Origin of the sequence: [Muricauda] lutisoli (nom. illeg.) (assembly GCF_017313105.1) — a bacterium.
Taxonomy (GTDB): Bacteria; Bacteroidota; Bacteroidia; order Flavobacteriales; family Flavobacteriaceae; genus Flagellimonas; species Flagellimonas lutisoli.
In genome coordinates, this window is sequence record NZ_JAFLND010000001.1 from 346,029 (window position 1) to 402,230 (window position 56,202).

Below are 56,202 nucleotides of genomic sequence, written 5' to 3' on the forward strand. Positions count from 1 at the left end.
AGTTGTTGATAAGGTGTCGTTATAAATCAAATGGGCTTGCATAAAGGTGCATACATTAAAATGGGTTTTCATGGTATGCGACTCGATAAAGGCCCTGTTCTTTTCTGTTTTGATGCTTGTGGTATTCCAAAATTTATCGTCCCAGTTACTGTCTTCATTGGTGATGCCCGAATCGATATAAGGTTTAAAAACCACCTCTGCATCCGAATTAAGTGGGGCGATTTCAAACTTGATGGCTCCAACTTCATCATGGGACAGACTCAGAAATCGTGTAGCAACCACTTCAATTTCTATATTGTTGGGTGTGGTCGCTATGAAATTTCTTCGATACCACCCTTCTTTCATGTTCAGTTCCCTCTTAAAGTTTTTAATGTTGGTACAAGTGGCCAAATCCAAGGGGGTGCCATTTATCTCTACATCAATTCCAATCCAATTCGGGGCATTCAATACTTTGGCGAAGTATTCTGGATAACCGTTTTTCCACCACCCGACACGGGTTTTGTCGGGGTAATAGACTCCTCCAATATAGCTTCCTTGAAAAGTAGGTCCGGAATATGATTCTTCAAAATTGGCACGCTGCCCCATAGCGCCATTACCAATACTAAAAAGGCTTTCTGAAGATTTGACTCGATCTTGGTCAAAACCTTCTTCAATAATGCTCCATGGGTTGGGTTGTATGTAGTCTTGATTCATTGTAGAAATGATTGATGTTGTGTTTATTTAATGTTTACTTGCTGATTAGAAGATACGTAATCTTTCCCCTAAGAAAAAATCACGGTTTTATTGTTGTATACCATGGTTTTCCGTGCTACGTGAAGCTGCACTGCACGGGAAAGGACAATACGCTCCAAGTCCCTTCCTTTGGCTATAAAATCCTTTACGGAATGCGTGTGTGAAACAGTGGTCACATCCTGTTCAATGATAGGCCCGGCATCCAAATTCTCCGTAACGTAATGGCTTGTTGCACCTATGATCTTAACACCCCTTTTAAAAGCGGCATGGTAAGGTTTTGCCCCTGCAAAGGCGGGTAAAAAAGAATGGTGGATATTGATGATTTTCTGTGGGAACACATCAATCACCTTTGGTGATACTATTTGCATGTACCTGGCCAAAACAATAAAATCCACGCCATATTGTTCCAAAAGCTCCAGTTGCTTGTCCTCGGCTTCGGATTTATTTTCTTTGGTCACGGGAATATAAAAATAGGGAATGCCAAACTGTTCCGCTACATATTCCAAATCCTTATGGTTGCTTAAAATAAAGGGGATATCCACTGATAATTCGCCAGAATTGTAACGGCTCAGCAAATCATAAAGGCAATGATTGTATTTGGAAACAAAAATGGCCATTTTTGGCCGGTACACATCGGTATAGGCATCCCATTCCATATGAAACTTAGTGGCCAATTCCTTTGCAAAATCCTCTTTAAACTTGTATAGGTCCAATTCCTGTTCAAACTCACTTTTTAAACGCATAAAAAAAACGCCCGCTTGTTTGTCCACATGTTGGTCCAAATAAACCACGTTCCCCTTTTGTTGATGGATAAAAGTGGTTACCGAGCGGATGATTCCCGATTGGTCTGGACAATTGATAAGGATGGTCAGTTTCATTGGACACATTTAGGCGGATAAAATTATGGTATTCAAAAAAGGAAGCCCAAAGATTTAATATTTTTTATACAATCTTAATCAAAATCAATTTTCAATTGCATTTTCTGTAAATTGCAGAGCAAAATCAGACCTTTTATTGCAGATGGAACAAATTAAACCCTACAAGCCTAAACATAAAATAAGAATTGTTACCGCAGCATCCCTGTTCGATGGGCATGATGCAGCAATCAATATAATGCGAAGAATCATCCAGGCTACTGGAGTCGAGGTAATCCATTTAGGACACGATAGGAGTGTGGCAGAAGTGGTTGATTGTGCGATCCAAGAGGATGCGAATGCCATTGCAATGACATCATACCAAGGTGGGCACAACGAATACTTCCGATATATGTTCGATTTGTTGAAAGAAAAAGGTGCGGGCCACATCAAAATTTTTGGTGGCGGTGGCGGTGTTATCCTGCCTGAAGAAATAAAGGAACTGATGGATTACGGCATTGAACGGATTTATTCCCCCGATGACGGTCGGGAAATGGGTCTTCAGGGTATGATCAACGATTTGGTGGAGCGATGTGATGATGCAGTTCCCGATTTGGACCTTCCCAAGGAAAAAACTCTTGAAGATGAACTCAAGGCTAAACATCCCAACACTTTGGCACGGTTGATTTCATTGGCCGAAAACCGTCACGAAGCGTTTGAAAAATATCAACCAGTCATTGAAAAAGCCGAAAATAATGTTCCCGTTTTAGGAATTACGGGAACTGGGGGAGCTGGTAAATCCAGTTTGGTGGATGAATTGGTACGCCGATTTTTAATAGATTTTCCTGACAAACACATTGGGATTGTTTCCGTGGACCCATCCAAACGAAAAACCGGGGGCGCTCTTTTGGGAGATAGAATACGAATGAACGCGATCAATAACGATAGGGTATACATGCGTTCGTTGGCCACCCGGCAGTCTAATTTGGCTTTGTCCAAATATGTAGCGGAGGCGGTACAAGTTCTAAAAGCGGCAAAATATGACCTGATAATCCTGGAAACCTCAGGGATAGGTCAGTCCGATACCGAAATATTGGAACACAGCGACATATCGCTTTATGTGATGACACCGGAGTTTGGTGCGGCCACACAATTGGAGAAAATTGATATGCTGGACTTCGCCGATATTGTTGCCATCAACAAATTTGATAAACGGGGAGCTTTGGATGCGATTCGCGATGTGAAAAAGCAATACGCCCGGAACCATGGATTATGGCATACCAATGAAGATGAACTCCCAATTTTTGGGACCATTGCTTCGCAGTTCAATGATCCTGGAATGAACAACCTTTATAAAAAGGTGATGGAAACCTTGGTGGAGAAAGCAGGTTCCACTTTGAATTCCACTCTGGAGATTACCCAGGAAATGTCGGAGAAAATCTACGTGATTCCACCATCCCGAACACGATATTTATCAGAGATAGCCGAAAACAACAGGAGTTATGATGCCAAGGCGAAGGAAGAGGCCAAAATAGCCCAAAAACTTTACGGTATCTTTTTGACAATGGCATCCACATTGGAAATGGACCAAGAACAGGCAGAAGAATTGTTCTTGGATAAATCGGGCTTGAATGAAGAGAAAATCGAATCCCACATCAAAAATGAGGCATCCAAGGAATTGATAAATCTCCTGATCAAGGAATTTGATAGAGTGAAAATGCACTTGAACCCACACCATTGGGAGGACATTTTAAAGTGGAAGGAAAAAGTTAACCGGTACAAGGCAGAAATCTACTCCTTTAAAGTGCGGGACAAGGAAGTCAACATTAAAACACATACCGAATCCTTATCACATAGTCAGATTCCAAAAGTGTCCTTGCCCAAGTACAAAGCGTGGGGCGATATCTTACAATGGATCTTGCAAGAAAATGTTCCAGGCGAATTCCCATACACTGCAGGACTGTACCCTTTTAAAAGGGAGGGTGAGGATCCCACCCGAATGTTCGCAGGAGAAGGTGGTCCAGAGCGGACCAACCGTCGATTCCATTATGTGAGTATGGATATGCCCGCCAAACGATTGTCCACTGCATTTGATTCGGTCACCTTATATGGAAACGATCCAGATCATAGGCCGGATATCTACGGAAAAATTGGTAACGCAGGAGTGTCCATCTGCTGTTTGGACGACGCCAAAAAACTGTATTCCGGTTTTGACCTGAGCAGTCCAATGACCTCGGTAAGTATGACCATTAATGGTCCCGCGCCCATGCTTTTGGCTTTTTTTATGAACGCTGCCATTGATCAAAATTGCGAGAAGTATATCAAGGAGAATGGCTTGGAAAAAGAGACCGAAGATAAGATCAAGACTATTTTTAAAGAGAAAGGGATGGCACAGCCCAACTATTACGGCGAACTTCCCGAAGGGAACAATGGCCTTGGGTTGATGCTCTTGGGCGTAACGGGAGACCAAGTGCTTCCCGAAAGTGTGTACCAAGAAATAAAGGCCAAGACCCTGAACCAGGTTCGTGGTACGGTGCAGGCTGATATTTTAAAAGAAGATCAAGCACAGAACACCTGTATTTTTTCGACCGAATTTGCACTGCGATTGATGGGCGATGTACAGGAATATTTTATTGAGCAACAGGTGCGCAATTTCTACTCGGTTTCCATTTCGGGCTATCATATTGCAGAAGCGGGGGCCAATCCTATCACCCAGTTGGCCTTTACACTTTCCAATGGGTTTACCTATGTGGAATACTACTTGAGTCGTGAAATGGACATCAACAAGTTCGGTCCAAACCTTTCGTTCTTCTTTTCCAACGGAGTGGACCCGGAATATGCGGTCATTGGACGCGTAGCTCGACGCATTTGGTCGAAGGCCCTTAAGGAAAAATATGGGGCCAATCCAAGGGCACAGATGTTGAAGTATCATATCCAAACCTCAGGAAGAAGCCTGCACGCACAGGAAATTGATTTTAACGATATCCGCACCACACTTCAGGCCTTGTATGCGATTTATGACAATTGCAATTCTTTGCATACCAATGCTTATGACGAGGCGATCACTACGCCTACAGAGGAGTCCGTCCGTAGGGCAATGGCCATACAGCTGATCATCAACAAAGAACTGGGATTGGCTAAAAATGAAAATCCAATACAAGGATCTTTCATTATTGAAGAACTGACCGAGTTGGTAGAGGAGGCCGTTTTAATGGAGTTTGACAGGATTACGGAACGTGGTGGTGTACTCGGAGCTATGGAAACAATGTATCAGCGCTCCAAGATTCAAGAGGAAAGCCTTCATTATGAAACCTTGAAACACTCGGGAGAATATCCGATTATTGGGGTAAATACGTTTTTGAGTTCCAAGGGTTCGCCGACCATTTTACCGGCAGAGGTGATCCGTGCTACAGAAACTGAAAAGGAAAATCAGATAAATACCTTGCAAAACCTTCACAAACGGGAGGCTGACGAGGCTGAGAAACAGTTGAACGAATTACAGGAAGTGGCCATTAACAATGAAAACATTTTTGAAAAGTTGATGGAGGCCGCCAAATATTGCTCGTTGGGCCAGATAACCGAAGCGCTGTTCCAAGTAGGGGGGCAGTACCGAAGAAATATGTAGGGGAAATTAGTCGTTCTTGTTGATCAAGGACTTTCTCCATTTTTTAAAGGAAACACGGAATATGCGAATCTCTTTTCTAAGGAGGTTCAGGTATTCCTTTTCTTTTACCCCGTCACGTTCCAATCCATTGCAATAAGCCAAGATGTTACGGGTCATGATGTTTACGTAAGAAAGGCTCCTCATACGAACGGACGGGCAATTGCTCAATGCGGCTTGTTCGACCTCTTTGGTAATAAGGTCGGCATCGGCCAACAGGGATTTGGAAATGTCATCTCGGAAAGAATCTATTTTGCGCAGGGACAAAATCTCTCTGTTTTGGGCAAAATAAGCCGCAACCGCTTCGCTCATGTCGCGAAGGGCCAAAGATCTACGGTATACACCAAGGGAATTAAGAGAATGTCTCTCCATGTTTTTCTAGCAATTTTGTATTATAAAATTAAGCACGATTCAATTTTTTTTACTTTTGTTAATAAAGCTATTATTCGATTTTACTTTCGATAACAAAAAAATAGTGGTATATTTCTTTATATATGAAGATAGATGACTTGAATTGGCAAATATTGAACCATTTGCAGCAAAATGCGAGGGAATCATTTGCCAATATTGGTAGGAAAATCGGGTTGACACCACCCGCTGTGGCGGAGCGCGTGAAAAAGATGGAAGACCTCGGGATTATTGAGCGTTATGGAGCCAACATTTCTTATGTTGAAGCTGGTTATCAGCTTAAGGCCATAATTATGTTGAGGGCTTTTATGGGAAAGTTGAAGCCTTTTCTGGATAAGGTAAAAACCTTTCAAGAGGTGGTCAATTGTTATCGAATAACGGGTAATGAAAACATCATTATGGAGGTAGTGCTCAGAGATCAATCGCATTTAGAAAAATTTATTGATGAACTTATCGTTTATGGAGAATGTAGGACGCACATTGTATTGTCCAATGTTGTAGCTAATTCACCCATCAAAAAAAGTAAGGTGAGTAAATAGCTTTCTTGTTAAATTGGTTATTTGAAACATACTTTGGCTGGATTTTTGTGAACTTAGAATTATGAAAAAAACATACTTGCTAACCTTTCTGACCTTTTTTTGTGCAATTTCAGTCTTTTCGCAACTAATGGTGTTGAAAAAGGGGGAGATTGTTGAAAATCTCTCGATCAAAGATTCTACCAATAGTAAATACTCCATATATATTCCCAAAGAATTCTCCATGGATAAGGAATGGCCGTTACTTATGGTGATAGATGCTGAGGGAGAGGAAGAAAAAGCACTTTCTATGTTTGTGTTGGCCGCCGAAAAAGAAGGATATGTTTTGGCTGCTCCTAAATTGGCCGATAGTATTTCGTTGTCCAAGAACATGGTGGTCACAAGTAGGGTAATCCAAGAAATTGTCGGTATGTTGCCCATAAAGGCAAATCGGATTTATGCGGCAGGAGCAGCATCTGGAGGCCAATTTGCAAGTTTGGTCCCTGTTCTAATTAATAATGTGAGCGGCGCCATGTCGATTGGTGCATCTTTGGCCAATAGAGAAATTATCAATATCAAGGATTCTTTTCATTTTGTTGGTATTGTCAGTAAAGAGAATTTTAGTTACCCATTTATGCTCACCGATACCAAATTGTTGGACAAGTATAAGTTTCCCAATCAAATGTTACTTTTTGATGGTGATGGAAAATGGCCAGGTGTTTCTTATATAGAAAAAGGGATGCAACTCTTTACTTTGGATGCAATGGGCAGAAAATGGATTTCCATGGATTCTACCTATGTGGAGCGAGCCTATAAAAAGGATTTGGATAAGGTAAATCAATTGAAAAGTATTGGTGATTTATTGTGGGCTGAGCATTATATGACCGAAATGATGTCCATGTACGGAGCTTTTAAAAATATGGACTCCCTTAGATCGGCACAAAAAGACCTAAGAAGAAACAAGGACTTCAAGTTGATGAAAAGGGCAGAAAATGCTGCCTTTTTACAGGAATCCATGCTTAAGGAGGACTACCAATACTATATGGAAGATGATCTCTACGCCCATAATTTCAATAATTTGGGGTGGTGGAATTATCAAATGGGGGAGATACATAAATTCATCTCGGGCTCAAAACCATTCGAAAAACAAATGGGACATCGATTGTTGGGTTTTGTGAATGCCTTGGCCGAGGATAATATTGAAATTATTTCGTCGGAAGCGGTGGTAGATGAAGATGCTTTGGCATTTTTATACATGCTAAAAACTATTTTGGAACCCGATAATTTCGATTTCTACTTTAAGATCATTTCTCTAAGTGCCAAGAACGATGATTTTGGTACCTCACTGTTTTATTTGGAAGAGTTGTTGAAAAAAGGTTTTAAGGATAAGGAAAAACTCTATAGCCTGGAAAATATCGCTTTGTTCCGTATTACACCCGAATTCAACCAAGTTGTCTCAAAATATTTGGAGGATGCTCGGTATGATATCGAAGTTGAGGAAAACCGACCATAGCTCAAAATTTGAAGCCTTCCGAGTTTAAGCTGTATTTTTGCATAAATATCTTCTGAATGAAATATGCAGTCTTACTTTCTATGGTTTTTTTAATGTCCTGTGGACAAGGTAAAAAGTACCACGATGACGAAGAAAAAGTAACTTCCAAATCCGATGTGATTGCGGATATCCTCGAATATCAGAAGGAGCAAAATGAAAGTTTTAAAGATCCTGATTCTTCTCCGTTACCGGATAAATACCGTAAAGACTTTGATGGTCTTGATTTTTTTGAACCCGACACCACTTATATTGTAAAAGCACGTTTTGAGCGCACTCCCGATGCGGAACCTTTCCTTATGCCAACAACAACGGATAGACAAACCCAGGAAGTAGTTTACGGAATCGCACATTTTACACTAAATGGTGCAGAGCATCAATTGGAGGTATACCAAAGTTTGGGTTTAATGGATGATGAAGAATACGAGGATTATCTGTTTTTGCCTTTTTTGGACAATACCAATGGGGAAGAAACTTATGGAGGGGGGAGGTACATTGATTTGAGCATTCCCAAAGGCGACACTTTGGTAATAGATTTTAACAAAGCCTACAATCCTTACTGTGTATATAATAAAAAGTACTCCTGCCCTCTAGTGCCAAGGCAAAACTATTTGAGAACTAAAGTGAGAGCAGGAGTGAAAAATTTTATCAAGGACTAAAAAAAGCCTTATTCCTAATGGAGTAAGGCTTTTTCATATCCATATCTATCTATTCTTAGAAGGAGTAAATAGCAGCGATCAAGAAAGAAGACTGGTTGCTTGTGAAAGCTCCGTCGCTATCTACATAAGGCTCTATATCGTTCCCCCAAGTGTCCAAACGTACCTCTGGTTTTATAATAAGATTGTCTTTTGTAAAGCTACCGGTCAATGTTAGCCCAAGAACAGGGGAATCATCATCAACGGCATCGTCAGTGAACGTCATATATTCTCCACGAAGTCCAATGGCAAAATTATCGGATGTTGTTAATTGTGGATAGATGGCTGCACCATAGAAACCAGTTCCTGTTTCTGAGTTGTCATTGTAAGCTGCATTGATTCCAAAGAAGAAATCCTCAGTAAGATCAAATCCTCCAGTGTAATCAATTTCAAAACCAAGACCACCACTTTTGCCGCTATCGTAGTAAAGGTTCAAGAATTGACCGTAAGCACCTAGTTGACCACCCAAGGAATATTCACCAGAATCACTGATGTCGTTGGTGTCCCATGGATTCATCACTGCAAGCATTAAGCTAACATCATCGGACAGGGCAAAATCTGCCTTTACTCCCAAGTGTGAAAATGGTCCATTGGAGAATAGGTAAGAAACACTGTAGTTGAAGTTGGCTTGTGGAGCAATCACTTCATATCCTAAAAAGGTGTTGAAACGCCCCATGGTCAATGTTGTGCTCTCGGAAACATTCCAATACACATAGGCCTGGTTGATGATACCGTTAAGTACATCGTTGTTAAAAGTGGCCTCGGTACCCCTAGGTCCAAAAACCAAGTCAACTACAACACCTGTATCACCCATGTCGTAGGTACCAACTAGGTTGGCCATACCCAATGCAAAACCAGTTTGGTTTGCAAAAGAAGTAAAGGAGGCAGTGGTGGATTCTCCGGCATCGTGGAAGGTAGTTCTGTAATAGGCATCAACAGATCCACTTAGGCTAAATTTAGATGCTTCTTCCTCTTGTGCTGAGGCCGAAAATGTTACCATTGAAATGATGGCGATAGCCAAAATTTTTCCGAAATTTGTATTTATAATCGTTTTCATATCATAATCATTTTAAGTTGTCCTTTTAGCGAAGGACAGTTAGTTGTATAATTGTGAGTTTGATTGAGAAGGTTATCTAACGGAGCGTTTGGCAGAACGCTCCGTTTCCTTTTGTCAATCTTTTTGTGAGTTTGAAACTATTTGTCTTGTGAAATATGTTCTGGATAAGCTTCAACACCATGTTCGTGCATGTCCAAGCCATCAACTTCCTCTTGCTCCGATACACGAAGTCCGATAGTTTTCTTCAAAATAAAGAGTACTACAAAGGAGGCGACCGCTGCCCAAACAATATAGGCCAAAGACCCATAGGTCTGAACCCAAAGTAGTTTTCCGCTACCACCATAGAACAATCCACCATCCAATGCGAATAGGCCGATCAATACAGTTCCTAGGAATCCGCATACTCCGTGAACGGAAATGGCTCCTACTGGATCGTCAATCTTAAGTTTCTTATCAATAAATTCGATGGATAGTACCACTACAATTCCACACACTAAACCAATGGCAAGGGCTCCCCATGCGTTTACGGATCCACACCCAGCGGTAATACCTACCAGACCGGCCAATGCACCGTTCAAGGTCATGGAGATATCAGCTTTACCATATCTGGCCCACGTAAAGAACAGGGCTGCAATGGCGCCAATTGCGGCTGCTAGGTTGGTATTGATGATAACACTTGTAGCACCGATGGTATCGTCACCGCCCCAAGCCAATTGGGAGCCACCGTTAAATCCGAACCATCCTAACCATAGGATGAACACACCAAGTGCACCAAAGGCCATGTTGTGTCCCGGAATCGCCTGAGCTTTTCCGTCTACATATTTACCAATTCTTGGCCCAACCAAAATGGCAGCTACCAATGCAGCGGCACCACCTACGGCATGTACTACGGATGAACCTGCAAAATCTACAAATCCTGCTGTGTTCAGCCATGCATCGTCATCAAATGGCCAGTACCAGCTACCTGAAATAGGATAAATCAGTGTGGTAAGGATAGCGGAGAAAATCAAATAAGTTGAGAATTTGGTTCTTCCAGCAATCGCTCCCGATACAATGGTTGCTGCTGTGGCACAGAACACCGTTTGGAAAAACAGGTTGTACCAATCATCAGCACTAAAAAAGAAATATCCTTGATCGGATGGACTGGATCTAAAAAATCCACCACCTACAAGGTCGCTACCATACATAATGGCATAACCTACTGCCCAGAACATAACCGAACCAACGGCTAAGTCCATTACGTTTTTCATAATTATATTACCACTGTTCTTGCTACGGGTAAAACCTATCTCCAATAGGGTAAATCCTGCCTGCATAAAAAACACCAAAATGGCTGCCAGGGTAATCCACAATGCGCCCATGTCGCCAGTAATGGCTTCAACGGCTTTATCTATCGCTTCTTGTTCTTGTACAATCATAATCTAAGTTTTTAAGTTTTTTGGCTAATAATGTTAGTTGATTCCGGCGCTTCCGCTTTCCTTTGTCCTGATCCTGTAGGCTTCGATCACATCGGAGACGAAAATTTTTCCATCACCTACGTTGCCTGTTCCTGCAGTATCCAGTAAAACATTCACGGTTTTTTCCAGAAAGTCATCGCTAACCACGATAACCAAATACCTTCTCTGTATATCGCTTGTACTATAGGAGATACCACGATACACATGTCCTTGTTTCTCATTTCCAACTCCAGTTACATCCCAGTAACTAAAGAAGTTGACCTCAATTTGATGCAGGGCTTTCTTTACCTCATCAAATTTGGATTTTCTGATAATTGCCTCGACTTTTTTCATAATTAAGTAGTTAATTGATGGGCCAAATATATAGGAATTCAATCGAGACTATTGAAAATTGGAGGGTAGTTCCATGATTTTTATGGGTATAAGAAAAATACCCCTTTAATTTTAGGGGTATTTAATTTTAGGTTAACTTTTGTTATCTTTTTGTTGATTTAATCTTAATATTAAAGCTCTTTATCTTAATTTTTTTCAAGAAAATGGCTTTAACACATGATGAATGTTCATTTTTTAACAAATTTTAACTATAAAAACACAATTTGTAACGGCTAAATGTTTTTGGCGATCCATAATCCTAAAACCACAGCCAAAACTCCGACACCAATACTAGAGAACATGTAAATGGCCAAATTGAGAAGGTCGCCATTTTTTAGAAAAGAATGTTTCTCAAAAGCAAATGCGGAAAACGTAGTAAATCCACCACAAAATCCGGTGGCCAAGAACAGCGTATTATTATAGGTGAGTATGTTTCCTTTAGCGGAAAGCCCTAAAAAAAGGCCAATCAACAGACAGCCTAACATATTGACCAAAAAGGTCCCCAAGAAGAAATTATGAAAAAGAGGGTTGAGCGGTTTGGAAATCAAATAGCGAAGAACGCTTCCAAATCCCCCTCCAAAAAAGACAAGTAAGGCCTGTTTCATGACCTAAAGGTACAAACTATACCGCTTCCTTATATTCGGTTTCTACAGCCTCACGGGGGAAAAGTTTGGTAGTTGAGGCCTCTGAAATCCGTTGGATCGGTTTAGTGAACCTTTCCTTTGCTCCATTGACGCTGAAAATCAGCAGAATGGCGTTCACGGCAAGCAATACAAAAAGTATACTAAAAAATACAGTCATTGAGGTTAGGTGCTTAAGTATTGTTGGACAAAAGTACGGGTTTTCCTATAAGAACGAAATCTAGGCGCTGCTATTGTTGTGAAAGGAGGAATTTTTGTGGTAACGGCAATTTAACCGTTAATTTTTGAGGAAGTATTTAATTATGAACAGGATAATTATAAAAGCTATGAATGAAATCAGAATCCAAATAACACCTTTATAGTTTTTCTTGTGTAGTTTTTTATCCTTTCTGTACGATAATGAGATGATTATGACGAAGGCGATAAAAAATAAGGCCGCAAAAATTATCTGTCCTGTGCTGAACATATTTTATATTTTTATGCAAAGCTAAATCAAATAAGTGTAATGGAAAGTAAAATTAAAGCCGTGGAGCTATTCCACAATTCTTTCGGCCTCGGGGTTTCCCAAAAGCCAAAAGCTGATTTGGGAAAGGACAAGAACAAACTTCGATTTAATTTGATGGACGAGGAAAACCAGGAATATTTGGAAGCCGCAAATAATGGTGATTTGATTGAAGTGGCGGATGCCTTGGGAGACATGCTGTACATTTTATGCGGAACCATTCTGGAGCATGGTATGCAATACAAGATTGAAGAAGTTTTTGAGGAAATACAGCGAAGTAATATGAGCAAACTAGGTGATGACGGAAAGCCTATTTACCGCGAGGATGGTAAGGTGCTCAAGGGGCCAAACTACTTTAAGCCGGACATCCAAACCATTATAGATAAATAAAAAAGGCGCCACCTGGCGCCTTTTCTTTTTTTATTGGGTGACTTCGTATCGCCATCCGAATTTATCTTCGGCACGGTTGTATTGAATGTCCGTGATCCTTTTCTTTAACAAGGACGCATAGCTTTCCTCCAATTCGGGCAGGTCGTAATCTTTGCCATGGTAACCAAAACCTGAAATAGGAGATACCACAGCGGCAGTACCAGCACCGAACATTTCTTTTAAGGAGCCATTCTCTGCGGCTTCCACCAATTCGTGAACGGATATTTTTCTAACCTCGGTTTTAATGCCTTCGTCCTTGGCAATGTCCAAAATGCTTTTTCTCGTTATCCCATCCAAGATACGGTCACTGGTTGGGGCTGTCAATAAGGTGTCCTCAATGCGAACAAAAACATTCATGGCACCTGCTTCCTCTATAAACTCATGGGTGTTGTCATCGGTCCAGATTACTTGTTGGTAACCTTTTTCGGCTGCCAGTTGTGTTGGGTAAAATTGACCGGCGTAGTTACCGCCTGCTTTTGCATATCCTACACCACCGTTTGCTGCTCTGGAGTACGTTTCTTCAATGAGTACTTTTACCTTGCCAGAGAAATAGGCTCCTGAAGGTGCACAGGCGATGATGAATTTATACTCATCGGCAGGAGAGGCATGGAATCCGTTTCCTGAAGCAAAAACAAAAGGCCTTATATATAAGGAGCTACCTGGGTTTTGTGGTATCCAATCACTTTCCAGCTGGATCAGTGCATTTAGACCTTCCATAAAATAAGCTTCAGGTATTTCTGGAATGGCCAACCTTTTCGCCGATTTGTTCAAGCGTTTCCAGTTTTCCTCGGGTCTAAAGAGCCATGCTTTCCCATTTTCGTCCTTGTAGGCCTTCATGCCTTCAAAAATGGATTGCCCATAATGGAAAATCTTTGCGGATGGGTCCAGTGTAATGGATTGGTAGGGAACCACTTTGGGCTCCGACCACTTACCGTTCTTATAATCACAGACCAACATATGGTCGGAATAGACACTTCCAAAGGAAAGATTGTCAAAATCCACATCGTGGATTTTGGATGATTTTGTTTTCTCTACAGCAATTTTGTTAGCCATTGTTTCCATATCACTTACATTTACCGTGTTAAAATTAGCTATTTATTGTTAGTTTTGGATGTTTCAGAAACCTAAATGTCATACTTGACCTACAATTAATTAAATGTTATCAAAAATGAGAATTTTTAACACTTTTGCTGCAGTTTTTTTAGTGGGTGTTTCGCTTGTTTCGTGCAAACAGGAAATTATTAAGGGTGATTATTTTGGAGAAGAATTTGAAGTTTCTCGAAAGGCTTCAAAAACATCCGCTCCTTTTGATGGAATCTCGGGCAAGGATTCTCTGCAGACCCAAATTATAGGTGAAATCAAGGAAGTTTGTCAGTCCAAAGGCTGCTGGATGAAGGTGCAATTGGATTCCGACGACGAAGTTTTTGTCCGATTTAAGGATTATGGGTTTTTTGTTCCCAAAGATGCGGCAGGAAAAAAAGTGGTGATGAACGGTGCGGCCTTTTTTGAGGAAATGTCTGTGGAAGACCAAAGACATTATGCAGAAGACGAAGGTGCCTCCGAAGATGAGTTGGCCCAAATAACCGCTCCCAAGAAAACGCTAAGGTTTGAAGCGGAAGGGGTACTGATCGCCAACCAACCTTGAAACGAAAAATAATCACGACCGGTGATGGTTCCAAGACCATCCAAATTGAGGACTGGGACGAACAGTACCACTCTAAGCACGGTGCGGTTCAAGAAGCCTATCATGTTTTTATAAAACATGGTTTAAGATTATTTCAAAATGAAAAAATCAATTTACTGGAGATAGGTTTTGGAACGGGCTTGAATGCTCTAATCACTTTTCATGAAGCGATAGAACAACAGTTACAGATTGATTATGTAGGTGTGGAGGCTTTTCCTGTTTCTATTGAAGAAGTAAATCAATTGGGCTATTGTGAGCAGTTGGGGTTTGAAGATTTGGAAGTATCCTTCCAAAAAATGCACAGTTCCCCTTGGGAAAAGACCATTTCAATTACACCTGATTTTTCCATTTTAAAGCAAAAAAGAGATTTTAAGCAGATCAATGAGGAAAATCTGTTCAACCTTGTTTATTTTGATGCTTTTGGTGCTAGAGTGCAGCCCGAACTCTGGACCGAGGAGATTTTCTTGCAAATGTATCGGGCATTGCAAGTAAATGGTGTTTTGGTCACCTATGCTGCCAAAGGTAGCGTACGAAGGGCCATGCAAGCGGTTGGATTTACGGTGGAACGATTGCCCGGGCCTCCAGGAAAAAGAGAAATGCTTCGCGCCAAAAAACTATAGTATTTGCCAAGGATGTGTTAACTGGCCAGTGATAGGTGTCATAAATTGTACTAAAGTTTAAACAAATATGTTAAACCTAAATTAAGGTCTCAAAAACAGACGATTAAACTTATAAATTTGTATAAAATGATAGTATGAAGGTGTTGATAACAGGTGCTACGGGATTGGTGGGGCAGACCATAGTAGAGGTTTTGCACCAAAGAGGTATTCCCGTAAATTATTTGACCACAAGCAAAGAAAAGATTACTTCCAAAGAAGATTTCCATGGTTTTTATTGGAATCCGGCCAAAGGGGAAATAGACTTGGAGTGCTTTAAGGATGTTCAGGCCATAATTAATTTGGCCGGCACCAATATAGCCAAACGTTGGACTCCTGAGCATAGAAAAAAAGTACTTTCCAGCCGTGTAGATAGTCTGCAGACACTTAAAAAAGGACTGGAGCAGTCCAATAATCGAGAAGTGGAATGTTTGGTTTCCGCTTCGGCCATTGGTATTTACCCCAGCTCCATGTGTGATTATTATGAAGAGGATACAGATAAGGTGGACAATGGCTTCCTAGGAGAGGTTGTGACCAAATGGGAAGCTGAGGCAGAAACATTTAAGGACTTAGGAGTTGATGTGGCCAAAATCCGGATCGGTCTGGTTTTGTCCAAAGATGGTGGAGCTCTGCCCAAAATGGCCCTGCCCATTAAAAACTTTGTAGGTGCACCCATAGGTAGTGGTGATCAATGGCAATCTTGGATTCATATTGAAGATTTGGCACAGATGTTTGCTTTTGCCGTTGAAAACAACCTGCAAGGAACATATAATGGCGTGGCTCCAAACCCTGTTACAAATACAAAGCTTACCAAAGAATTGGCTAGAATTTTGGATAGACCTCTTTGGATGCCCAATGTTCCCGCGTTTATTTTAAAAGTGATTTTGGGCAAAATGTCGACACTTTTGTTGGCTAGCCAGCGTGTAAGCAGTAAAAAGATTGAAGATGAGGGGTTTTCCTTTCAGTATGTAAATATTTGTCAAGCGCTGAAAGCTTTGTACGCACCTCAAGGGGAAGAAGGAGTTCCTGTATCCATTGAGGCATAGGAACCCATTTTCATGACGATTTTAATGTGTAAAGTCCGCTTCGGCGGCTTTTTTTATGTTTTGCGGTGACATTTTGACATTTTTGGACAATTGGCAGTACTTTTGCCACTTCAAATCGGAATAAATAACAATAGAACATGAGCGATAAAAGTAAGGTTGAGGAAATGGAAGATGAGCCTAAAAAAGGGCAAACCGAAGAGAGTACTGAGCTGAACGATGAGCATATAGAAGCCAAAAACGAGGAAGAGAACGGGGAAGAACTTTCCGAAGAGGAAAAGTTACGCGAGGATTTGGCCAAGGAAAAGGAAAAGTTCCTTAGACTTTTTGCAGAGTTTGAAAATTACAAGCGAAGAACTTCTAAGGAGCGTATGGATTTGTTCAAAACAGCTGGACAGGAGGTCATGGTGGCCTTGTTGCCCATTATGGATGATTTTGATCGTGCCTTAAAGGAACTCTCCAAGTCGGAGGACAAAGAAATGTTCAAAGGAGTTGAACTCATCAGCAATAAGTTCAAGGAGACCCTTAAGAACAAAGGTTTGGAACAAGTTCAGGTGGAGCCCGGGGATACATTCGATGCCGAGGTGCACGATGCCATCACGCAAATACCGGCACCTGACAAGAAAATGAAAGGGAAAATCATAGATGTCGTTGAAAAAGGTTTCAAACTTGGTGACCGAATCATCAGACATCCAAAAGTTGTTGTTGGAAACTAAAGCTGTATGAAGGAAGATTATTACGAAATATTGGGAGTCTCCAAAGGAGCTTCAGCTGCAGAAATAAAAAAGGCCTACCGAAAAAAGGCCATCGAATTCCACCCGGATAAGAATCCAGGCGATACCAAAGCTGAGGAAATGTTCAAGAAATCCGCCGAGGCTTATGAAGTGTTGGGCAACCCTGACAAAAGGGCAAAGTATGACCAATTTGGCCATGCAGCCTTCGATGGTAGCGGAGGATTTGGCGGCGGAGGTATGAACATGGATGATATCTTTAGTCAGTTCGGTGATATTTTTGGAGGAGCCTTTGGCGGTGGATTCAGCGGATTTGGTGGATTTGGCGGCGGACAACGCAGGGCCAAGGGAAGCAACTTGCGTATTCGTGTAAAGTTGACGCTGGAAGAAGTTGCCAACGGAGTGGAGAAGAAAGTCAAGGTAAGGCGTAAGCTTCAAGCGGACGGCGTAACCTATAAAACCTGTCCCACTTGTAATGGTACCGGACAGATTACCAAGATTACCAATACCATATTGGGTAGAATGCAAACGGCAACCACTTGTACTACTTGCGGCGGCGCAGGGCAGTCCATAGACAAAAAACCTGCTGGAGCCGATGCTCAGGGCCTAAAAGTGGAAGAGGAGACCGTTTCCATTAAAATACCACCGGGAGTAGAGGACGGCATGCAACTTAAAGTAGCAGGAAAAGGTAACGATGCCCCTGGTAACGGAATAGCAGGGGATTTGTTGGTGGCCATTGAAACTTTGGAGCACGATACCCTAAAGCGTGAAGGGGACAACCTACATTATGATTTGTACATAAGTATGCCCGAGGCAGTTCTGGGCAGTTCCAAAGAAATTGACGCAATAGGCGGGAAAGTCCGTATAAAACTGGAACCAGGCCTACAGTCTGGAAAAATTTTAAGGCTCAGAGGCAAGGGAATCAACAGTCTCAATGGCTATGGAGCAGGAGATTTGTTGGTGCACGTAAATGTTTGGACACCAAAGAATATAAATAAAGAGCAAAAGGAATTTTTTGAGCGTATGCAGGACGATGACAATTTTGTCCCCAGGCCCGAAAAATCTGATAAATCCTTTTTTGAGAAGGTAAAAGATATGTTCTCTTAAGAATAAAAACCTTCTGTTAAAATAAAAAACGTATATTTGAAACTGATGTTGGGTGACCGATATCTAATTTTCTTTTTCATAGCAATTTTTTTCCCATCCTTGATTTTTTTAAGGGTGGGTTTTTGTTTTTATAGGAAATAAGGTATCCAGCAAATACATATCTTTGAAAAAATTGTTTACATGGATCATATCCTTGTTGCCGAAAATGTGACCAAAACTTATGGTGATTACACAGCGCTGAGCAACATTTCACTACAAATTCCCACGAATTGCATTTATGGACTCTTGGGTCCTAACGGGGCCGGTAAAACCTCGTTCATCAGGATTATCAATCAAATAACGCATCAGGATTCCGGTGATATTTTTTTGAATGGTGAACCTTTGGCCCCAAAGCATATTGCATCCATTGGGTACCTGCCCGAGGAACGAGGGTTGTATAAAAGTATGAAAGTAGGCGAGCAGGCATTGTACTTGGCGCAATTGAAAGGATTGTCCAAAAGCGAGGCCAAGAAGCGTCTTCTATATTGGTTCGACCGCTTGAACATTGGGGATTGGTGGGATAAAAAGATACAAGAGCTCTCGAAGGGGATGGCACAAAAAATTCAGTTTATTGTTACCGTGCTCCATGAACCCAAACTATTGATCTTTGATGAGCCTTTCAGTGGTTTTGACCCCATAAATGCCAACATCATCAAGGATGAAATCCTTCAACTAAAGGAAAACGGAACCTCTATTATTTTTTCCACACACCGAATGGAATCGGTGGAAGAGCTATGTGAGCACATTGCCCTTATACACAAATCGGAAAAAATCCTTGACGGAAAATTGTCCGATATCAAAAAAGCCTACAAGAGCAATATATTCGATGTAGGTCTTTATGTGGAAAAAGATGCAGCTGCAATGATGCGTTCATTGAAAGACAAATTCAATATTCTTTCCTCTGTGGTTGATGCCGATGAAAATCAATTGAACTTTAAGGTGCAATTGTCATCCTATCAAACAGGGGACATTTTAACGGAACTTTCCAAAGGTGCCAATATTAACAGGTTCGAGGAAACCATACCATCTGCTAACGATATTTTTATTCAAACCGTAAACAACAAGGACAATGGCCAGTAAATTAGGGTTGATCATTAAACGGGAGTATTTGGCCAAGGTGCGCAACCGTTCCTTTGTTGTTATGACCATTTTAAGTCCACTTTTAATGGTTGGAATGATTGTTCTTATAGCCTATTTGGCCAAGGTAAATGACGATGAGACCAGAGTGGTGACGGTTTTGAACGAAAGTTCCTTTTTTCAAAGTGACTTCAATCCCTCAAAAAATATTTCTTTCGTTCATCTGAAAGATTTGAGTTTGGAGCAGGCAAAAGATTCCACTACGGCATTGGAATATTACGGATTGCTGTACATTCCACCGGCTCCGACCGTCGAGCAGGTTGCCAATGCCGCTTATCTGTATACCAAGGACAATCCAAACACATCGGTGACACAGGAATTGGAGGATATATTTCAGAGCCGTTTGAGACAAGACAGGTTGCAAAAGTTGGGGGTGAGTTCTGAGCAATTTTCCAGTGTGGAAAAATCTTTCGAAATAAATCTTTCAACGTTCGATGGAGAAAAGAGTATGAAAGGTATCAACGAGATCAAAGCTTTTATCGGGGGAGGTTTTGGATACGCCATCATGATGTTCATTATTATTTACGGCGGTTTTGTGATGCGAAGTGTGATCGAAGAAAAAACCAGTAGGATCATCGAGGTGATCATTTCCTCGGTAAAGCCTTTTCAATTAATGCTGGGCAAGATCATTGGTAATTCCTTGGCGGGAATCACGCAGTTTTCCATCTGGATTATCTCCGCATCAGTATTAATGTTTGTAGTTGTATTGATTTTTGGGGTGGACCTGACAGCGCTTTCTGCGGACAGTACTGGTGTGACTCCTGGAGCAATGGGCGTGTCTCAATTAGGTGCAATGGATAGTGAAATGATGATGTACGCAAAAGAAATTTACGATATTCCTTGGGGCTTATTGATTATATCTTTCTTCATATATTTTGTTCTGGGGTATCTTATTTACAGTTCCATTTACGCAGCCATTGGTGCGGCTGTGGATAATGAGACAGATACACAGCAATTTATTTTCCCTATTATATTACCTTTAATGTTGGCTATTTATGTTGGGTTCTTTTCCGTATTCAGTAATCCACATGGGCCCATTGCAGTCGGGTTTTCGTTGTTTCCATTAACATCACCAATTGTAATGCTGATGAGGTTGCCTGGGGGAGTAGGGGAAGGAGGAGTGCCCTTATGGCAATTTTTATTGTCTATATTTCTTTTGATCGTTACCTTTTTGGGTATCGTATCATTGGCGGCTAAAATTTATAGAACCGGTATCTTAATGTACGGTAAAAAGCCTACATACAAAGAATTGATTAAGTGGTTAAGATATTAGAGCAGTATGCAAGAAGGAGCAGAAGATATAAAGGAAATTATACAGGAAGATGTTTGGGGGTCCATTAAAGATTTTTTAGATCTGGGATTCCATATTGGTCAGGGCGAAAAATCCATTCACCTTACCATTGGATTATTGTTGCTTTTAACCCTAACATTGATCGCAACAAACTTTATACTTAAATGGCTACGGCATCTCATAACCCGAAAAATGCAACAGGAAGACAAGCAAAAGTTTTCCAGTGTTTTTAAGTTCCTGAACTATGTAATTTACCTGATTGCAGTTTTGGTCACCTTAAGTGCTGCAGGGGTGGACATTACCTTGGTAATTACGGCATCGGCCGCGCTGTTCGTTGGTTTGGGGCTCGCCTTGCAAGAATTGTTCAAAGATATTCTTGGAGGTATTTTTATTATAGTCGACAAATCCCTGCAAGTTGGGGATGTTGTGGAAGTAGATGGGAAAGTAGGCAAGGTGTTCGAAATTAAATTGCGCACCACTAGGGCCATTACACGTGACGACAAGGTGTTGATACTGCCCAACCATAAATTTATAAGCGACATTGTTTACAATTATACTCAAAACCATAGAACCACACGTGAAAAAGTAAGTGTGGGTGTAGCTTATGGAAGTGATGTTGATCTGGTGACGAAAATATTGGAGGAAATAGCCCATGGGCAAAGGCAGGTACTCAAAAGCCCAAAACCATTTGTACTTTTTGAGGATTTTGGGGATTCGGCCTTGATTTTTTCCATATACTTTTTTACCAACGATACTTTTAGGGACCCAAGGATAAAAAGCGAAATGCGTTATAAGATCAATGCCAAGTTCAAAGAGAACAACGTTAGTATACCGTTCCCACAGCGCGACATACACATTATTCAGCCTAAACAATAGATAGACATAAAAAACTCAGTTAACCATATTGCAATCAGAAAGTGGTTCATTTTCATTGTAATACTTTGCGGCTCCAATATATGGGCACAGAGCACGGATATTTTTAGGGTGGAATACCTCAATATCCCCGAAAATGATACAGGGATCAAAACACAACGCTATAAGGCGCTTCTGAATTTGCCCATAAAGCTCAATGAAAAGGAGGATTATCTTATTACCGGAATGGAATACAATCGTTTCGATATGGGATATTCCGAGAATTTGCCTTTTGATAAAAGTGAACTGATACGCTTTCATGTTATCGATTTGAATGTGGGCTACCTCACCAAATGGAATGAAAATTGGAACCTGGTCACCATTTTAACACCAAGAATGGCTTCCAATTTCATGAACGGTACCGTTACCGACGATTTTTTTATGAATGCCACTGCAACTTTTTGGAAAGAACGCCCAAATGCAGATAAGCCGTATCGTATTGTTTTGGGGTTGACCTACAATAGCACAACCGGATTACCGGTGCCCCTTCCCTTGGTCAACTATTATCGTAGGTTTCATCCCAATTGGTCGTTTACGTTTGGAATACCAAAATCAAGTTTACGGCATTACTTCAATAAAAAGCATTCCTTGGAAATGGCACTATTATTGGATGGTTACTTTATAAACCTTCAGAACGATATTCTTTTGGACAACGGCCAAGTGGCTTCGAAGATATCGCTTACTTCATTGTTGGGAACATTGGTGTACCAATATAATATATCCAAGAGAATGTCGCTTTTTGCCATGGTCGGTAAAACGGTTGTTCAGGAAGGAATATTAAGAAATGATGATCAAGGCAAGGTTTATTTGTTGAATGACGAATCAAATTTTTATATTAGAACAGGCTTCAAAATAGGAGTATTTTAAATAGCAGCTTATGTCAAAAATTTTGGTAATAGAGGACGAATCGGCAATTAGAAGGGTATTGGTTAAAATACTTGCTGAAGAAAACGACAGCTATAATGTAGTGGAGGCGGAAAACGGCCTTGCCGGTATCGATGCCATCAAAAAAGAAGATTTTGACCTAGTACTGTGTGATATTAAGATGCCCAAGATGGATGGGGTGGAAGTCTTGGAAGCCGCCAAAAAGATTAAACCTGAAATCCCCTTCATTATGATTTCGGGACATGGGGATTTGGACACGGCCGTGAACACCATGAGGTTGGGCGCCTATGATTATATCTCCAAGCCACCGGATTTAAATAGATTACTGACCACGGTTCGTAACGCTCTGGAAAGAAAGGAACTTGCCGTTGAGAATAAAGTGCTAAAGAAAAAGGTCTCCAAGAACTACGAGATGATCGGGGAAAGCAAGGAAATAGCTGCAATCAAGGAAATGATTGAAAAAGTGGCGCCAACCGATGCCCGAGTGCTGATCACAGGCTCCAATGGTACAGGAAAGGAACTGGTGGCCCACTGGGTGCACCAAAAAAGCCCTCGATCATCATCGCCATTTGTAGAGGTCAATTGTGCCGCTATTCCCTCAGAACTGATAGAAAGTGAGTTGTTCGGACATGTTAAGGGTGCTTTTACATCGGCTGTAAAAGATAGGGCCGGTAAGTTTGAAGCAGCGAACAAGGGAACCATATTTTTGGATGAAATCGGGGATATGAGTTTGTCCGCACAGGCCAAAGTGTTAAGGGCCTTGCAAGAGAACAAAATCAGTCGCGTAGGTTCCGATAAGGATATTAAAGTGGATGTTCGTGTACTCGCAGCCACAAATAAAGATTTAAAAAAGGAGATAGAAGAAGGTAAATTCAGGGAAGACCTTTACCATCGCCTTGCAGTGATCTTGATCAAAGTACCTGCACTAAACGATAGGCGCGATGATATACCTTTGCTAATAGAGCATTTCTCCAAAAAAATTTCATCCGAACAAGGTACCGGACAAAAGAGTTTCTCCAAAAAGGCGATAGATCTACTAAAAAGCTACGATTGGACCGGAAATGTACGGGAACTCCGTAATGTGGTGGAACGATTGATCATCTTGGGCGGAAAGGAAGTATCCGAGGAAGATGTGAAATTATTCGCAAGCAAATAGGTCTAATTGCAATTCCCTAGCTTTTCCAAGGCTTCTTCCGCCAAGGTTTTTACCCTTTGGTGATATTCTTTTTTATGCTGGGAAAGCTCTGTGTTCAAAAGGGTCAAACGGGATTCTTCATAAATGTTTTTGATAAATCTATTGGCATCTTTGCAGTCCACATCGGTGACCACTTTGTTCAATGAAGATTCGAACCCTAGAAGACATTGATGTACTTGCTTTTTTACTGCTGCCCCCTGCGTCAATAACATTCCATTTTGAAAATCCAGTACTTCCTTGGTGTTCATAACCAAAACATTGCTGCCATAATCGCTGGATGTTTGTTGTCCGAACTCTTTTAACACGTTAAGACCTATTATAGTGCTTTCCAATGCCTTATGAAGTTTGAGCTTCGAATTTTGCAGCGCATTGGACTTTGTGGCAGATTTTAGATGGGAAAGCGTGGTACCAAGACTCTCTATGGCTCCCTCACAACCACAATCCAGAAAATTGCTTTTTGTTTTCTCTATACCATTCAATGCTTTATACGCATGGTATTTGGCCATGTTCAAATCTTTGGCCAGTACAGCTTCCTGGATTTGATTTTTAATATATTCCAAATTGGTGCTTGCATATTGGCAAGCATTTGCAGGGGAGTTGAACGAAGCCATGAGCCATAGGCCAAGTAAACCAATGACAAAGACTATAAGTAGGATAATCTTTCTGCTTTTCATAACGCTTTTTAGATTTGGGACCTTGCGTATTGATTTTCTTACAAGTTACATTTTCATCATTTTGATGGGTAAATAAATCGATTAAAGAACCATCTTAGACCGTAAGTGGTAAAAGTATCGATGAACTGCACTTTTCAAAAGTAGGTTGAAGTAGTTGCCAAAAAGAATTATATTCAATCCTATGAAAGAAATCAAAACAGAAAACTACAAAGTAGTTGATACCGTTACACTTACCGAGAAGGACACCTACGAAGATTTTGGTGCTTCAAAAAAGAAACTCAAAAAGGAGTTGAAGAATATACGAAAGGACTTGGGCGATTTTCAGGATACACTGTATGCCCATGGAAAATATGGGGTGTTGGTTTGTTTACAGGGCATGGACACCGCAGGGAAGGATAGTCTGATCAGGGAAGTTTTCAAGGATTTTAATGTTAGGGGAGTGGTAGTGCACAGCTTTAAAGTGCCGTCGACCCTGGAAAGAAAGCACGATTACCTTTGGCGCCATTACATCGATTTGCCCGAAAGAGGAAAGTTTTCTGTGTTTAACCGTACACATTACGAAAATGTATTGGTCACCAAAGTGCACCCGGAGTATATTTTAGGGGAGAACCTCCCCAATGTTGAGTCGGTAGATGATATTGATGATGGTTTTTGGGAAAGACGATATCAACAAATCAATGATTTTGAAAGGCATATAGCGGACAATGGCACAATAATTTTCAAGTTTTTCCTTCATTTATCCAAAGAAGAGCAGCGACATCGTTTATTGCGAAGAATTCGATTAAAGCAAAAAAACTGGAAATTTTCGCCTGGTGATCTTGAAGAAAGAAAGCTGTGGAACCAGTATGAAGCTTGCTACGAAGAAGCCTTGAGCAAAACTTCAAAAGAGCATGCCCCTTGGTTTGTAATACCTGCCGACAATAAGAAAGCGGCCAGGGTTATAGTAGCATCCATTATGATGGAAGCGTTAAAAAAGTACAAAGATATAGAGGAACCTGAGCTGGACGATGAAATAAAAGCTAATTTAGAAACCTTTAAACAAGAACTGGAAAAAGAAACCACATGAGAATAGTCTTACTTTTAACCTTTTTACTGGTCAGTACCCCATTTTTTTCTCAGACCGAGGATGAAAAACAAATAAAAGCAATTTACGATGAAGCTCTTACCAACGGGAAGGCATACGATTGGCTCAATTATTTGTCCAATCAAATAGGAGGACGGTTATCCGGTTCGGTGCAGGCACAACATGCCGTGGAGTATACCAAAGAACAACTCGACTCACTGGGACTCGACAAGGTATGGTTGCAACCTGTAATGGTACCTAAATGGGTGAGGGGAGTGCCCGAATTCGCCTATTTTGAAACTAAACCCGGACTTACCACCAATGTACCCATTTGCGCATTGGGCGGCTCCGTGTCCACACCAGCTGGCGGATTAAAGGCTAGCGTGGTGGAGGTAAAGGGCATCGAGGACTTGGAAAAACTGGGTAGGGATAAAATCGCAGGAAAGATTGTTTTCTATAACCGTCCGATGGACCCGACCTTGATCAATACCTTTTCGGCCTATTCAGGTTGTGTGGACCAACGATACTCAGGTGCTGCTGAAGCTGGAAAATATGGGGCGGTAGGAGTTATTGTACGTTCCATGAACCTTCGTTTGGACGATTATCCCCATACAGGATCTATGGGATATGGAGATACTCCGGTAAACCAGCGAATCCCAGCGGCAGCTATCAGTACCAATGGAGCGGAATTGTTGAGTACCACACTTAAATTAAATCCGGATGCAAAGTTCTATTTTAAACAAAATTGCAAGCAATTGGATGATGTGCAGTCATACAATGTAATTGGTGAAATTACGGGCAGTACCTATCCAAACGAAATTATGGTTGTAGGTGGCCACTTGGATTCATGGGACTTGGGAGATGGGTCCCACGACGATGGTGCTGGGTGTGTGCAGAGCATGGATGTATTGCGACTTTTAAAAGAAACTGGTTATAAACCAAAACGAACCCTTCGTGTAGTCTTGTTTATGAACGAGGAAAATGGAATGCGCGGAGGTAATAAATATGCAGAAGTGGCCCGAAATAAAAATGAGGAGCATGTATTTGCTTTGGAGAGTGATTCGGGCGGGTTTACCCCAAGAGGTTTTTCCATTGATGCATCTGCAGAAAATGTTGAACAGATCCAAGGTTGGAGAGATTTGTTCGAACCTTATTTGATTCACATGTTTTACGAAGGAGGAAGTGGAGCCGATATAGGTCCACTAAAAGAAGAAGGGATGGTATTGGCAGGTTTGCGACCCGATACCCAACGTTATTTCGACCACCACCATGCCGAAAACGATACCTTTGAGCATGTCAATAAGCGTGAATTGGAATTGGGGGCCGCTACAATGGCAAGCTTGGTTTATTTAATAGATAAATATGGCACTATCCCTACAAAAAAAATCAAAGGATAGTAAATGTAAAATATTGAAGTAGCCGTCCTTGCCTATATAGGTTTGGGCGGTTTTCTTTTGGAACAATTTTACGCTTTGCCGGCCTTTCTCATTCTCTTGGGGCCGTACCATAACCAAAAGCCGGTAATGGTAAAAATCAGAAGAGAGACCCCCATCACCGAGGTGTAGATAAGTTTAACATAGCCGTTGGTTCCAAGGTAGTCGTCTATTATAGAGCCATCGTGCACGTTCTCCAAAAAATCAGATCTTCTTGTGCCAATGGATAGTACATTGCCATTTGCTCCATCAAGTTGCACTTCATAAAAGCTATCAACAAAAAGAAACTTTACAGAGCCTTTTTCTTTTCGAATATCAATACGGTCCACCTCAAAGGATGTTCCTGGAACCTTTTTATTGATTGTATTGAGTGCAATGGTATGCAAGCTATCAACGGGCAACCATTCTTTTAGATTGGCCGTTGTTCCTTTTTGGGTTTTTGGAAGAATATATCCGTTGGAGTTCTTTTTCCAGCCGAGTATCAGTCCGGAAACGGAAATAAAAAAGAAAAAGATAAACAATAATGCTCCTGTGGTTCGGTGTACTTTTCTAAATATGCGTAATACTTTGGCTTGCTTCTTCCTTTTGCCCATTCGTGCCAGTTAAAAACCTTAAAGATCAGTAAATTTTATGGAAAGCGAATATGTCCATAGACCCTATTTTTAATGGGAATGTTGTATTTAACATAAATTTTAGAAGTTCGGGCGAGAATGACGAACAATCCCAATAAAACAGCATTAGCTACCCGCCAATGGTGTACCAAAAACGCCCACGGCCAACTCGGCCCAAATAAGAAGAAAAAGGATAACAATGGCCGTAATGGCCACATATCTATTTTTGATAGTTTTAGCCTTTCTGATGGCAAGGTCAATAGAGAATCCCAGAGCCAACAGTAAACCACCTGCCACTAAAAAGTCGAACAAGGACCATTTTACTTCGGATGAGAATTGCATAGCTATAAAGGGTATGGCAAGCAATACCAAAATGGAGGATAGAATAACGATCTGTCTTTTATTTATGGTCATGGTAAAACATATTAGCCATACTAAATTAAGCTATAAAAGGTTGTGTTGAAAATGGTTATGGAAAAAAAGGATTTGACAGAATGGAGCTTTGTGGGATTTTGATTTTTAATACCAGGTCACATCCAGTTTTTGTAGTTCGTTGTCCAAATCCTTTAGTGAGTCTGTATCAACTATCTTGGTATTGATCACTAATTCTTTTTTATCAGTTTTTAGGATATAATCTCCTGCAAATTTTCTAATACGTTGTACTTCATTTAGATTTAGCTTCTTACCGAAAGGAGCGTTTATCTGGATGTAGCCGTCCGCAATGGTCACATATTTATTCTGTTTCTGATAAAAATAGAAGCCAAAATAAACCAAGGAAAACAGTCCCAATCCATACTCTGACCAACTAACTTCTTCTGATGTAAAATATGTGGTCAAGAACCAAGCAAACCATAACAACCCCAAGGCTAGGTTAATGTTCAAATGTCGGTTTCTGTATTTTATTTTCATCGGTTTAATGGATAAGTGCTCCTTAAAAATAATGAAGAGATTATTAATGCGCACTATTATCGCTTATTTATACCATTAAATCATCGATATTATTGTTGGTAAGGTGCTGAACATTTGCCGTTATTTTTTCAATGTCCCAGTCCCACCATTTTAGCTCCAAAAGCTTTGCGATGGTTTTCTTGGAAAATCGTTTTTTAATTTCCTTGGCGGGATTGCCCCCCACAATGGAGTAGGGCTCCACATCTTTAACTACAGTGGAGTTGGTGGCAATAATGGCTCCATCCCCAATGGTAACACCTGCCATAATGGTGGCATTGTACCCAATCCAAACATCGTTACCTATAGTAATGTTTCCTTTTTGTGGAAAGGTTTTTCCCTCCATGGCCTTTTCCCAACCGTTGCCGAATATGGAGAATGGATAGGTGGACAGGCTATCGGTAAGGTGGTTGGCCCCGTTCATGATAAACTTAACATCCGAGGCGATCATACAAAACTTGCCGATAATGAGTTTGTCTCCCACAAAGTCAAAATGATACTTTACGTTCTTTTCAAAGTTCTCTACATTTTCAAAATCATCATAATAGGTGTAATCCCCAACAATAATGTTTGGGTTTTTAATGATGTTTTTTAGAAAACAAAGTCTATCGTAATGCTCTAGAGGAAACTTTCGGTCTTTATCGGGTCCGGTCATGGTATTGCTGCTTTGGCTTGGTTGGATTCATTTTTAAAATCATCAAATTACGTAAGGCTTTTTCAGTTTTGATGCTAAGCGTATTTTTCAGCTCAATTAAGGCAAAAAGAATCCTGTGCCGTGATTATTTCTATGGGATGTATGACGTAGGTCCGCTTATTTTGTTACAATGATAGCTCTAAAATGAAAGCACATTGTATTATTCAAATACACGTTGTACTTCCCAAAAGGTAATATCCGGTGGACCGGTCAAAAAGTTGGTGGAGTTGGCCATAAACGATTTTATATGCTCGGTATTCATATGCTCGTTGTTGTAATAGGATGCATCTTCCCATTCTTCATAGAGTAGAACGTTTGTTGGATCTTTTGGGTCTACATGGAGTTTAATGGATACAAAATTAGGTTCCTCCTTAACTTTTTCGATGAGATTGGTCAGCTCTAAAACCGTTTTATCCCCTTTTTCCGGCTGGGATTTGAACTTTAGTAGAACAATTACATTTTTTGCTGTTGCCATAGGTGATTTCTTTTTAGAAGGATGCCAACCAATGAAAGCAATTGTTGATATGGCAAGAATGGATATCAGCGCTAAACCTTTGATTGTTTTCATATGCGATACTTCTAATGGGTTGTTAGTTGTGTTTAATGTATGTAAGTTATTAAAAAACAATTAATTATATATTTTTTTGGATTCTTGGTTTTGTAGGTCGACACCTTATGTTCTGATGTAACACCAATAGTACACTCTAAAGAAATCAATGTATTTTATATCTTTGCAGCCTTGGAAAAATCCAAGGATTTAGTTTTTAATAATCTATTAATCAACATACAATGCAAGACGGAATCTACGCCAAGTTCAACACCTCCAAAGGGGAAATATTGGTGAAACTTACCCACGATAAAACACCGGGAACGGTTGGTAATTTTGTTGCACTGGCCGAAGGAGATATGGAGAACAGTGTAAAACCACAAGGAAAGCCCTATTACGACGGATTGAAATTCCACAGGGTAATCCCAGATTTTATGATTCAAGGTGGTTGCCCTACCGGAACTGGAACGGGAGACCCCGGTTACAAGTTCGATGACGAATTCCACCCCGATTTGGTGCACGATGGTCCTGGAGTGCTGTCCATGGCCAATGCAGGTCCCGGTACCAATGGGAGCCAGTTTTTTATCACTCATGTGGCCACCCCATGGTTGGATAACAAGCACACCGTATTTGGTCGTGTAGAAAAAGGACAGGATGTTGTGGATGCCATTGCCCAAGGAGATACCATTGAAACTTTGGAAATTGTTAGAGTGGGGGATGAAGCAAAAAAATGGAATGCCATTGAGGCTTTCCGTACATTCGAGGGAGCAAGGGAAAAACGCATTGCCGAACAAAAGGCCAGAGCAGAAGCCGAAATGGAAAAATTGGCTGCTGGATTTGATAAGACCGATAGCGGATTGCGATACAAAGTCATTCAAAAAGGTAGTGGGGCCAAAGCGGAAAAAGGGAAAACTGTTTCCGTACACTATGAAGGTGCACTGGCCAATGGACAAGTTTTTGATTCTTCGTACAAAAGAAACCAACCCATTGATTTTGCCTTGGGAGTTGGGCAAGTAATTCCGGGATGGGACGAAGGAATAAGCCTGTTGCAAGTAGGTGATAAGGCTCGTTTTGTAATTCCATCGCATTTGGCTTATGGAAGTACGGGTGCAGGAGGGGTTATACCTCCGAATGCAACATTGATTTTTGATGTGGAATTAATGAACGTGAAATAGAAAACTTCACGAATATAGATATAAAAGCTTCCAGAAATGGGAGCTTTTTTATTTGGACCTATTTACACTTAAGAGCAGTAAAAAAAAGTTAAGAGCCAATAGTGTCAGTAAAACGCTGAAAAAAGTGGTCATGGTAGTAACGTGTTTAATACGTAACAATCCAACGAAAAAAAACCCTACCTATTTTACGGTGGGTTTTTAAAGCTATTTTTTGGAACCGTTTACACTCCATACCAATAGTAGGGCGTTTACGACCAAGAGAAACGATAGTACTCCAAAAAAGGTGTTCATTTATGTGGATTTAATGGTTGTGGTGTTTATCATTTAGATATCAAAATGAGAAATGGTTGCGTGATTTCGAAAAAAAAATGAACAAAAAAATAGCCCGGGCATTGCCCGGGCTCCATCTATAAAAAAGTTGTCTATAACCTATTCCGCAATCTGTACATTAACGGCGTTCAATCCTTTTTTACCTTGTTGTAGTTCGAATTCTACAACGTCACCTTCTCTAATTTCATCGATTAAACCGGAAATGTGTACGAAGTGATCTGTGTTTGAACCATCTTCAGTGATAAATCCGTAACCTTTAGAATCATTGAAGAATTTTACTGTTCCTTTACTCATAATATAAATTGAAAAAAATTAATTGGCTACAAAGGTACGTTTAATTTATTGGGAATCAGATTTTTTTCCATTAAATCAATTAATTATGTGGTTGGGTCAGGGGTTAAGCGCAGGTAGGGCTTCACTTCTTCCACACCTTTTGTGAAAATTTCTTTGGCCTCTTCGGTTGGAATAGAGGGGCTTACCACAACTTTTTCGCCATGTTTCCAGTTGGCCGGAGTAGCTACTTTATGATTTGCCGTCAATTGCAAAGAATCCACAACTCGTAGCAATTCGTAAAAATTACGTCCGGTAGAAGCAGGATATGTTAGTGTAAGTTTGATTTTTTTGTCCGGGCCGATAATAAATACGGAACGAACCGTGAGGGTGTCGTCGGCATTGGGATGAATCATGTCATAAAGGTCCGACACCTTTCTTTCCACATCGGCAACGATGGGAAAATTGACCTCCGTGTTCTGCGTTTCGTTGATATCCTTGATCCATTCCATATGAGATGCAGCGCCATCAACACTCAGGGCCATCATCTTTACATTTCTTTTATCGAATTCATCTTTAAATTTGGCGGCAGTACCCAATTCGGTGGTACAAACAGGAGTAAAATCTGCCGGGTGGGAAAATAAAATTCCCCAACTGTCGCCAAGATATTCGTAAAAATTAAGCGTTCCTTCGGAAGTAACTGCGGTAAAATCCGGTGCAGTATCCCCCAATCGTAAAGTTGCCATATGTTTTTGATTTTTAAGTTTAAAATTTATTACCCTACAAAATTACTAGATTATTTGGTTGTAGGGTTTAAAATTCGTTAAAAGTGTATTAAATTATACTTGAATTTATTGTGGTACAATTTCCTGTAAACTTGTTACTTTTAACGGATGGAAAAAGAAGTTTTGGAACAGTTGCGTTATCCGATCGGAAAATTTGAGATTCCCGAAACCATTACAAGGGCAGATTTGGAAGAATGGATTTCCATTTTGGAAACGTTGCCCCAACGATTGACCAATTTGGTGACCCCACTTTCCGAAGAACAACTGGAAACCCCGTATCGCCCAAATGGGTGGACGGTACGCCAATTAGTGCACCATATTTCGGATAGCCACCATAACAGCTATATCCGTTTTAAATGGGGCTTAACAGAAGACAGGCCCTATATTAAAGCTTATGATGAAAAGGCTTGGGCAGCATTGTTCGATACACGTGTTGCTCCCATTCAAATGTCCTTGGACCACTTGAGTGCCGTACACACGAAATTGGTCTATTTGTTAAAAGGCCTTTCGGAGAAGGATTTGGAACGAAGTTTTATTCACCCCGATGGAAACAACGAAACCACTTTAAAGGAAAACATTGCCCGCTACGCCTGGCACAGTAACCATCATTTTGCCCATATTGCCAATTTGATAAAGCGCAAAGGGTGGTAGCCTAGAGTTTTTTGGTCAAAATCCACATCGCCTTTTCAGAGGGTTTTACTTTGGGCAGTACAACTTGGCTTTCCCTTTTGATGACATACCCATTTTTTTGATAAAAATGAACCGGATTTCCCTTTTGCATGGCGTCCAGCCAGATTACTTTTTTGTTGTGTGACTTCGCAGTATTTTCAACAAATTGAAGCAATTGTTTACCAATGCCTTTTCCTGAGTGTTTTTTCAGTAGATAGATTTTTTCGGCCTTTAGAGCATCCTCGTTCGAAATTTCATCAATACCACAATGTTTTACCAATTTCAAAATCCCAACGGTCTCGTTGTTCCAATTGATCAAATAGTTCAAAGCGTTGGGATCCTTTAATTCGCGCTCCACAACTGTTTTGGTAAGACCATGCGAAATATATGGTGTGGGATCTTCATTTTCCCACAGGTGGAGGTAATGTTCGCAATACGACCGTACCCCGACATCGACATACTTTTCAATGTTTTTTTCTGTAACGGGCTCCAACGTAAGGGTGTTGTTCAGGATGGCATGGTTCATTATTATGTTCGCTAGGGGGTTATCCATTTAATATTGCATCCCAGACTTGGCTTTTGTTCAGTATCGACCTTCTTGCCCTCAAGCACTGCATCCATGGCATTTCTTAAGTCGTCACCGGTGAGCGGTATACCATTTCCAGGTCTGGAATCGTCCAGTTGACCTCGATATACCAAGGTCATGTTGGTATCAAAAAGATAGAAATCGGGAGTGCATGCAGCATCATAGGCTTTGGCCACTTCTTGGGTCTCATCATAAAGATAAGGAAAGGGGTAATGTTCTTCCCTGGCTTTTTCTTTCATTAGATGCGGGGCATCCTGTGGATAGTTTTCCACATCGTTGCTGGAAATAGCCGCAAAAGCAATCCCTTTTTTCTGATACTCGTTGGCCAATTCAACGATCATTGGGTTTACATGTATCACAAAAGGACAATGGTTACAAATAAACATGATCACTGTGCCTTTTTCTCCTTTTACATGGTTTAGTACCAATTTTTTTCCGGTAACGGTGTCCATCAGTTCAAAGTCTGGTGCCTTGGTGCCCAAGGGTAGCATGTTGCTGGGTGTCCTTGCCATTTGATTAATTTTTTAAATGCGTTCATGCATATGATAAAAATAAAAAACGACCTGCAAAAAATACAGGCCGTTACATTTTGAAAGGATTGGTTCCTTGTTAAATATCATCGAAACTTACATCCGTAAAACTACCTGAAGAAGCTGAACCGTTTTCGCTAAAACTGTCCTCTTCCTTTTTAAAATCTTTTTGGTGGCGTTCGGAGATGACTTCGGTTCCTTTTTCATCAATAATGTAATCCATCATTTCTTCCATGATCTCACGGAATGCACTAAAATCCTCTTTGTATAAATAAATTTTGTGCTTTTTGTAATGGAAAGAACCATCGTCATGGGTAAACTTTTTACTTTCTGTAATGGTTAAGTAATAATCTCCGGCCTTGGTGCTTCTTACGTCAAAAAAGTAGGTTCTTCTTCCCGCTCTTAAGACTTTCGAATAAATCTCTTCCTGATCCATTGTATCTTTCTGGCCCATATGGTATAGTGTATTTAGTACTATGTTGAATTATGTTACCAAAAATGTAAAAAAAAAGCTAATTCAGCAACTTTTTTATGATTCTTTGCCAGAGAGTTGGTCGATGTAGAGTTCTTTATAATAACCATCGGTATTGTTCAATTCTTCGTGGGTGCCTTCTTGAATGATTTTTCCGTTGTCCAATACAATGATTTTATCGGCATTCTTGGCAGACGATACCCTATGGCTTACAATAAGTGTTGTCTTGCTCTCGGAGACCCGTTTTAAATTGTTGAGGATTTCTTCCTCGGTTTCGGTATCCACAGCGGAGAGACAATCGTCGAAAAGGTAGATTTTAGGGTCTTTTAATAGCGCTCGTGCAATGGAAACCCGCTGTTTTTGACCTCCACTCAATGTTATACCTCTTTCGCCCAGTACAGTATCGTACTTCTTGGCAAACCCTTCAATATTTTTATGGACCACTGCTTTTTTGGCGACTTCCACAATCTCCTCGTGCGTGGCATTTTCGTTACCAAAGCGAATGTTGTTTTCAATCGTATCCGAAAAAAGGAATGCATCTTGTGGTACTGCACCAATGGAACTCCTTAAGCTATCTAGGTTCAATTGTTGTACGGGTATTCCATCGATCAAAACTTCTCCAGAGGTCGTGTCGTACAATCTCGCTACCAAATCCAATATGGTGGATTTTCCCGACCCGGTTTTACCTAAAATAGCAACGGTCTGTCCTGCTTTTATGGTAAAGGAAACGTCTTTTAGGGCAGTTATATCGGTATCCTCATAGGTGAACGTCACATTTCTAAACTCAATATCACCTTTTATCGGGGTAGGTTGTTCCACTTTGTTCTGGATGGATGGCTCTTCCTTTAAAAACTCATTGATACGTTTCTGTGAAGCCTCCGCCCTTTGTACTATGGATGTTAACCACCCCACCACTGCAACGGGCCATGTAAGCATATTTACATAAAGGATGAATTCTGCAATGATTCCGATGGTCTCTATCTCGCCGTTGATATATTGTCGCCCTCCGATGTAGATGACAAAAACATTACTGATCCCGATCAATAAGATCATTAAGGGGAAAAACCAAGCGTTTACTTTGGCCAAAGCCATACTTGTGTCTTTTCCCTCGCGGGCCAAATCACGTAATTCAGAGTTTATCCTGGGTTCAATACTGTAGGCCTTTATTACGGAAATACCAGAAAATGATTCTTGGGTAAAGGTGGAAAGTGTGGATAAAAACTCTTGAACCTTTGTACTTCGTTTATGAATGATCTTGCTGATCTGGTAAATCAAAACAGATAAGACAGGAAGTGGCAACAAGGTGTATGCGGCCAATGTGGGAGCCTTTATGAACATCAAAGGAATCAAACAAACAAAAAGAGTCAATGTTTGGATGCCGTACATAATGGCGGGACCACCATATAAGCGTACTTGGTTGATGTCCTCACTGATTCGGTTCATTAAATCCCCAATCCTGTTTTTTTTGTAAAAATTAAGGCTGAGTAATTGATAATGGTCAAAGACCTCATTTTTAAGGTCGTATTCAATATATCGGGATACGTTGATGATGGTTTGGCGCATCAAAAAAGTAAAAAGCCCGGAAAGTATGGCCGCACCAACAATAATTAAAATGTATTGAAGTAATAACCCCTTGGCATCCGAAAGGGTGATCACATCCGATGTAAAATCTTCCACAGCTTGTATGGACTTGTTCACATAAGAGGGCATTACCAAGGAAAAAACACGGGCAATTATAGTGATTATGATCCCCAATAGCAGTTTGAGCCAATATTTTTTAAAATATTTATTTAGGTGTTTTAGTTCCTTCATACAGGAGTGAAGCGGTTTTTTAAGTATCGATTTTTCGGTGGACAATCCCGCAAATATATACCATACCTCACAAAGTAAATGTTATAAAACTGATAAGAAAGCAAGTTTGGTAGGTAAGATTCAAATATAAGATTACTTTTGCGGAGTAAAAGCCAAATATTGACTTTAAAAGTTCTTTAAACATGCTTACCCGAAGGCACATTAGAGTAAAAGTGATGCAATGCATTTATGCATTGGTGCAATCCAAGGACGATTCGCTGCAAAAACAGGAAAAGTTCCTGCGAGTCAGTATAGAAAACATGTATGTTCTATACCTTTTGATTTTAAGCCTTTTGGCGGAACTACACCGTTTGGCGGAGAAACATGTGAGCCACGCCTCTAAAAAATATGTGGCCACCGAAGAAGATAACTATCCCAATCCCGAAAAGTTTGTAAAAAACCGGTTGTTGTTGCAATTGGTAAACAACGAAGCTTTGAAGAACGAACTCTCCAAGCGAAAGTTGGACAACTGGTACATGAACGATGAGTATGTGAAAATCATTCATAAGGCTGTGGTTTCCAGCGATATTTACAAAGAATACATGTTGAACGGTGAGGATGGTTATGTGGATGACCGCAATGTTGTCATCCAACTTTTTAAAGAAATCATTGCGCCCAACGAAAAAATCTACGATTATTTCGAAGACGATAAACTAACTTGGGTAGATGATTTTCCAATCGTAAACACCTTTTTGGTCAAACGACTGAAAAAGGCCAAGCCAGATTCCGGGGACCGTTTCTTTTTACCGGCTTTGCTAAAAGATCAGCAGGATATGGATTTTGCCAATGAACTGTTGACCAAGACCCTGCTCAATGATGCCAAATGGGAGAAGGAAATTGAAGGGAAAACCCCAAATTGGGACAATGACCGTATTGCAGAGATTGATTCCATTATCCTGAAAATGGCCATTTGTGAATTGTTGAACTTTCCATCCATTCCCGAAAAAGTGACCTTAAACGAGTATTTGGAAATTGCCAAAGAATACTCCACGCCCAAGAGCAGCATCTTTATTAATGGGGTTTTGGACAAGCTGGCAAAAGAGTATAAATCGGATGGAAGGCTCCAAAAAATAGGAAGAGGTTTACAATAAACAATATTTGCTTAATTTTGGAAAAACAAATTTTAATCATGAAAAGAATAACGACAATTTTTACTTTGATCTTGGTAGTTGCCTTGATGGGCGTATCATGTAAAGACAAAGCATCAAAAAAAATAGTTGCTGACAATGTGGAAAGCGCTGTGAGCAGAGATGCATCGGACAAGATGGTTCCTGTAATGACTTTTGAGAAAAACGAACACGATTTTGGTACTATCCAAAGAGGTACTCCACAGGAAACCGTATTTACCTTTACCAATACAGGTAATGCCCCTCTTATTATTACAAACGCAAAAAGTAGCTGTGGTTGTACAGTGCCAAACCCTCCTAAAGATCCTATTGCTCCAGGTGAAACAGGAGAGTTGTTGGTTAAATTTAACGGTTCCGGTCAAAACCAAGTTACCAAAACAATTACCGTTAATGCAAATACTGCCAAAGGTTCCGAGATTTTGAGAATCAAAGCCTTTGTACAAGCACCTGGAACAGTACCAGCCGGTCCTGTTAAATAATTAAAATACCTAAATGGAAAACCTAGGACAATTTTTACCGCTGATATTGATTTTTGCTGTGGCGTACTTTTTTATGATTCGCCCTCAGATCAAACGTCAGAAGGATGAGAAAAAATTCGCTTCGGAGCTTAAAAAAGGTGATAAGATCATCACTAAAAGTGGACTGCACGGAAAAATCGTGGAATTGAACGACAAGGACTTCTCTTGTGTTATCGAAACCATGGCCGGGCGTTTAAAGTTCGACCGCTCTGCCATTTCCATGGAAATGAGCAAAAAGTTGAATGCTCCCGCTGAAAAGAAGTAGCGAACAACAATATAATTTATAAAGACGTCCCTTGAACATCAACTTTCAAGGGACGTTTTTTTGTATCTTATTCCAAATTTGAAAAGACATGGCAACAAGAAGACAATTTGTTAAGCGTAGTGGATTAGGTGCGGCAGGATTGGGAGCATCAATGGTTTTCCCGACCGAATTATTGGCATCCGTAAGAAGAAACATCAGTCCCAACGATAAAATACAGGTTGGTCTGATCGGTTGCAACGGTATGGGCTTTTCAGATTTAAGTTCTATGCTACAGAATAGCGAGGTCGAGGTGGTCGCCCTTTGCGATGTAGATGAAAATGTGCTTCGTGAAAAAACAGCCGAGTTGGAAAAAGGCGGTATCAAAAAGCCAAAATGGTATTCGGATTATCGAAAACTGTTAGAGGACAAAGATGTTCATATTGCCATCATAGGCACACCGGACCATTGGCATTGTTTGCAACTCACCGACGCCATTGATGCAGGCAAAGATGTGTATTGTGAAAAACCTATTGCCAACTCCGTCGCAGAGAGTGAAGCTATGCTTGCCAAAGTAAATGCGAGCGATAGGATGGTGCAAATAGGGCAGTGGCAACGTAGTGAGCCCCACTTTGTGGATGCCATCAATTATGTTCATTCAGGTAAACTGGGTCAGATACGTTTGGTAAAAACATGGGCTTATCAAGGGTGGATGCAATCCGTACCTGTTGTTCCCGATAGTCCTGTGCCAGCCGGAGTCGATTATGATATGTGGTTGGGTCCTGCACAGAGCAGACCATTTAATAAAAACAGGTTTCATTTTAATTTTAGATGGTTCTGGGATTATGCTGGCGGTTTAATGACGGATTGGGGTGTACACTTGATAGACTACGCCTTGTTTGGAATGAAGGCTTCCACACCGAAATCCGTGATGGCGATGGGCGGTAAGTTCGCTTACCCGAACGACGCTGCCGAAACTCCGGATACCTTGCAGACTATTTACGATTTTGGAGAATTTTCTTTGCTTTGGGAGCACGCTACCGGGATTGATGGTGGCAACTACGGTAGAAACCATGGTATAGCATTTATTGGTAACAATGGCACTTTGGTTCTTGATCGCGGAGGATGGGAAGTGATTCCGGAACACGATCGTCCGCACTGGAGTCAGGATTTGGGACCCAAAATAGAAGCCGTACCATTGCAAGAAGGAGTAGGGCAAGGTTTGGGGCTACATACCCAAAACTTTTTGGAAGCCGTTAAAGCTCGGGATAAATACATTCTAAAAGCTCCGATAAAAATTGGTTACGATGCCGCTGTGGTTAGTCATTTGGGAAATGTTGCTTACAAAACGGGCGAGCGCCTTTTTTGGGATGCGCAAAATAAAAAGTTCAACCATTCCGAAGCTGATGCCTTATTGATGCATGACTACCATAACGGGTGGGCATTTCCTAAGATGGGGTAAACTTTGTTTTACAACAGCCCATAACTTTTTGCGGCTGCATAAAAGCCCCAACAATGCATCCTTTAGGATTGAAAAAACATTAAAATATTTACGAACGCACAAAAATGAAATGGATGGAACAGGATTCCAAATCCCCATCATTGTCAAAATCGTAATCGCCGGAGTCGGGCCCGCCGTTTATGCTCAGTGTCGTTCCGTCGTAAGTGTGGCCGTAGGTATCCCAATCATTGGGCTCATCGTCCCAGGCAACAGCAAAGTAGTAGCTGCCCTGCCATTCCTCCCAGAAGATTTCTCCGGTCACCGCATACGCATCCCGGTCTACGGGATTTAAGGTCAGGGTAAACCGACCGCTCGCTTGTACGGACATGGTTACCGTTCCGCCATCCTCGACGATGTCTACCGATGTGCTACTTACACTAAATTGTGCTTTGGTGGCCTCCCAGTTTCCACTCAGTTCACTTATCGGAAAGGGCCCGTCCTTGGTCAATTCATCTTCGTCATCACTTTTACTGCAGGAGATGCTCAAAGAAATCAACCCGATGAATAAAAAATAAAGCAACTTTTTCATGACAAGAAATTTTATAAAGAAGGGCGCAAACCCAACTTTCAATTTTCACCTTAATTTATTTTGATATTAAAGGGTGTGCAATGATGTCCGTCATTTAGTTGACTTTAATAATGTAAAAGCGGAGTGGTCGGGTCGAAGTGGTAGTGGACTAAATTAACTTTTCATGAGTTGGAATGTTTTGTCCGGTCAGTATTTTGTATTATCTGTAAGCATTCGCAAAGTAGGCAGTCGGGGGCTTTAGGCTTATCAGGCCGAAACCGTGTTGAAACAGGCTATAACCTTTGTTTTTCTATGTTGTGACCAGTGCTTTTTATTTTTTTGTTGTATGTCAATATTTGGAGTCCGTCAAGAAATGATTCTTTTTCAGTTAGCACCCAATTTTCATTTGTTGTTGAAGAACCGAATAGTTTGGTCCCGTTTCCAAGCACAACCGGGTTTAATTTAAGTTTCAATTGGTCAATTAATCCGTTGTCCAATAGCCAACCTGCAAACTCACCCCCACCGCACAGATAAATGTCGGTATTGGCGTTTTCTCGAATTTCCTTAACTCTATCCACACTCAGTTTCTCAATTTTAACAAATTCAGATAGGTTGTCGATTTTTATAGAATTCGAAAAAATGTGGTTTTCCATATTCGGATAAGCAGGTTGTCCCGGTTTAAGTCCATATTGAAATCCAAATTCATAGGTTTTTCGTCCCATAACTACAGTCCCAAAATTTGCAAGGTCTGATCGGTACTTCTCAACTCCTTCTCCTTGTAATATGAACTTGCTTATGTCGTCATTTTTCCCTGCAATGTATCCGTCTAGAGAACTCGCTACATAATAAATAATTTTTCGCATTGGTTTAATTTTAGTTGGTCAGGGCTGTATTTTCTGTATTGATCAAAACGTTCCAGGATATGATTCGTTTAAATGAATTATACGGTCCGATACGTGAAGTTGGCATTTATCGGGTTAAAATTCCAGCGGGAATGGATGGATATGGTATTTGAGTTGATGAATTTAAACTCCTTATTGATACTTATCATTCAAACTAATTCCCTCCTTGATCATAGGGAGAATTTTTTCCAACCTTCGCAGTTTGGTTTTCTCCTGTTTGGCCTCCGCAATGTATTCGCAGAACTCTTTTTGTTTGTAGGGGGTAAATTTTTCAAAGGCAATATGTAAATCAGAATCCTTTGCCAGTTTGGATTGCAATAGTTCGGGAATGATGACCTTTTTGGTTTTCTCAGCTTTTATCTCCATTCCTTTTTTCTGGTTGTCCAAGGCCTCTTTCATGTAACCCAGCACGTTTTTTTCGTCGACCTCCTCAAAAGTTTGGAATTTCCAGTGGCGCATGCCCTTGGTCTTGCCTTCCTGGGCATTTTCCAGCACGTTTTTAGGGTCTTTTAAAAATACTCCATTAAAAAACCAAACCCCAAAATGTGTTTTGAACTTACAAATACCGAACACATTTTTGTTGTTCAAGGTATACACGGGAAAGCTCCACTTAAAATCTTCATTGGCCTCTGTTTTTAGGGCAATTTCCCTAAGTAGTGCAATCCCTTCCTTAAACGGGTGTTCCTTTTCGTAGTATAGCTCTATTTTTTCGGATTTGTCCACAACTACTTGATTTGACTAGCGGTGAGTTCACAAATTCTCACGATGACCTTTACCGCTTTTTCCATACTTTCCAAAGGAATATACTCGTATTTGCCATGAAAATTGTGCCCGCCAGCAAAAATATTGGGGCAGGGCAAGCCCATAAAGCTCAATTGTGAACCATCCGTTCCTCCTCTAATGGGTTTTATTATGGGCTCTATTTGAAGCGATTTCATGGCTTCTTCGGCGATTTCCACAATATGGTACATTGGTTCTACCTTTTCCCGCATGTTCTTGTATTGGTCCTCAATGGTCAGACTCACATAATCCCCATATTTTTTGTTGAGTTTATCCTTGATGTCGTTCAATAATTCCTTCCTTGCCTGGAAATGCACTGCATCGTGGTCACGGATAATGAGTTCTACCTCTGCTTTTTCGATTTCACCCTTGATTTTATGCACATGGAAAAAACCTTCCCGTCCAGCAGTATGTTCGGGGACTTCGCTAGGGGGTAAAAGGGTCAAAAAGTCGTTGGCTATACCTATGGCATTTACCATTTTGTTTTTGGCATAACCCGGGTGTACGCTTTTTCCCGTAATGGTGATCTTGGCCTTGGCCGCATTAAAATTTTCATACTCCAGTTCGCCCACTTGACTGCCATCCATGGTGTAGGCCCATTCCGCGCCAAATTTTTCAACATCGAACTTGTGTGCACCGCGACCAATTTCTTCATCTGGGGTAAAAGCTATCCTAATTTTACCATGCTTGATTTCAGGATGGTCATTAAGATACTCCATTGCTGTGATGATTTCTGCAATTCCGGCCTTGTCATCAGCTCCCAACAAGGTTGTACCATCTGTAGTGATCAAGGTCTGTCCTTCGTATGCCTTTAGGTCTTCAAAATAATCCGGGGAAAGTACAATGTTCTTCAACTTGTTCAGCACAATATCTTTTCCATCGTAATTTTCAATGATCTGTGGTTTTACGTTTCTGCCCGAAAAATCGGGGGAAGTATCAAAATGGGAAACAAAACCAATGGTAGGTACCTTTTTGTCCATATTGCCGGGGAGCGTGGCCATAATATAGGCGTTCTCGTCAATCGATACCTCTTGCATGCCTATTTGGTGGAGCTCCATTACCAATTTCTTGGCAAGGTCCCACTGCTTTTCTGTACTGGGTGTGGTTTTGGAATAGGGGTCGCTTTGCGTATCGGTTTTTACATATTCCAAAAATCGGGGCAGTAGTTTTTCCATAGCGTCGTTTTATCAAAAATAATGCTTATTCAAACGTAATTTTATATATCAAAGGCATTAATACCTATCTTTCGTGAACAAACAATAGGAACCTCAATTGAAATCAATAGCCATATATCTTTTTTTGATATCCGGGTTTTCCGGGTTCGCTCAAATGGATTGTATTTTGGGAGTAGGTGGGCGAGACAACGAAACCATAACCAAGGTTTTTGAGTTGACGGAAGAGCAAAAAGAAAACCTTAAGAACTGGAGTGCCGAACTTAAAATACGCAACGATATTTTAAGTGACAAGGCTAAATATCTTATGAAAAAGAATGAGGAAAGCTCACCGGAGGTATTGATTACCGTCTCCAAGGAATATGCTTCTATAATGGACAGCATGAAGCAGAATGTTCGTATGATGGACAAAAGGCTGTTGATAAGTTTTAATCCTGCCCAATATGAAAGGTATTTAAAATTGTGCAGTCAATTAACTTTGCGCCCTATCCACATTAATCGGTCTGTTGACGAAAATTGAACGATTTGTCAAGAACTGTTTTAAGAGTTGTTATTTTTGTCCAAAATCCATTTTTGAATGTATAAATTCCTGATTCGCCCGGTACTTTTTTTATTTGATCCCGAAGCCGTGCACCACTTTTCTTTTTGGGCCATTAAGTTGTTATCAAGATTGGGTTTTAGCGGTCTTTTTAGAAAAATCTTCAATGTGAACGACCCAAGACTGGAGCGGGAGGTTTTTGGCGTAAAGTTTAAGAACCCTGTAGGTCTGGCTGCTGGTTTTGACAAGAATGCCAAGTTATACAACGAGTTCTCAGATTTCGGTTTTGGTTTTGTTGAAATCGGAACGGTAACTCCCAAGCCCCAACCAGGAAACCCTAAAAAACGATTGTTCCGTTTAAAAAGGGATAAAGCAATTATTAACCGCATGGGGTTCAATAATCAAGGCGTTTTTGAAGCTGTTGAACAATTAAAAAAGAAGCACCGTGTGATTATCGGCGGCAATATCGGCAAGAACAAGGTTACCCCTAACAAAGATGCCATCAAGGATTACCTGATTTGTTTTGAAGCTTTGTTTGAACATGTGGATTACTTTGTGGTGAATGTGAGTTCGCCCAACACACCTGGACTCCGCGAACTTCAGGATAAGGAGCCCTTGACCAAATTGTTGAAAAAACTAAAAAGTCAGAATAGTAAATTGGCCAAAAGCTTTGGATTGAAGCAAAAGCCTATTTTATTGAAAATAGCCCCGGATTTAACAGACGATCAATTAAGGGACATCATTGAAATTGTTGCAGATACTAAAATTGATGGTGTTATTGCCACTAACACCACTATTGAAAGAAAAGAACTGAAATCGGACCTGTATTTAACAGAGGAGAATGGCGGTCTTAGTGGAAAGCCTCTAAAAAATAGAAGTACTAAAGTAATTCGCTTTTTGGCTGATAACAGCAAAAAAGCTTTTCCAATTATCGGTGTAGGTGGAATCCATTCCCCAGAGGATGCATTGGAAAAGTTGGATGCGGGAGCGGATTTGGTGCAGCTCTACACGGGTTTTATTTATGAAGGGCCAGCACTTATCAAGAAAATCAACAAGGCTATTTTGGAAAAAATGGATTAAACCATATGCACAGTTTATTTTTATTTCTGGAAACCGTCAATTATCCCATATTGATCGGGTTTTTTGTATCCTCGCTTGCCCTGGCTATTTCACCGGGCCCTGATAATATTTTTGTACTGACCCAAAGTATCAGTAATGGTACAAAATCGGGGTTGGCAACTGTTTTTGGATTGGTCTCGGGCTGTTTGGTGCATACCACTTTGTTGGCCTTTGGGGTTTCGGAAATCATTAAGCGGAGTGACACCTTATTTTTCGCCATCAAGCTTTTTGGAGCCATGTATTTGCTGTACCTGGCTTATCAGGTTTATCGCAGTGATGCTTCCATTGCGATCGATGATAAAAACAGACCGGCCAAACCCCCCATGAAGCTTTTTTGGACCGGGGTTACCATGAATGTGCTTAATCCAAAAGTCACTATTTTCTTTTTGGCTTTTTTTCCGGGCTTTTTGTTTAGCGATGAGCTCAATACTGTCATTCAATTCTATATCCTGGGCCTCCTTTTTATGCTTTCTGCGCTTATTGTATTTGGGGCCATTGCCGTATTGGCGGGAAAGATTTCAAAATACCTGACCCGACATAAAAATGCAGGTGTTTATTTAAAATGGGTGCAACTGGTTGTTTTTGTAGGGATTGCCATTTATCTATTTCTATCGGACAAATAAGTGCTATTTTTACGCACGCCTATGCCAAAAGTCAAACTCATAGAATGTCCACGGGACGCCATGCAGGGAATAAAAACCTTTATTCCTACGGATGATAAGGTAAAGTATATCCAATCCTTATTGGGCTGTGGTTTTGATACCATTGATTTTGGAAGTTTTGTTTCGCCGAAAGCCATACCACAGATGCAAGATACTGCTGAGGTTTTGGCGCAATTGGATCTTTCCCGTACCCAAAGTAAGCTTTTGGCCATTGTTGCCAATGTTAGGGGCGCGCAAGATGCATGCAAGTATGAAGCGATAGATTATTTGGGCTTTCCTTTTTCCATTTCGGAAAACTTTCAAATGCGGAATACGCATAAAACCATCGACCAATCGGTAGAGACTCTTAAGGGAATCTTGGAGTTGGCCGATGCCAACGGCAAGGAGGTGGTCACTTATATTTCCATGGGCTTCGGAAATCCATACGGTGATCCTTGGAGTGTTGAAATAGTTGGGGAGTGGACCGAGAAACTGGCGGCCATGGGAACTAGAATACTTTCGTTATCGGATACAATTGGCAGTTCTACACCGGAGGTGATAGATTACCTGTTCTCCAACCTTATCCCAAAATATCCGGAAATAGAATTTGGTGCCCATTTGCATACCACTCCATCCAAATGGCATGAAAAAGTGGATGCGGCCTATAAAGCAGGTTGCCGTCGATTTGATGGCGCCGTGCAAGGTTTTGGCGGGTGCCCAATGGCCAAGGATGAACTTACTGGAAATATGCCTACGGAAAGAATGCTTTCCTATTTTACTGCGGAAAAGGCCGATACAGGTGTCAATTGGATGGTTTTTGAAGCAGCCTTCAATAAAGCCACTGAACTTTTTTCGGTATACCATTAAAAAAAAGGCACCCTTAATGGAGTGCCTTTCTATTGTCCTGTTGTGGGAATCATTAATTAATATCTAAGCTCAATACCTGCGTAAACACCAAATGGATGACCAGGTCTTAAACCTGCAGGTACCCTTGCAACGGCGTATTTTTCGTCCAATAAATTTATGGCGTTGGCAGTTACGGCCAAGTGATCGTTGAACCTGTATCTTCCACCAAGATCTAATATAAAGTTGGAATTTACTTTTTCGTTGGCAGGTATAGGTCCATTTCCGGCCATGGTTCTAAAAGCTCCATTGTACCTACCGCTCACATTTAATTCAAAATTTTGGTGTTCCAATGATAAGGTTGCATTGAACTGGTGTTTGGAGATGTATGGCATTTCATCACCAGAGGAAACCTCGCCCCAAATATCGTTTTCACTACCAAAGCTGTTCAAAAATTCGGTATCTGTCAACGTATATCCAAAAGTAAATGGCAATTGAAGGTCTTCATTGTTCTCCAAAAAGTTATAGTTGAGCAGCAGCTCAATACCCTGCACGCGTACTTCGCCAGCATTAAATTGATCTAATGATCCGGTTCCGCCTGTTGCGGCAAGATCACTGCCCAAAAGATTACTGTAATCGTTATAAAAACCAACTAACTCGCCGGAAATACCTGCAAATGAGAAGCGACTGCCCAACTCATAGTTTACACTTTCCTCAGGATTTTCTCCTGGTTGGTTACTTGGAGGTGAAAAGCCTTTGTGCACCCCTCCAAAAACGGATAGGTCATTGAAATTGTAGTTGAAACCAATTCCTGGGATAAAAACGTCTACTTTATTCTGTCTTTCGGAAAGATCAGAACCAGTACGTTCCACGTCGTTGGTTCCATAGTTCAATCTTTCCAGGGCAATGTTCTCGTAACGGAGGCCTGGCGTTAATGTTAAGTCTTTGATTTTCAATTTGTACATGGCATAAGAAGCAAAAGCTTTAGCACTGCTTACCCTATTGGCATTAGTACCTGGAACGCCTGGATTGACCAATTGCATATCTCCGTTTACCATGGCATAATCATCTATCCACTGAAAGCGGTCTTCTTCATCATAGTGGTAACGTAGTCCTATTTCCAAGTCGTGATAGGTGTTCTCACCGCTCCAATGGTAATCCAATTTTGTTTGAACCCCGGTTGACAAATAATCTCTATTGTTGTTTCTGGCATTCAGTAGGTCATTCGCTCCACTATTGATCGAGCCTTTTACTAAATCTATATAGGATGCAAACTCGTTCGGGGCCCCAAAAATGTTGCCGATACCTTGACGTTCGCCATCAATGGTAACATAATCCACTTTATACCAATTTCTGCTAAAATCGTTGTAATAGCCTATGGTGGTAATCCTGAATTGATCGCTGAATTTTAAGGCATGGGTTCCCATTAATTGGAAGTGCTCAGCATTCATTTGGTCGTTTTGTGATCCAGCATAGCGACGGAAGGGGTCAGCGTCAAAATCTTCCTGGGTCAGGCCCAAGTAGGTTTCATTGGAAGTTTCATCTGAATATTGCAATTTAACTTCAAATTCCTGTCCCACCATTGCTTCTGGATTCGTGTTGATCTTGAATTTGGCAACCAGGTCATTCTTGTCAAACCCTGTATTGTCTCCATTTTCTAAGTTTTTAAACCCATTGGAATTGTAGTTGAGGTATTCTACCGAATAACCAAAGTTTTTACGGCTATCTCCCAATTGGGCATGGATCCGGCCACTTTGAAAGCTTCCGTAACTACTGTTCAAAAAGATCCCAAAGTTATCAGGGACTTCGGTGGAAATCATATTTATGGCGCCGCCTGTAGTGTATGGCCCAAATTGCACTTGACTACTCCCCTTTAATATTTCTACAGCTTGCATCCGTGCAATGGTAGGAAAATAATAAGCAGATGGGGCACTATAAGGAGCGGGAGCAATAAGGACACCATCTTCCATTAAGGTGATTTTCGAACTCCTTTCCGGAGAAGTTCCCCGTAAACTAATGTTTGGTCTAAGACCAAATCCATCTTCTTCGTAAATATTGACCCCGGGAACAGCACGTAAAGTCCGGTTGACGTCTGTATAATTGAATTTTTTGATTTCTTCGGGAGACAAGTAATAGGAAGAACCCGTTCTGTTCTTTGCGACAAATTTACTTCCAAAAATCACTTTTGCGGATAGAACAACTTCGTTCAGTTGTATTAATGTGGAATCATTGCCCATTGGTTTTTGTTGTCCAGAAAGAAATAGAAAACTAAAAAATGCGATGATGATTAATGATGGTCGGTACATTGTATTAATTAAGACTTAGTTTAAATAAAAATTAATTTGGAATGCAAATGTACATCCTCAAAAGAATAAAACAAACCTTATTTAGAATAAATAAATATAATTTATGGAAAATTGTCGTCTTTTTGAGTATCTGCCGTTGCGTTTATGGTCGCAACATTTTCTCAATAATGGAGAAAGTATTGGGTATGTCTTTCTTTCATTAAAATTAGTGGTATATTTGCACGCAATTAATCCGTAATTGCAATGGAAGCTCACCAAAACAAAATTGTTGGCGAAGGACTAACGTACGACGACGTCCTTCTTGTACCGGCTTATTCCGAAGTACTTCCCAGAGAAGTAAATATTCAGTCAAAATTTACTAAGAACATCACCATTAATGTGCCCATCGTTTCTGCAGCTATGGATACGGTAACCGAATCCCGTATGGCCATTGCCATGGCGAGGGAGGGCGGTATCGGTGTTCTTCATAAAAACATGACGATCGAGCAACAGGCGCTTAAGGTTAGAAAGGTAAAACGTGCCGAGAGCGGAATGATCATGGATCCGGTAACGCTTCCTTTGGAATCCGTAGTTCGCGATGCCAAAGCCAGCATGAAAGAGCATAGTATAGGTGGAATCCCAATTGTGGATTCCGACAAAAAGCTTATCGGTATTGTGACCAACCGTGATCTTCGTTTTGAAAAAAATGATGATAGGCCCATTGCCGAGGTAATGACATCGGAAAACTTGGTTACGGTGGCGGAAGGTACCTCTTTGCAGCAAGCAGAGGTAATCCTTCAGGAAAACAAGATTGAGAAATTACCGGTGGTCAACGATAAGGACGAACTTATTGGTTTGATCACGTTTAGAGATATTACCAAGCTTACCCAAAAGCCCATTGCCAACAAAGACCAGTATGGACGTTTACGGGTTGCGGCTGCCATAGGGGTTACCGCCGATGCTGTTGACAGGGCCGAAGCATTGGTCAAAGCAGGGGTTGATGCCATTATTATAGATACCGCACATGGACATACCAAAGGTGTGGTCAGTATATTGAAAGAAGTAAAAAAATCCTTTCCGGAATTGGAGGTTGTAGTGGGTAATATTGCAACCGCTGAAGCAGCAAAATATTTGGTGGAGGCAGGAGCGGATGCGGTTAAGGTAGGTATAGGACCTGGATCTATTTGTACTACTCGCGTTGTGGCCGGAGTCGGTTTCCCACAGTTTTCAGCTGTTTTGGAAGTATCTGCTGCATTAAAAGGAACAGGAGTTCCGGTAATTGCTGATGGAGGTATCCGTTACACGGGTGATATCCCTAAAGCTTTGGCGGCAGGAGCGGATACCGTAATGTTAGGTTCCTTGTTGGCCGGTACTAAAGAATCTCCAGGGGAAACTATTATTTATGAAGGGCGTAAATTCAAATCCTATCGTGGAATGGGCTCTGTCGAGGCCATGAAAAAGGGTAGTAAGGATAGATATTTCCAAGATGTTGAGGACGATATCAAAAAGTTGGTGCCCGAAGGTATCGTGGGCCGAGTACCTTACAAAGGTGAATTGGTGGAAAGTATGCATCAATTTATAGGTGGACTACGTGCAGGAATGGGCTATTGCGGCGCAGGCGATATCGAGACCTTGAAAAACAGTGCGCGTTTTGTAAAGATTACATCAAGCGGAATCCACGAAAGCCACCCACATAATGTGACCATTACCAAAGAGAGTCCGAATTATAGCAGGTAGATAAATTTAAATTGTAAACGCAAACGCTGGAGAATTTATTTTCCAGCGTAGCTTTCCCAATCCTTATCCTTGTAGATGTTTTCACCAAAGTACTTGGCGATCTGCATAAAAGGTTCCACTTGTTGGTATCCAGGAACGGGGGATAGCATGTTCAATTGCTCATCCAAGAAAACCACCGTAGGGTAGCTCATACGACCCTGCAAAAGCGCCGCTGCCAATTCATGATAGCCTCTTCTTCCTGATGGAACAAATTTGAATGTCTTGCCTTGATATTCGATGGGATCCTTACCTTCTGCATCCAATTTTACCATATAAAAATTGTCTTGCATGTATTTGGATACGTCTGGATGTTGAAATGTGTTTTTATCCATCTTTTTACACCATCCGCACCAATCCGTGTACACATCAACAAATATTTTTTTGGGCTGCGCATCCGTTTTGGAAAGTTCAACGGCCTCTTCCCAGGATATCCAATTAATATCTTGGGCTTGTGCATTAAAGCCTATAAATGCTATGAAAAGTAAGCTGATTTGGGTATAAATTGAGCGCATAGTCTTCGTTTTTGACGTATTTGTCGTTCTATCAATACAAAACTAACGAAAATTGTGCCAAAATAGTATTGGCTTTAACACTCTGATAAAGCTTTGAGCCTACTTCACAGCTTGTTTCTTTGGTGTATCGAAAAGCTCTTTTACGTCCACTTGGTTGTGCAAAATATCATCAAAGGTTTCCCTTTTTCTGATGAGATGAGCTTTTCCTTGGTGCCAAAGTACCTCGGCAGGTCTGTATCTGGAATTGTAATTGCTGGCCATAGTGAAACAATAAGCGCCTGCGTTTTTAAAGCACAGGATATCCCCTTCGGATATTTCATTGATCCTACGATTGCTGCCAAATGTATCCGTTTCGCAGATGTAGCCTACCACGGAGTAATAGCGTTCTTTTCCCTTCGGATTGGAAATATTCTCAATTTGATGGTTGGACCCGTACAACATGGGTCTTATCAAGTGGTTAAAACCAGAATCAACACTTGCAAACACGGTGGAAGTGGTCTGCTTCACTACATTTACCTTGGCCAAGAAGTAGCCTGCCTCGCTCACCAAAAACTTGCCTGGCTCAAAGGCTAGCGTGAGCTCTTTGCCATATTCCTTACAAAACTCGTTGAATCTTTTGGTGAGTTTCTTGCCCAACTCATCCACATTGGTTTGGATATCCCCCTCTTTGTAAGGGACTTTAAATCCACTGCCAAAATCTATAAATTCCAAATCCTTAAAGTTGCTTGCCGTTTCAAAAAGAATTTCTGAAGCATAAAGGAAAACATCTATATCCAAAATATCACTGCCGGTATGCATGTGGATTCCGTTGATATTCATGTTGGTCAACTCCACAATTCGCAGTAAATGTGGAATTTGGTGAATGCTTATGCCGAATTTGGAATCGATGTGTCCCACAGAAATATTGGAGTTCCCTCCCGCCATTACGTGTGGATTGATACGGATACAAACGGGAATGTCCGGATGCTTGCTCCCAAATTGCTCTAAAATGGAGAGGTTGTCAATATTTACTTGGACCCCAAGTGCCGCAGCTTCTTCAATTTCTTCCAAAGAAACACCATTTGGCGTAAAAATGATGGATTCTGGCTTAAACCCGGCCAATAAGCCTAATTTTACTTCTTGAATGGATACAGTGTCCAAGCCGCTTCCCAAACTGTTCAGTAATCTAAGGATGCTTACATTGGACAATGCCTTGGCAGCATAGTTCAACTTAAGGTTGGGTACACCTTTAAATGCATTGGTCAGTTTTTTGTATTGTGAAGTGATCCTATCTGCATCATATACATAAAGTGGTGCGCCAAATTGTTCGGTAAGTTGAAGTAAGTCCTTAGAATTCATAGTAAACCAATATTTTAAGCAAAACTAGGTTTTGTCCGCGGTACACACAAGAAAACTGACATTATTCATTAAAATATAACAAGGTGTTTTATTTATAACAACGATGTGGTCTCAAGGGTTGTACCTTTTGGTTTTGATGTGTATTTTTAAACAAATTCATAATATGAAACTTCCTTTATTTCCTTTAAAATCAGTTTTTTTTCCGGGAGAGACTGTGCCCCTTCATATTTTTGAAGACCGATACAAACAATTGATCAATGATTGTCGCAAGGAAGCACTTACCTTTGGTATTCCTGTTTATATAAATAATTCCATTTCATATGGAACTGAGGTACAGTTGGTTGAGGTGGTCAATACGTATGAAACTGGCGAAATGGATGTGGTTTGTGTTGCACGTCAAATTTTTAAGGTACTGAGTTTTGAAAAACAGTTGGAGGGTAAATTGTATGCCGGAGGAGAAGTTGAATTCCTTGAAATTGAAAACAATGCAGATGAGGCTTTGAGGGAAGAGGTGCTTCAAAAGGTCGAGAACCTTTATGACATTATGGATGTTCCCTTTACCAAAATATCACCTAAACAGTTTAACAGCTATTCATTGGCCCACAAAATGGGACTTTCCTTTGAGCAGGAATATAAATTGTTGCTCATGGCAAAAGAAACGGACCGATTGAATTTTATAAAGGATCATTTAGATGCAACAGCCAATGTTCTAAATGAAGTAAATCGCACCAAAGGAGTTATTGAAATGAACGGTCACTTTAAAAATTTTGATCCATTGGACTTTCAAGATTTCAAATTGTAGTGTTCGGAATAGCGAAACTGACTTTTAATTAAGGTTTAATCGGTAATTATTCATTTAACATCTTCAATTTGTCAGCGGTGTTTTCTATTTTTGTCAGCAAACAAAAGTAAATTCACAGATGAATCTTCACGAATATCAAGGAAAAGAGATTTTAGCCAGTTTTGGGGTTAGGATCCAAAGAGGAATTGTTGCTCACAACGCCAAGGAAGCGGTAGATGCCGCAAAACAACTTACACAGGAAACCGGAACCGGATGGCACGTAATAAAAGCACAGGTTCATGCAGGTGGCCGAGGTAAAGGCGGAGGAGTGAAATTGGCCAAAAACTTGAAAGAGGTAGAAGAGTTGGCAGGTAACATTATAGGAATGAACCTAGTTACCCCACAAACATCTGCTGAAGGTAAAAAGGTTCACCAGGTTTTGGTTGCCGAGGATGTGTATTATCCAGGAGATAGCGAAACCAGCGAATTTTATATGTCCGTCCTATTGAACAGGGGAACAGGTAAAAACATGATCATGTATTCTACCGAAGGAGGAATGGATATTGAAGAAGTGGCCGAAAAGACACCGCATTTGATCTTTACCGAAGAAGTTGATCCCGGATTGGGCCTATTGCCTTTCCAGGCAAGAAGAATAGCGTTCAACTTGGGATTGTCCGGTACAGCGTTCAAAGAGATGGTGAAATTTGTTATGTCATTATACAAGGCTTATGTTGAAAGTGATTCCAGTCTTTTTGAGATCAACCCGGTTTTGAAGACTTCCGATGATAAGATCATGGCGGTAGATGCCAAAGTTACCATCGATGACAACGCTTTGTACAGAAGAAAGGCCTATGCGGAGATGCGTGACCTTCGCGAAGAAAACCCGATCGAGGTAGAGGCTCGCGAGGTGGGCTTGAACTATGTGGATCTGGACGGCAATGTTGGTTGTATGGTAAACGGAGCCGGATTGGCCATGGCTACCATGGATTTGATCAAAATGGCCGGTGGAGAACCAGCGAACTTCTTGGATGTGGGAGGGACTGCAGATGCCAAAAGGGTAGAAGAGGCCTTCCGTATTATTCTTAAGGATCCTAACGTTAAAGCTATCCTTATCAATATATTTGGTGGTATCGTACGTTGTGATCGTGTGGCTCAGGGTGTTGTGGATGCCTATAAAAATATGGGGGACGCCATACAAGTGCCGATTATCGTAAGATTGCAGGGAACCAATGCAGAGTTGGCCAAAGAAATCATAGACAATTCAGGTTTGGCTGTTCACTCAGCTGTTCAGTTTAAAGAAGCAGCGGATAAAGTAGAGGAAGTTTTGAGCTAGACCTCAAAACCTCAAAATATATTTCAAAGGCAACGTGCAAACGTTGCCTTTTTTTATGCTCTAAACTTTTTGAACCGCATTTTTTGTCTTAAAAATCACCGTTACACATAAATTATTCAATTTGAACAAGTTGTGTTGAAAAATATTTTATAATTGCTCTTTTCCAGTAAAATTAGGGTGTTAGCCCAAGATTAAGGACTTTAAACATTTGTTAAATCACCTCAAACTGTAACAATTTTGTTTTTTAATCGTCTTATTTTTGTAGTGTCATTAAAAAAGACTTTCAATCAAGTCTAATTTTTGGCAAATCATCAATCATCAATTATTAATCAAAAAACAAAATCATGAGAAATTTAAAAACTGTTACGGTTGCACTGGCATTGTTCGCAACCATGAGTGCATTTGCAACAAAAGGTAAAAAGGCTACAAAAGCGACCAATCTTTCTGGCCAGATTTATGAAATGTTGAAAGACAATAGACTAAACATCGAGGACAGTGAGCTTACCGCAGAGGTTCGTTTTATTGTAACTGAAAAAGGAGAATTGCTAGTACTTTCCGTGGAAACGAAAGATGAAATTATGGAAGGCTTCGTAAAAAGCCGTTTGAACTACAAAAAAGTGCAATTGGACAATGTTGCGCCTGGTAGAGTTTACGAAGTTCCAGTACGCATTACCGCTTAAAAACGGGAATTATTTTGAGTTAGTTAGAAAAAGCCCTGAAATTCAGGGCTTTTTTATGTACTAAAACCAGGTGTTTTGGAGTTATCTAGTTGAGGTAACGAACCAGAACCATATATTATGGGTACGTACAAGGAAAAATTGAGCATTCTTTCGGAGATGATCGGATTTGCAAGGGTAGACCATTCCCTTAAGCAATCCGAATATGATTTTTTACTTAAAGTAGCCCGCAATTTAGGGGTGACCAAAGATGTTTTTGATGGGCTATTAAAGGAGAAATCACCTAAGGTCCGATTAAAAACACAGGCTGAACGCATTGTACAATTCCACCGACTTATCTTGCTGATGAACATTGATCATGAGCAACATAAAAAAGAGATAAACACCCTTTACAATATTGGCCTAAAAATGGGGCTGCCACCGGCCGCCATCAGTCAGGTGTTGGAAGTTATGCACCGTTACCCGGATAATATTGTCCCGCCAGATGTGCTTATCAATATCTTCAAAGCATATTACAATTAATGTCAAAAAGTCAGCTTATTTTTGATAACACATGTCAAAAAGACACGTGTTTATTGTTGGTATAGGTTTTGACTTATACCTGGTGATTTAAATGTTTAACTAAAATTGAATCGCCATGAGTATAGTAAAAAGAAACAGCCTGTTTTTTCCATCTTTGATGAACGATTTTATTAGTCCAGATTGGTTCGGTGGAACAGATAAGTGGACTAACACTTCCATGCCCGCAGTCAATATAAAGGACAATACCGAAGGATTTGAATTGGAGCTTGCCGTTCCAGGAATGAAAAAGGATGATTTCACCGTGGAGATCGACAACGATGTGTTGACCATTTCCAGTGAGGTTAAAACGGAAAACGAAGAAAAAGAGGACAATTACACACGCAAAGAGTTCTCCTTTACCTCCTTTAAAAGAGCGTTTACATTGCCCGAAACCGTAGATGGCTCTAAAATAGATGCCAAGTACGAAGATGGAATATTGAGGTTGACATTGCCTAAAAAACAAGAGGCATTGCCAAAACCAAAAAGAATGATCGAAATAGGATAAGACATTAGAACACCAACTATAGGTGTTTCATGATGGTTGGATTAGTTGGTTAGTTGAGGCGCGCTCCTGCATTTGCTGGGGCGCGTTTTTTTATTCCTTTTCCTGAAGCATTTTTATCTCATCCCTAAGTTTGGCCGCTTCCATAAAGTTGAGTTCTTTGGCTGCCTTTTCCATGGCTTTTCTTTTCTCCCTGATCAGTTTTTCCTTTTGGTCTTCAGTGATGTACTTAAGATCTGGCTCTGCTGCACGTAACTCTTCTTTCTGGAAGTGATAGGTGGATACCGAATTTTTGGCCAAGGCACTATCCAGGTTCTTCTTAAGTGCCGTTGGGGTAATATTATTTTCTTTGTTGTAGGC

The 56,202-nt window shown here is 40.8% G+C and carries 62 protein-coding genes (2 of these 62 running past the window's edge); 33 read left to right on the forward strand and 29 right to left on the reverse strand.

Features of this window, described 5'->3' with window-relative positions:
- Both J0X13_RS01655 and purU read right to left on the reverse strand, forming a co-directional pair.
- Positions 1-693, reverse strand: the beginning of a protein-coding gene (locus tag J0X13_RS01655; protein ID WP_207069746.1) for a glycoside hydrolase family 65 protein. 1,602 nt of this gene lie to the left of the window's left edge; the window shows 693 of its 2,295 coding nt (coding positions 1-693); its start codon is at positions 691-693; its stop codon lies beyond the left edge, outside the window.
- Positions 694-761: 68 nt separating this feature from the next.
- Positions 762-1,610 carry a formyltetrahydrofolate deformylase gene (gene purU, locus J0X13_RS01660; protein WP_207069747.1) on the reverse strand — a complete coding sequence of 283 codons (849 nt, stop codon included), beginning with the start codon at positions 1,608-1,610 and terminating at the stop codon, positions 762-764.
- A gap of 142 nt (positions 1,611-1,752) precedes the next feature.
- Here purU and J0X13_RS01665 point away from each other — a divergent pair, with 142 nt between their 5' ends.
- Positions 1,753-5,211 (forward strand): methylmalonyl-CoA mutase family protein, encoded by a 3,459-nt coding sequence (locus J0X13_RS01665; protein ID WP_207069748.1) that lies wholly within the window; start codon positions 1,753-1,755, stop codon positions 5,209-5,211.
- A gap of 6 nt (positions 5,212-5,217) precedes the next feature.
- On the opposite strand, the gene J0X13_RS01670 is transcribed toward J0X13_RS01665, so the two are convergent.
- Positions 5,218-5,619, reverse strand: coding sequence for a hypothetical protein (locus J0X13_RS01670; RefSeq protein WP_207027773.1), 402 nt, complete (start codon positions 5,617-5,619; stop codon positions 5,218-5,220).
- 122 nt (positions 5,620-5,741) lie between these two features.
- Between J0X13_RS01670 and J0X13_RS01675 the strand changes: the two genes are divergently transcribed.
- From J0X13_RS01675 to J0X13_RS01685, 3 genes are all read left to right on the forward strand, one after another.
- On the forward strand, positions 5,742-6,194 hold the full coding sequence (locus tag J0X13_RS01675) for an Lrp/AsnC family transcriptional regulator (protein WP_207069749.1): 453 nt from the start codon (positions 5,742-5,744) through the stop codon (positions 6,192-6,194).
- Between the two features lie 127 nt (positions 6,195-6,321).
- On the forward strand, positions 6,322-7,683 hold the full coding sequence (locus J0X13_RS01680) for an alpha/beta hydrolase (protein WP_242535592.1): 1,362 nt from the start codon (positions 6,322-6,324) through the stop codon (positions 7,681-7,683).
- A gap of 56 nt (positions 7,684-7,739) precedes the next feature.
- The gene (locus J0X13_RS01685; RefSeq protein WP_207069751.1) at positions 7,740-8,378 is read left to right on the forward strand and encodes a DUF1684 domain-containing protein; all 639 of its coding nucleotides are present in this window, start codon (positions 7,740-7,742) and stop codon (positions 8,376-8,378) included.
- A gap of 55 nt (positions 8,379-8,433) precedes the next feature.
- Here J0X13_RS01685 and J0X13_RS01690 read toward each other — a convergent pair whose 3' ends face one another.
- The 5 genes from J0X13_RS01690 to J0X13_RS01710 all read right to left on the reverse strand — a co-directional run bounded on the left by J0X13_RS01690 (position 8,434) and on the right by J0X13_RS01710 (position 12,101).
- The gene (locus J0X13_RS01690; protein ID WP_207069752.1) at positions 8,434-9,471 is read right to left on the reverse strand and encodes an outer membrane beta-barrel protein; all 1,038 of its coding nucleotides are present in this window, start codon (positions 9,469-9,471) and stop codon (positions 8,434-8,436) included.
- A 137-nt stretch (positions 9,472-9,608) separates the two neighbouring features.
- Entirely contained in the window at positions 9,609-10,889 is a 1,281-nt protein-coding gene (locus J0X13_RS01695; protein WP_207069753.1) for an ammonium transporter, read from the reverse strand.
- 33 nt (positions 10,890-10,922) lie between these two features.
- Positions 10,923-11,261, reverse strand: a complete 339-nt coding sequence (locus J0X13_RS01700) for a P-II family nitrogen regulator (protein WP_127139216.1) — start codon at positions 11,259-11,261, stop codon at positions 10,923-10,925.
- A 272-nt stretch (positions 11,262-11,533) separates the two neighbouring features.
- Positions 11,534-11,905, reverse strand: a complete 372-nt coding sequence (gene crcB, locus J0X13_RS01705; RefSeq protein WP_207069754.1) for a fluoride efflux transporter CrcB — start codon at positions 11,903-11,905, stop codon at positions 11,534-11,536.
- A 16-nt stretch (positions 11,906-11,921) separates the two neighbouring features.
- Positions 11,922-12,101: a hypothetical protein gene (locus tag J0X13_RS01710; protein WP_207069755.1), complete on the reverse strand. Its 180-nt coding sequence runs from the start codon at positions 12,099-12,101 to the stop codon at positions 11,922-11,924.
- A gap of 345 nt (positions 12,102-12,446) precedes the next feature.
- Here J0X13_RS01710 and J0X13_RS01715 point away from each other — a divergent pair, with 345 nt between their 5' ends.
- On the forward strand, positions 12,447-12,833 hold the full coding sequence (locus J0X13_RS01715) for a pyrophosphohydrolase domain-containing protein (RefSeq protein WP_207069756.1): 387 nt from the start codon (positions 12,447-12,449) through the stop codon (positions 12,831-12,833).
- 30 nt (positions 12,834-12,863) lie between these two features.
- On the opposite strand, the gene J0X13_RS01720 is transcribed toward J0X13_RS01715, so the two are convergent.
- The gene (locus J0X13_RS01720) at positions 12,864-13,934 is read right to left on the reverse strand and encodes a branched-chain amino acid aminotransferase (RefSeq protein ID WP_207069757.1); all 1,071 of its coding nucleotides are present in this window, start codon (positions 13,932-13,934) and stop codon (positions 12,864-12,866) included.
- A 106-nt stretch (positions 13,935-14,040) separates the two neighbouring features.
- Here J0X13_RS01720 and J0X13_RS01725 point away from each other — a divergent pair, with 106 nt between their 5' ends.
- The 10 genes from J0X13_RS01725 to J0X13_RS01770 all read left to right on the forward strand — a co-directional run bounded on the left by J0X13_RS01725 (position 14,041) and on the right by J0X13_RS01770 (position 23,513).
- Complete coding sequence (locus J0X13_RS01725) at positions 14,041-14,517, forward strand: DUF4920 domain-containing protein (RefSeq protein ID WP_207069758.1); 477 nt, start codon at positions 14,041-14,043, stop codon at positions 14,515-14,517.
- Positions 14,514-15,176: a tRNA (5-methylaminomethyl-2-thiouridine)(34)-methyltransferase MnmC2 gene (gene mnmC2 / locus J0X13_RS01730; protein ID WP_207069759.1), complete on the forward strand. Its 663-nt coding sequence runs from the start codon at positions 14,514-14,516 to the stop codon at positions 15,174-15,176. Before J0X13_RS01725 ends, mnmC2 begins: the two co-directional genes overlap by 4 nt.
- A gap of 134 nt (positions 15,177-15,310) precedes the next feature.
- Positions 15,311-16,258: a TIGR01777 family oxidoreductase gene (locus J0X13_RS01735; protein ID WP_207069760.1), complete on the forward strand. Its 948-nt coding sequence runs from the start codon at positions 15,311-15,313 to the stop codon at positions 16,256-16,258.
- 137 nt (positions 16,259-16,395) lie between these two features.
- Complete coding sequence (locus J0X13_RS01740; protein WP_207069761.1) at positions 16,396-16,971, forward strand: nucleotide exchange factor GrpE; 576 nt, start codon at positions 16,396-16,398, stop codon at positions 16,969-16,971.
- A 6-nt stretch (positions 16,972-16,977) separates the two neighbouring features.
- Complete coding sequence (gene dnaJ / locus J0X13_RS01745; RefSeq protein WP_207069762.1) at positions 16,978-18,093, forward strand: molecular chaperone DnaJ; 1,116 nt, start codon at positions 16,978-16,980, stop codon at positions 18,091-18,093.
- Between the two features lie 180 nt (positions 18,094-18,273).
- Positions 18,274-19,212: an ABC transporter ATP-binding protein gene (locus J0X13_RS01750; protein ID WP_207069763.1), complete on the forward strand. Its 939-nt coding sequence runs from the start codon at positions 18,274-18,276 to the stop codon at positions 19,210-19,212.
- On the forward strand, positions 19,202-20,542 hold the full coding sequence (locus J0X13_RS01755) for an ABC transporter permease (RefSeq protein WP_207069764.1): 1,341 nt from the start codon (positions 19,202-19,204) through the stop codon (positions 20,540-20,542). Before J0X13_RS01750 ends, J0X13_RS01755 begins: the two co-directional genes overlap by 11 nt.
- Positions 20,543-20,548: 6 nt before the next feature.
- The gene (locus tag J0X13_RS01760) at positions 20,549-21,436 is read left to right on the forward strand and encodes a mechanosensitive ion channel family protein (RefSeq protein WP_207027729.1); all 888 of its coding nucleotides are present in this window, start codon (positions 20,549-20,551) and stop codon (positions 21,434-21,436) included.
- Positions 21,437-21,544: 108 nt separating this feature from the next.
- Positions 21,545-22,339, forward strand: coding sequence for a DUF6268 family outer membrane beta-barrel protein (locus tag J0X13_RS01765; RefSeq protein ID WP_313786179.1), 795 nt, complete (start codon positions 21,545-21,547; stop codon positions 22,337-22,339).
- 10 nt (positions 22,340-22,349) lie between these two features.
- Positions 22,350-23,513 carry a sigma-54-dependent transcriptional regulator gene (locus J0X13_RS01770; RefSeq protein WP_207069765.1) on the forward strand — a complete coding sequence of 388 codons (1,164 nt, stop codon included), beginning with the start codon at positions 22,350-22,352 and terminating at the stop codon, positions 23,511-23,513.
- A 2-nt stretch (positions 23,514-23,515) separates the two neighbouring features.
- On the opposite strand, the gene J0X13_RS01775 is transcribed toward J0X13_RS01770, so the two are convergent.
- Entirely contained in the window at positions 23,516-24,226 is a 711-nt protein-coding gene (locus tag J0X13_RS01775; protein WP_207069766.1) for a hypothetical protein, read from the reverse strand.
- Between the two features lie 181 nt (positions 24,227-24,407).
- Between J0X13_RS01775 and J0X13_RS01780 the strand changes: the two genes are divergently transcribed.
- Entirely contained in the window at positions 24,408-25,292 is an 885-nt protein-coding gene (locus J0X13_RS01780) for a PPK2 family polyphosphate kinase (protein ID WP_207069767.1), read from the forward strand.
- On the forward strand, positions 25,289-26,686 hold the full coding sequence (locus J0X13_RS01785; RefSeq protein WP_207069768.1) for a M20/M25/M40 family metallo-hydrolase: 1,398 nt from the start codon (positions 25,289-25,291) through the stop codon (positions 26,684-26,686). The genes J0X13_RS01780 and J0X13_RS01785 overlap by 4 nt, the downstream gene beginning before the upstream one ends.
- Positions 26,687-26,754: 68 nt before the next feature.
- On the opposite strand, the gene J0X13_RS01790 is transcribed toward J0X13_RS01785, so the two are convergent.
- The 5 genes from J0X13_RS01790 to J0X13_RS01810 form a co-directional block, all read right to left on the reverse strand.
- Positions 26,755-27,324, reverse strand: a complete 570-nt coding sequence (locus tag J0X13_RS01790; protein WP_207070784.1) for a PepSY domain-containing protein — start codon at positions 27,322-27,324, stop codon at positions 26,755-26,757.
- Positions 27,325-27,459: 135 nt separating this feature from the next.
- Complete coding sequence (locus J0X13_RS01795) at positions 27,460-27,747, reverse strand: hypothetical protein (RefSeq protein WP_207069769.1); 288 nt, start codon at positions 27,745-27,747, stop codon at positions 27,460-27,462.
- A 105-nt stretch (positions 27,748-27,852) separates the two neighbouring features.
- Positions 27,853-28,242 carry a hypothetical protein gene (locus J0X13_RS01800; protein ID WP_207069770.1) on the reverse strand — a complete coding sequence of 130 codons (390 nt, stop codon included), beginning with the start codon at positions 28,240-28,242 and terminating at the stop codon, positions 27,853-27,855.
- Between the two features lie 67 nt (positions 28,243-28,309).
- Positions 28,310-28,933, reverse strand: a complete 624-nt coding sequence (locus J0X13_RS01805; RefSeq protein WP_207069771.1) for a CatB-related O-acetyltransferase — start codon at positions 28,931-28,933, stop codon at positions 28,310-28,312.
- Positions 28,934-29,132: 199 nt separating this feature from the next.
- Positions 29,133-29,447 carry a putative quinol monooxygenase gene (locus tag J0X13_RS01810; protein WP_207069772.1) on the reverse strand — a complete coding sequence of 105 codons (315 nt, stop codon included), beginning with the start codon at positions 29,445-29,447 and terminating at the stop codon, positions 29,133-29,135.
- A 314-nt stretch (positions 29,448-29,761) separates the two neighbouring features.
- On the opposite strand from J0X13_RS01810, the gene J0X13_RS01815 reads away from it, so the two are divergent.
- Positions 29,762-30,694, forward strand: a complete 933-nt coding sequence (locus J0X13_RS01815) for a peptidylprolyl isomerase (RefSeq protein ID WP_207069773.1) — start codon at positions 29,762-29,764, stop codon at positions 30,692-30,694.
- A gap of 429 nt (positions 30,695-31,123) precedes the next feature.
- Here the strand turns inward: J0X13_RS01815 and J0X13_RS01820 are convergent, their stop codons facing one another.
- Complete coding sequence (locus tag J0X13_RS01820) at positions 31,124-31,318, reverse strand: cold-shock protein (protein ID WP_108246532.1); 195 nt, start codon at positions 31,316-31,318, stop codon at positions 31,124-31,126.
- A gap of 83 nt (positions 31,319-31,401) precedes the next feature.
- Positions 31,402-32,040, reverse strand: coding sequence for a peroxiredoxin (locus J0X13_RS01825; RefSeq protein ID WP_207069774.1), 639 nt, complete (start codon positions 32,038-32,040; stop codon positions 31,402-31,404).
- A 147-nt stretch (positions 32,041-32,187) separates the two neighbouring features.
- Between J0X13_RS01825 and J0X13_RS01830 the strand changes: the two genes are divergently transcribed.
- Complete coding sequence (locus J0X13_RS01830; RefSeq protein WP_207069775.1) at positions 32,188-32,730, forward strand: YfiT family bacillithiol transferase; 543 nt, start codon at positions 32,188-32,190, stop codon at positions 32,728-32,730.
- A gap of 1 nt (position 32,731) precedes the next feature.
- Here J0X13_RS01830 and J0X13_RS01835 read toward each other — a convergent pair whose 3' ends face one another.
- From J0X13_RS01835 to J0X13_RS01850, 4 genes are all read right to left on the reverse strand, one after another.
- Entirely contained in the window at positions 32,732-33,274 is a 543-nt protein-coding gene (locus J0X13_RS01835; RefSeq protein WP_207069776.1) for a GNAT family N-acetyltransferase, read from the reverse strand.
- A gap of 11 nt (positions 33,275-33,285) precedes the next feature.
- Positions 33,286-33,846 (reverse strand): thioredoxin family protein, encoded by a 561-nt coding sequence (locus tag J0X13_RS01840; RefSeq protein ID WP_207069777.1) that lies wholly within the window; start codon positions 33,844-33,846, stop codon positions 33,286-33,288.
- A 97-nt stretch (positions 33,847-33,943) separates the two neighbouring features.
- On the reverse strand, positions 33,944-34,318 hold the full coding sequence (locus tag J0X13_RS01845) for a PUR family DNA/RNA-binding protein (RefSeq protein ID WP_207027694.1): 375 nt from the start codon (positions 34,316-34,318) through the stop codon (positions 33,944-33,946).
- 75 nt (positions 34,319-34,393) lie between these two features.
- Entirely contained in the window at positions 34,394-36,148 is a 1,755-nt protein-coding gene (locus J0X13_RS01850) for an ABC transporter ATP-binding protein (protein WP_207069778.1), read from the reverse strand.
- A gap of 182 nt (positions 36,149-36,330) precedes the next feature.
- On the opposite strand from J0X13_RS01850, the gene nusB reads away from it, so the two are divergent.
- From nusB to J0X13_RS01870, 4 genes are all read left to right on the forward strand, one after another.
- On the forward strand, positions 36,331-37,278 hold the full coding sequence (gene nusB / locus J0X13_RS01855; RefSeq protein ID WP_207069779.1) for a transcription antitermination factor NusB: 948 nt from the start codon (positions 36,331-36,333) through the stop codon (positions 37,276-37,278).
- A 38-nt stretch (positions 37,279-37,316) separates the two neighbouring features.
- The gene (locus tag J0X13_RS01860) at positions 37,317-37,793 is read left to right on the forward strand and encodes a DUF1573 domain-containing protein (protein ID WP_207069780.1); all 477 of its coding nucleotides are present in this window, start codon (positions 37,317-37,319) and stop codon (positions 37,791-37,793) included.
- Between the two features lie 13 nt (positions 37,794-37,806).
- Positions 37,807-38,097 carry a preprotein translocase subunit YajC gene (yajC, locus tag J0X13_RS01865; RefSeq protein ID WP_207069781.1) on the forward strand — a complete coding sequence of 97 codons (291 nt, stop codon included), beginning with the start codon at positions 37,807-37,809 and terminating at the stop codon, positions 38,095-38,097.
- 88 nt (positions 38,098-38,185) lie between these two features.
- A complete protein-coding gene (locus J0X13_RS01870) occupies positions 38,186-39,535 on the forward strand; it encodes a Gfo/Idh/MocA family protein (RefSeq protein ID WP_207069782.1) in 1,350 nt (449 codons plus the stop codon).
- Positions 39,536-39,623: 88 nt separating this feature from the next.
- Here J0X13_RS01870 and J0X13_RS01875 read toward each other — a convergent pair whose 3' ends face one another.
- The 4 genes from J0X13_RS01875 to pepT all read right to left on the reverse strand — a co-directional run bounded on the left by J0X13_RS01875 (position 39,624) and on the right by pepT (position 42,939).
- Positions 39,624-40,103, reverse strand: a complete 480-nt coding sequence (locus J0X13_RS01875) for a hypothetical protein (RefSeq protein WP_207069783.1) — start codon at positions 40,101-40,103, stop codon at positions 39,624-39,626.
- 272 nt (positions 40,104-40,375) lie between these two features.
- A complete protein-coding gene (locus J0X13_RS01880; RefSeq protein WP_207069784.1) occupies positions 40,376-40,945 on the reverse strand; it encodes a dihydrofolate reductase family protein in 570 nt (189 codons plus the stop codon).
- Between the two features lie 171 nt (positions 40,946-41,116).
- Entirely contained in the window at positions 41,117-41,707 is a 591-nt protein-coding gene (locus J0X13_RS01885) for a YdeI/OmpD-associated family protein (RefSeq protein ID WP_207069785.1), read from the reverse strand.
- Positions 41,708-41,709: 2 nt separating this feature from the next.
- The gene (pepT, locus tag J0X13_RS01890; protein WP_207069786.1) at positions 41,710-42,939 is read right to left on the reverse strand and encodes a peptidase T; all 1,230 of its coding nucleotides are present in this window, start codon (positions 42,937-42,939) and stop codon (positions 41,710-41,712) included.
- A 97-nt stretch (positions 42,940-43,036) separates the two neighbouring features.
- On the opposite strand from pepT, the gene J0X13_RS01895 reads away from it, so the two are divergent.
- The 4 genes from J0X13_RS01895 to J0X13_RS01910 are packed head-to-tail and all read left to right on the forward strand — an operon-like array spanning position 43,037 to position 46,101.
- A complete protein-coding gene (locus J0X13_RS01895; protein WP_207069787.1) occupies positions 43,037-43,456 on the forward strand; it encodes a hypothetical protein in 420 nt (139 codons plus the stop codon).
- A gap of 57 nt (positions 43,457-43,513) precedes the next feature.
- Complete coding sequence (locus J0X13_RS01900; RefSeq protein ID WP_207069788.1) at positions 43,514-44,554, forward strand: quinone-dependent dihydroorotate dehydrogenase; 1,041 nt, start codon at positions 43,514-43,516, stop codon at positions 44,552-44,554.
- 5 nt (positions 44,555-44,559) lie between these two features.
- On the forward strand, positions 44,560-45,216 hold the full coding sequence (locus J0X13_RS01905) for a LysE family translocator (protein WP_207069789.1): 657 nt from the start codon (positions 44,560-44,562) through the stop codon (positions 45,214-45,216).
- Between the two features lie 21 nt (positions 45,217-45,237).
- Positions 45,238-46,101, forward strand: coding sequence for a hydroxymethylglutaryl-CoA lyase (locus J0X13_RS01910; RefSeq protein WP_207069790.1), 864 nt, complete (start codon positions 45,238-45,240; stop codon positions 46,099-46,101).
- Between the two features lie 56 nt (positions 46,102-46,157).
- Here J0X13_RS01910 and J0X13_RS01915 read toward each other — a convergent pair whose 3' ends face one another.
- The gene (locus J0X13_RS01915) at positions 46,158-48,383 is read right to left on the reverse strand and encodes a TonB-dependent receptor family protein (RefSeq protein ID WP_207069791.1); all 2,226 of its coding nucleotides are present in this window, start codon (positions 48,381-48,383) and stop codon (positions 46,158-46,160) included.
- Between the two features lie 243 nt (positions 48,384-48,626).
- Here J0X13_RS01915 and guaB point away from each other — a divergent pair, with 243 nt between their 5' ends.
- Entirely contained in the window at positions 48,627-50,099 is a 1,473-nt protein-coding gene (gene guaB / locus J0X13_RS01920) for an IMP dehydrogenase (protein ID WP_207069792.1), read from the forward strand.
- A gap of 35 nt (positions 50,100-50,134) precedes the next feature.
- On the opposite strand, the gene J0X13_RS01925 is transcribed toward guaB, so the two are convergent.
- Both J0X13_RS01925 and lysA read right to left on the reverse strand, forming a co-directional pair.
- Positions 50,135-50,650 (reverse strand): thioredoxin family protein, encoded by a 516-nt coding sequence (locus tag J0X13_RS01925; RefSeq protein ID WP_207069793.1) that lies wholly within the window; start codon positions 50,648-50,650, stop codon positions 50,135-50,137.
- A 99-nt stretch (positions 50,651-50,749) separates the two neighbouring features.
- Positions 50,750-51,988 (reverse strand): diaminopimelate decarboxylase, encoded by a 1,239-nt coding sequence (lysA, locus tag J0X13_RS01930; protein WP_207069794.1) that lies wholly within the window; start codon positions 51,986-51,988, stop codon positions 50,750-50,752.
- A gap of 163 nt (positions 51,989-52,151) precedes the next feature.
- On the opposite strand from lysA, the gene J0X13_RS01935 reads away from it, so the two are divergent.
- The 5 genes from J0X13_RS01935 to J0X13_RS01955 all read left to right on the forward strand — a co-directional run bounded on the left by J0X13_RS01935 (position 52,152) and on the right by J0X13_RS01955 (position 55,845).
- The gene (locus tag J0X13_RS01935) at positions 52,152-52,790 is read left to right on the forward strand and encodes an LON peptidase substrate-binding domain-containing protein (RefSeq protein WP_207069795.1); all 639 of its coding nucleotides are present in this window, start codon (positions 52,152-52,154) and stop codon (positions 52,788-52,790) included.
- A 118-nt stretch (positions 52,791-52,908) separates the two neighbouring features.
- Positions 52,909-54,102, forward strand: coding sequence for an ADP-forming succinate--CoA ligase subunit beta (gene sucC / locus J0X13_RS01940; protein ID WP_207027655.1), 1,194 nt, complete (start codon positions 52,909-52,911; stop codon positions 54,100-54,102).
- Positions 54,103-54,446: 344 nt separating this feature from the next.
- A complete protein-coding gene (locus J0X13_RS01945; RefSeq protein ID WP_207069796.1) occupies positions 54,447-54,782 on the forward strand; it encodes a hypothetical protein in 336 nt (111 codons plus the stop codon).
- A 117-nt stretch (positions 54,783-54,899) separates the two neighbouring features.
- On the forward strand, positions 54,900-55,301 hold the full coding sequence (locus tag J0X13_RS01950) for a TerB family tellurite resistance protein (protein WP_207069797.1): 402 nt from the start codon (positions 54,900-54,902) through the stop codon (positions 55,299-55,301).
- Positions 55,302-55,416: 115 nt separating this feature from the next.
- Positions 55,417-55,845 carry an Hsp20/alpha crystallin family protein gene (locus J0X13_RS01955; RefSeq protein WP_207069798.1) on the forward strand — a complete coding sequence of 143 codons (429 nt, stop codon included), beginning with the start codon at positions 55,417-55,419 and terminating at the stop codon, positions 55,843-55,845.
- Between the two features lie 90 nt (positions 55,846-55,935).
- Here the strand turns inward: J0X13_RS01955 and uvrB are convergent, their stop codons facing one another.
- Positions 55,936-56,202: the final stretch of an excinuclease ABC subunit UvrB gene (gene uvrB / locus J0X13_RS01960; RefSeq protein ID WP_207069799.1), read on the reverse strand. 1,722 nt of this gene lie beyond the right edge of the window; only the last 267 of its 1,989 coding nucleotides appear in the window; its start codon lies beyond the right edge, outside the window; it ends in the stop codon at positions 55,936-55,938.

What these genes read in the sequence shown, in the direction of transcription:
- J0X13_RS01680 (WP_242535592.1), top strand. Translation starts at nt 6,322, where the DNA reads ATGGTGTTGAAAAAGGGGGAGATTGTTGAAAATCTCTCGATCAAAGAT.
- J0X13_RS01950 (WP_207069797.1), top strand. Translation starts at nt 54,900, where the DNA reads ATGGGTACGTACAAGGAAAAATTGAGCATTCTTTCGGAGATGATCGGA.
- nusB (WP_207069779.1), top strand. Translation starts at nt 36,331, where the DNA reads ATGCTTACCCGAAGGCACATTAGAGTAAAAGTGATGCAATGCATTTAT.
- crcB (WP_207069754.1), bottom strand. Translation starts at nt 11,905, where the DNA reads ATGAAACAGGCCTTACTTGTCTTTTTTGGAGGGGGATTTGGAAGCGTT.
- sucC (WP_207027655.1), top strand. Translation starts at nt 52,909, where the DNA reads ATGAATCTTCACGAATATCAAGGAAAAGAGATTTTAGCCAGTTTTGGG.
- J0X13_RS01795 (WP_207069769.1), bottom strand. Translation starts at nt 27,747, where the DNA reads ATGACCATAAATAAAAGACAGATCGTTATTCTATCCTCCATTTTGGTA.
- J0X13_RS01815 (WP_207069773.1), top strand. Translation starts at nt 29,762, where the DNA reads ATGCAAGACGGAATCTACGCCAAGTTCAACACCTCCAAAGGGGAAATA.
- J0X13_RS01935 (WP_207069795.1), top strand. Translation starts at nt 52,152, where the DNA reads ATGAAACTTCCTTTATTTCCTTTAAAATCAGTTTTTTTTCCGGGAGAG.
- J0X13_RS01910 (WP_207069790.1), top strand. Translation starts at nt 45,238, where the DNA reads ATGCCAAAAGTCAAACTCATAGAATGTCCACGGGACGCCATGCAGGGA.
- J0X13_RS01915 (WP_207069791.1), bottom strand. Translation starts at nt 48,383, where the DNA reads ATGTACCGACCATCATTAATCATCATCGCATTTTTTAGTTTTCTATTT.
- J0X13_RS01780 (WP_207069767.1), top strand. Translation starts at nt 24,408, where the DNA reads ATGAAAGAAATCAAAACAGAAAACTACAAAGTAGTTGATACCGTTACA.
- J0X13_RS01725 (WP_207069758.1), top strand. Translation starts at nt 14,041, where the DNA reads ATGAGAATTTTTAACACTTTTGCTGCAGTTTTTTTAGTGGGTGTTTCG.
- J0X13_RS01820 (WP_108246532.1), bottom strand. Translation starts at nt 31,318, where the DNA reads ATGAGTAAAGGAACAGTAAAATTCTTCAATGATTCTAAAGGTTACGGA.
- J0X13_RS01675 (WP_207069749.1), top strand. Translation starts at nt 5,742, where the DNA reads ATGAAGATAGATGACTTGAATTGGCAAATATTGAACCATTTGCAGCAA.
- J0X13_RS01760 (WP_207027729.1), top strand. Translation starts at nt 20,549, where the DNA reads ATGCAAGAAGGAGCAGAAGATATAAAGGAAATTATACAGGAAGATGTT.
- J0X13_RS01750 (WP_207069763.1), top strand. Translation starts at nt 18,274, where the DNA reads ATGGATCATATCCTTGTTGCCGAAAATGTGACCAAAACTTATGGTGAT.
- J0X13_RS01775 (WP_207069766.1), bottom strand. Translation starts at nt 24,226, where the DNA reads ATGAAAAGCAGAAAGATTATCCTACTTATAGTCTTTGTCATTGGTTTA.
- yajC (WP_207069781.1), top strand. Translation starts at nt 37,807, where the DNA reads ATGGAAAACCTAGGACAATTTTTACCGCTGATATTGATTTTTGCTGTG.
- J0X13_RS01715 (WP_207069756.1), top strand. Translation starts at nt 12,447, where the DNA reads ATGGAAAGTAAAATTAAAGCCGTGGAGCTATTCCACAATTCTTTCGGC.
- J0X13_RS01905 (WP_207069789.1), top strand. Translation starts at nt 44,560, where the DNA reads ATGCACAGTTTATTTTTATTTCTGGAAACCGTCAATTATCCCATATTG.
- J0X13_RS01690 (WP_207069752.1), bottom strand. Translation starts at nt 9,471, where the DNA reads ATGAAAACGATTATAAATACAAATTTCGGAAAAATTTTGGCTATCGCC.
- J0X13_RS01805 (WP_207069771.1), bottom strand. Translation starts at nt 28,933, where the DNA reads ATGACCGGACCCGATAAAGACCGAAAGTTTCCTCTAGAGCATTACGAT.
- lysA (WP_207069794.1), bottom strand. Translation starts at nt 51,988, where the DNA reads ATGAATTCTAAGGACTTACTTCAACTTACCGAACAATTTGGCGCACCA.
- J0X13_RS01925 (WP_207069793.1), bottom strand. Translation starts at nt 50,650, where the DNA reads ATGCGCTCAATTTATACCCAAATCAGCTTACTTTTCATAGCATTTATA.
- J0X13_RS01830 (WP_207069775.1), top strand. Translation starts at nt 32,188, where the DNA reads ATGGAAAAAGAAGTTTTGGAACAGTTGCGTTATCCGATCGGAAAATTT.
- J0X13_RS01665 (WP_207069748.1), top strand. Translation starts at nt 1,753, where the DNA reads ATGGAACAAATTAAACCCTACAAGCCTAAACATAAAATAAGAATTGTT.
- J0X13_RS01900 (WP_207069788.1), top strand. Translation starts at nt 43,514, where the DNA reads ATGTATAAATTCCTGATTCGCCCGGTACTTTTTTTATTTGATCCCGAA.
- guaB (WP_207069792.1), top strand. Translation starts at nt 48,627, where the DNA reads ATGGAAGCTCACCAAAACAAAATTGTTGGCGAAGGACTAACGTACGAC.
- J0X13_RS01955 (WP_207069798.1), top strand. Translation starts at nt 55,417, where the DNA reads ATGAGTATAGTAAAAAGAAACAGCCTGTTTTTTCCATCTTTGATGAAC.
- J0X13_RS01825 (WP_207069774.1), bottom strand. Translation starts at nt 32,040, where the DNA reads ATGGCAACTTTACGATTGGGGGATACTGCACCGGATTTTACCGCAGTT.
- J0X13_RS01810 (WP_207069772.1), bottom strand. Translation starts at nt 29,447, where the DNA reads ATGGCAACAGCAAAAAATGTAATTGTTCTACTAAAGTTCAAATCCCAG.
- J0X13_RS01945 (WP_207069796.1), top strand. Translation starts at nt 54,447, where the DNA reads ATGAGAAATTTAAAAACTGTTACGGTTGCACTGGCATTGTTCGCAACC.
- J0X13_RS01880 (WP_207069784.1), bottom strand. Translation starts at nt 40,945, where the DNA reads ATGCGAAAAATTATTTATTATGTAGCGAGTTCTCTAGACGGATACATT.
- J0X13_RS01735 (WP_207069760.1), top strand. Translation starts at nt 15,311, where the DNA reads ATGAAGGTGTTGATAACAGGTGCTACGGGATTGGTGGGGCAGACCATA.
- J0X13_RS01860 (WP_207069780.1), top strand. Translation starts at nt 37,317, where the DNA reads ATGAAAAGAATAACGACAATTTTTACTTTGATCTTGGTAGTTGCCTTG.
- J0X13_RS01740 (WP_207069761.1), top strand. Translation starts at nt 16,396, where the DNA reads ATGAGCGATAAAAGTAAGGTTGAGGAAATGGAAGATGAGCCTAAAAAA.
- J0X13_RS01875 (WP_207069783.1), bottom strand. Translation starts at nt 40,103, where the DNA reads ATGAAAAAGTTGCTTTATTTTTTATTCATCGGGTTGATTTCTTTGAGC.
- J0X13_RS01700 (WP_127139216.1), bottom strand. Translation starts at nt 11,261, where the DNA reads ATGAAAAAAGTCGAGGCAATTATCAGAAAATCCAAATTTGATGAGGTA.
- purU (WP_207069747.1), bottom strand. Translation starts at nt 1,610, where the DNA reads ATGAAACTGACCATCCTTATCAATTGTCCAGACCAATCGGGAATCATC.
- J0X13_RS01695 (WP_207069753.1), bottom strand. Translation starts at nt 10,889, where the DNA reads ATGATTGTACAAGAACAAGAAGCGATAGATAAAGCCGTTGAAGCCATT.
- J0X13_RS01845 (WP_207027694.1), bottom strand. Translation starts at nt 34,318, where the DNA reads ATGGGCCAGAAAGATACAATGGATCAGGAAGAGATTTATTCGAAAGTC.
- J0X13_RS01670 (WP_207027773.1), bottom strand. Translation starts at nt 5,619, where the DNA reads ATGGAGAGACATTCTCTTAATTCCCTTGGTGTATACCGTAGATCTTTG.
- J0X13_RS01770 (WP_207069765.1), top strand. Translation starts at nt 22,350, where the DNA reads ATGTCAAAAATTTTGGTAATAGAGGACGAATCGGCAATTAGAAGGGTA.
- J0X13_RS01870 (WP_207069782.1), top strand. Translation starts at nt 38,186, where the DNA reads ATGGCAACAAGAAGACAATTTGTTAAGCGTAGTGGATTAGGTGCGGCA.
- J0X13_RS01710 (WP_207069755.1), bottom strand. Translation starts at nt 12,101, where the DNA reads ATGACTGTATTTTTTAGTATACTTTTTGTATTGCTTGCCGTGAACGCC.
- dnaJ (WP_207069762.1), top strand. Translation starts at nt 16,978, where the DNA reads ATGAAGGAAGATTATTACGAAATATTGGGAGTCTCCAAAGGAGCTTCA.
- J0X13_RS01685 (WP_207069751.1), top strand. Translation starts at nt 7,740, where the DNA reads ATGAAATATGCAGTCTTACTTTCTATGGTTTTTTTAATGTCCTGTGGA.
- J0X13_RS01785 (WP_207069768.1), top strand. Translation starts at nt 25,289, where the DNA reads ATGAGAATAGTCTTACTTTTAACCTTTTTACTGGTCAGTACCCCATTT.
- J0X13_RS01800 (WP_207069770.1), bottom strand. Translation starts at nt 28,242, where the DNA reads ATGAAAATAAAATACAGAAACCGACATTTGAACATTAACCTAGCCTTG.
- J0X13_RS01835 (WP_207069776.1), bottom strand. Translation starts at nt 33,274, where the DNA reads ATGAACCATGCCATCCTGAACAACACCCTTACGTTGGAGCCCGTTACA.
- J0X13_RS01755 (WP_207069764.1), top strand. Translation starts at nt 19,202, where the DNA reads ATGGCCAGTAAATTAGGGTTGATCATTAAACGGGAGTATTTGGCCAAG.
- J0X13_RS01850 (WP_207069778.1), bottom strand. Translation starts at nt 36,148, where the DNA reads ATGAAGGAACTAAAACACCTAAATAAATATTTTAAAAAATATTGGCTC.
- J0X13_RS01720 (WP_207069757.1), bottom strand. Translation starts at nt 13,934, where the DNA reads ATGGAAACAATGGCTAACAAAATTGCTGTAGAGAAAACAAAATCATCC.
- pepT (WP_207069786.1), bottom strand. Translation starts at nt 42,939, where the DNA reads ATGGAAAAACTACTGCCCCGATTTTTGGAATATGTAAAAACCGATACG.
- J0X13_RS01840 (WP_207069777.1), bottom strand. Translation starts at nt 33,846, where the DNA reads ATGGCAAGGACACCCAGCAACATGCTACCCTTGGGCACCAAGGCACCA.